Source organism: Escherichia sp. MOD1-EC5950 (genome assembly GCF_002965345.1).
Taxonomy (GTDB): Bacteria; Pseudomonadota; Gammaproteobacteria; order Enterobacterales; family Enterobacteriaceae; genus Escherichia; species Escherichia marmotae.
The window spans coordinates 114,806-168,120 of the sequence record NZ_PTSR01000003.1; the positions used below are offsets into that span (position 1 = coordinate 114,806).

The 53,315-nt window shown below is 48.0% G+C and carries 73 protein-coding genes, 3 tRNA genes and 1 pseudogene (2 of these 77 running past the window's edge); 53 read left to right on the top strand and 24 right to left on the bottom strand.

Translation table 11 applies throughout. From position 1 onward, the window contains the following. The 7 genes in view from BEA93_RS05130 to BEA93_RS05160 are tightly spaced (each overlapping or abutting the next) and all read left to right on the top strand, a layout consistent with a single transcriptional unit that may run on beyond the window. On the top strand, positions 1-954 hold the 3' portion of the coding sequence (locus tag BEA93_RS05130; RefSeq protein ID WP_105224439.1) for a 3-oxoacyl-[acyl-carrier-protein] synthase III C-terminal domain-containing protein. Its footprint begins 54 nt before the window's first position; the window shows 954 of its 1,008 coding nt (coding positions 55-1,008); its start codon lies beyond the left edge, outside the window; the stop codon is at positions 952-954. Then, on the top strand, positions 951-1,967 hold the full coding sequence (locus BEA93_RS05135; protein ID WP_000699365.1) for an NAD-dependent epimerase/dehydratase family protein: 1,017 nt from the start codon (positions 951-953) through the stop codon (positions 1,965-1,967). The genes BEA93_RS05130 and BEA93_RS05135 overlap by 4 nt, the downstream gene beginning before the upstream one ends. Continuing rightward, positions 1,945-2,751: an MBL fold metallo-hydrolase gene (locus tag BEA93_RS05140; RefSeq protein ID WP_105224440.1), complete on the top strand. Its 807-nt coding sequence runs from the start codon at positions 1,945-1,947 to the stop codon at positions 2,749-2,751. Before BEA93_RS05135 ends, BEA93_RS05140 begins: the two co-directional genes overlap by 23 nt. Next, on the top strand, positions 2,748-4,034 hold the full coding sequence (locus BEA93_RS05145; RefSeq protein WP_105224441.1) for a F390 synthetase-related protein: 1,287 nt from the start codon (positions 2,748-2,750) through the stop codon (positions 4,032-4,034). The genes BEA93_RS05140 and BEA93_RS05145 overlap by 4 nt, the downstream gene beginning before the upstream one ends. Next, positions 4,031-4,648: a phosphatase PAP2 family protein gene (locus tag BEA93_RS05150; RefSeq protein ID WP_010375759.1), complete on the top strand. Its 618-nt coding sequence runs from the start codon at positions 4,031-4,033 to the stop codon at positions 4,646-4,648. Before BEA93_RS05145 ends, BEA93_RS05150 begins: the two co-directional genes overlap by 4 nt. Then, positions 4,641-5,768, top strand: coding sequence for a sterol desaturase family protein (locus BEA93_RS05155; RefSeq protein ID WP_016262057.1), 1,128 nt, complete (start codon positions 4,641-4,643; stop codon positions 5,766-5,768). The genes BEA93_RS05150 and BEA93_RS05155 overlap by 8 nt, the downstream gene beginning before the upstream one ends. Next, complete coding sequence (locus BEA93_RS05160) at positions 5,755-6,852, top strand: fatty acid desaturase family protein (protein WP_001516513.1); 1,098 nt, start codon at positions 5,755-5,757, stop codon at positions 6,850-6,852. The genes BEA93_RS05155 and BEA93_RS05160 overlap by 14 nt, the downstream gene beginning before the upstream one ends. Positions 6,853-6,868: 16 nt before the next feature. Here BEA93_RS05160 and BEA93_RS05165 read toward each other — a convergent pair. The 3 genes from BEA93_RS05165 to BEA93_RS05175 form a co-directional block, all read right to left on the bottom strand. Further along, a tRNA-Tyr gene (locus BEA93_RS05165) sits at positions 6,869-6,953 on the bottom strand. A gap of 159 nt (positions 6,954-7,112) precedes the next feature. Continuing rightward, a complete protein-coding gene (purU, locus tag BEA93_RS05170) occupies positions 7,113-7,955 on the bottom strand; it encodes a formyltetrahydrofolate deformylase (protein WP_000555861.1) in 843 nt (280 codons plus the stop codon). A 49-nt stretch (positions 7,956-8,004) separates the two neighbouring features. After that, positions 8,005-8,463 carry a YchJ family protein gene (locus tag BEA93_RS05175; RefSeq protein ID WP_085448993.1) on the bottom strand — a complete coding sequence of 153 codons (459 nt, stop codon included), beginning with the start codon at positions 8,461-8,463 and terminating at the stop codon, positions 8,005-8,007. Positions 8,464-8,575: 112 nt separating this feature from the next. Between BEA93_RS05175 and rssA the strand changes: the two genes are divergently transcribed. The 3 genes from rssA to galU all read left to right on the top strand — a co-directional run bounded on the left by rssA (position 8,576) and on the right by galU (position 11,697). Beyond that, positions 8,576-9,487, top strand: coding sequence for a patatin-like phospholipase RssA (gene rssA / locus BEA93_RS05180; RefSeq protein WP_024191887.1), 912 nt, complete (start codon positions 8,576-8,578; stop codon positions 9,485-9,487). An 86-nt stretch (positions 9,488-9,573) separates the two neighbouring features. Then, positions 9,574-10,587 carry a two-component system response regulator RssB gene (rssB, locus tag BEA93_RS05185; RefSeq protein WP_001516510.1) on the top strand — a complete coding sequence of 338 codons (1,014 nt, stop codon included), beginning with the start codon at positions 9,574-9,576 and terminating at the stop codon, positions 10,585-10,587. Positions 10,588-10,788: 201 nt separating this feature from the next. After that, a complete protein-coding gene (galU, locus tag BEA93_RS05190) occupies positions 10,789-11,697 on the top strand; it encodes a UTP--glucose-1-phosphate uridylyltransferase GalU (RefSeq protein WP_000719000.1) in 909 nt (302 codons plus the stop codon). A gap of 143 nt (positions 11,698-11,840) precedes the next feature. Here the strand turns inward: galU and hns are convergent, their stop codons facing one another. Beyond that, on the bottom strand, positions 11,841-12,254 hold the full coding sequence (gene hns, locus BEA93_RS05195; RefSeq protein ID WP_001287385.1) for a histone-like nucleoid-structuring protein H-NS: 414 nt from the start codon (positions 12,252-12,254) through the stop codon (positions 11,841-11,843). Between the two features lie 599 nt (positions 12,255-12,853). On the opposite strand from hns, the gene tdk reads away from it, so the two are divergent. Beyond that, a complete protein-coding gene (gene tdk / locus BEA93_RS05200) occupies positions 12,854-13,471 on the top strand; it encodes a thymidine kinase (protein ID WP_000068068.1) in 618 nt (205 codons plus the stop codon). 320 nt (positions 13,472-13,791) lie between these two features. On the opposite strand, the gene adhE is transcribed toward tdk, so the two are convergent. Beyond that, positions 13,792-16,464: a bifunctional acetaldehyde-CoA/alcohol dehydrogenase gene (gene adhE / locus BEA93_RS05205; protein ID WP_000301631.1), complete on the bottom strand. Its 2,673-nt coding sequence runs from the start codon at positions 16,462-16,464 to the stop codon at positions 13,792-13,794. Positions 16,465-16,942: 478 nt separating this feature from the next. On the opposite strand from adhE, the gene ychE reads away from it, so the two are divergent. From ychE to oppF, 7 genes are all read left to right on the top strand, one after another. Further along, positions 16,943-17,590 carry an NAAT family transporter YchE gene (gene ychE, locus BEA93_RS05210; protein ID WP_000616766.1) on the top strand — a complete coding sequence of 216 codons (648 nt, stop codon included), beginning with the start codon at positions 16,943-16,945 and terminating at the stop codon, positions 17,588-17,590. A 339-nt stretch (positions 17,591-17,929) separates the two neighbouring features. Then, on the top strand, positions 17,930-18,097 hold the full coding sequence (locus tag BEA93_RS25210; RefSeq protein WP_157941651.1) for a hypothetical protein: 168 nt from the start codon (positions 17,930-17,932) through the stop codon (positions 18,095-18,097). Positions 18,098-18,323: 226 nt separating this feature from the next. After that, positions 18,324-19,955 carry an oligopeptide ABC transporter substrate-binding protein OppA gene (gene oppA / locus BEA93_RS05225; protein WP_010377652.1) on the top strand — a complete coding sequence of 544 codons (1,632 nt, stop codon included), beginning with the start codon at positions 18,324-18,326 and terminating at the stop codon, positions 19,953-19,955. Positions 19,956-20,040: 85 nt separating this feature from the next. Continuing rightward, positions 20,041-20,961: an oligopeptide ABC transporter permease OppB gene (gene oppB / locus BEA93_RS05230; protein WP_000911114.1), complete on the top strand. Its 921-nt coding sequence runs from the start codon at positions 20,041-20,043 to the stop codon at positions 20,959-20,961. A gap of 14 nt (positions 20,962-20,975) precedes the next feature. Continuing rightward, complete coding sequence (gene oppC, locus BEA93_RS05235; protein WP_000979659.1) at positions 20,976-21,884, top strand: oligopeptide ABC transporter permease OppC; 909 nt, start codon at positions 20,976-20,978, stop codon at positions 21,882-21,884. An 11-nt stretch (positions 21,885-21,895) separates the two neighbouring features. Next, entirely contained in the window at positions 21,896-22,909 is a 1,014-nt protein-coding gene (oppD, locus tag BEA93_RS05240; RefSeq protein ID WP_105224443.1) for a murein tripeptide/oligopeptide ABC transporter ATP-binding protein OppD, read from the top strand. Continuing rightward, a complete protein-coding gene (gene oppF / locus BEA93_RS05245) occupies positions 22,906-23,910 on the top strand; it encodes a murein tripeptide/oligopeptide ABC transporter ATP-binding protein OppF (RefSeq protein ID WP_000994879.1) in 1,005 nt (334 codons plus the stop codon). The genes oppD and oppF overlap by 4 nt, the downstream gene beginning before the upstream one ends. Before the next feature lie 50 nt (positions 23,911-23,960). On the opposite strand, the gene BEA93_RS05250 is transcribed toward oppF, so the two are convergent. Together BEA93_RS05250 and cls are read right to left on the bottom strand one after the other, a co-directional pair. Next, the gene (locus BEA93_RS05250) at positions 23,961-24,290 is read right to left on the bottom strand and encodes an HI1450 family dsDNA-mimic protein (RefSeq protein ID WP_000366964.1); all 330 of its coding nucleotides are present in this window, start codon (positions 24,288-24,290) and stop codon (positions 23,961-23,963) included. A gap of 34 nt (positions 24,291-24,324) precedes the next feature. Next, positions 24,325-25,785, bottom strand: a complete 1,461-nt coding sequence (gene cls, locus BEA93_RS05255) for a cardiolipin synthase (RefSeq protein WP_000214527.1) — start codon at positions 25,783-25,785, stop codon at positions 24,325-24,327. A gap of 142 nt (positions 25,786-25,927) precedes the next feature. Between cls and BEA93_RS24970 the strand changes: the two genes are divergently transcribed. Beyond that, positions 25,928-26,101, top strand: a complete 174-nt coding sequence (locus tag BEA93_RS24970; RefSeq protein WP_122983112.1) for a YciY family protein — start codon at positions 25,928-25,930, stop codon at positions 26,099-26,101. Between the two features lie 34 nt (positions 26,102-26,135). On the opposite strand, the gene kch is transcribed toward BEA93_RS24970, so the two are convergent. Continuing rightward, entirely contained in the window at positions 26,136-27,377 is a 1,242-nt protein-coding gene (kch, locus tag BEA93_RS05265) for a voltage-gated potassium channel protein (RefSeq protein ID WP_000020081.1), read from the bottom strand. A 319-nt stretch (positions 27,378-27,696) separates the two neighbouring features. After that, positions 27,697-27,993 (bottom strand): YciI family protein, encoded by a 297-nt coding sequence (locus BEA93_RS05270; RefSeq protein WP_000967596.1) that lies wholly within the window; start codon positions 27,991-27,993, stop codon positions 27,697-27,699. A gap of 223 nt (positions 27,994-28,216) precedes the next feature. Here BEA93_RS05270 and tonB point away from each other — a divergent pair, with 223 nt between their 5' ends. Beyond that, positions 28,217-28,936 (top strand): TonB system transport protein TonB, encoded by a 720-nt coding sequence (tonB, locus tag BEA93_RS05275; RefSeq protein ID WP_001516503.1) that lies wholly within the window; start codon positions 28,217-28,219, stop codon positions 28,934-28,936. 39 nt (positions 28,937-28,975) lie between these two features. Here the strand turns inward: tonB and yciA are convergent, their stop codons facing one another. From yciA to BEA93_RS25570, 4 genes and pseudogenes are all read right to left on the bottom strand, one after another. Next, complete coding sequence (yciA, locus tag BEA93_RS05280) at positions 28,976-29,374, bottom strand: acyl-CoA thioester hydrolase YciA (RefSeq protein ID WP_000108161.1); 399 nt, start codon at positions 29,372-29,374, stop codon at positions 28,976-28,978. 104 nt (positions 29,375-29,478) lie between these two features. Next, positions 29,479-30,018: a septation protein A gene (locus BEA93_RS05285; protein WP_000808656.1), complete on the bottom strand. Its 540-nt coding sequence runs from the start codon at positions 30,016-30,018 to the stop codon at positions 29,479-29,481. A gap of 30 nt (positions 30,019-30,048) precedes the next feature. Continuing rightward, positions 30,049-30,792, bottom strand: a complete 744-nt coding sequence (locus BEA93_RS05290) for a YciC family protein (RefSeq protein WP_001516502.1) — start codon at positions 30,790-30,792, stop codon at positions 30,049-30,051. 27 nt (positions 30,793-30,819) lie between these two features. After that, positions 30,820-31,026: pseudogene (locus tag BEA93_RS25570) on the bottom strand (YkgJ family cysteine cluster protein); the annotation flags it as partial. A 282-nt stretch (positions 31,027-31,308) separates the two neighbouring features. Between BEA93_RS25570 and ompW the strand changes: the two are divergent. After that, positions 31,309-31,947, top strand: a complete 639-nt coding sequence (gene ompW, locus BEA93_RS05295; RefSeq protein WP_105224444.1) for an outer membrane protein OmpW — start codon at positions 31,309-31,311, stop codon at positions 31,945-31,947. A 45-nt stretch (positions 31,948-31,992) separates the two neighbouring features. Here ompW and BEA93_RS05300 read toward each other — a convergent pair whose 3' ends face one another. From BEA93_RS05300 to dicB, 5 genes are all read right to left on the bottom strand, one after another. Then, entirely contained in the window at positions 31,993-33,123 is a 1,131-nt protein-coding gene (locus tag BEA93_RS05300; protein WP_000113661.1) for a phage integrase Arm DNA-binding domain-containing protein, read from the bottom strand. After that, positions 33,101-33,349 carry an excisionase gene (locus BEA93_RS05305; RefSeq protein WP_000113185.1) on the bottom strand — a complete coding sequence of 83 codons (249 nt, stop codon included), beginning with the start codon at positions 33,347-33,349 and terminating at the stop codon, positions 33,101-33,103. Before BEA93_RS05305 ends, BEA93_RS05300 begins: the two co-directional genes overlap by 23 nt. Before the next feature lie 64 nt (positions 33,350-33,413). After that, a complete protein-coding gene (locus BEA93_RS05310) occupies positions 33,414-35,888 on the bottom strand; it encodes an exonuclease (RefSeq protein ID WP_105224445.1) in 2,475 nt (824 codons plus the stop codon). Between the two features lie 80 nt (positions 35,889-35,968). Beyond that, positions 35,969-36,172, bottom strand: a complete 204-nt coding sequence (locus tag BEA93_RS05315; RefSeq protein WP_001090191.1) for a DUF1482 family protein — start codon at positions 36,170-36,172, stop codon at positions 35,969-35,971. Between the two features lie 2 nt (positions 36,173-36,174). Beyond that, entirely contained in the window at positions 36,175-36,357 is a 183-nt protein-coding gene (gene dicB, locus BEA93_RS05320; protein WP_000449182.1) for a cell division inhibition protein DicB, read from the bottom strand. A gap of 567 nt (positions 36,358-36,924) precedes the next feature. Here dicB and BEA93_RS05330 point away from each other — a divergent pair. Further along, positions 36,925-37,134: a hypothetical protein gene (locus BEA93_RS05330; protein WP_001133681.1), complete on the top strand. Its 210-nt coding sequence runs from the start codon at positions 36,925-36,927 to the stop codon at positions 37,132-37,134. Here BEA93_RS05330 and BEA93_RS05335 read toward each other — a convergent pair whose 3' ends face one another. The 6 genes from BEA93_RS05335 to BEA93_RS05360 form a co-directional block, all read right to left on the bottom strand. After that, complete coding sequence (locus BEA93_RS05335; RefSeq protein WP_000394566.1) at positions 37,135-37,773, bottom strand: hypothetical protein; 639 nt, start codon at positions 37,771-37,773, stop codon at positions 37,135-37,137. It abuts the gene before it with no gap. An 11-nt stretch (positions 37,774-37,784) separates the two neighbouring features. Next, the gene (ydfB, locus tag BEA93_RS26055) at positions 37,785-37,913 is read right to left on the bottom strand and encodes a protein YdfB (protein WP_272897472.1); all 129 of its coding nucleotides are present in this window, start codon (positions 37,911-37,913) and stop codon (positions 37,785-37,787) included. Between the two features lies 1 nt (position 37,914). Further along, on the bottom strand, positions 37,915-38,070 hold the full coding sequence (locus tag BEA93_RS05345; protein ID WP_072159578.1) for a DUF1391 family protein: 156 nt from the start codon (positions 38,068-38,070) through the stop codon (positions 37,915-37,917). A gap of 272 nt (positions 38,071-38,342) precedes the next feature. Beyond that, a complete protein-coding gene (locus BEA93_RS05350; RefSeq protein WP_105224447.1) occupies positions 38,343-38,630 on the bottom strand; it encodes a type II toxin-antitoxin system RelE/ParE family toxin in 288 nt (95 codons plus the stop codon). Beyond that, positions 38,630-38,821: a type II toxin-antitoxin system RelB family antitoxin gene (gene relB / locus BEA93_RS05355; RefSeq protein ID WP_105224448.1), complete on the bottom strand. Its 192-nt coding sequence runs from the start codon at positions 38,819-38,821 to the stop codon at positions 38,630-38,632. Before relB ends, BEA93_RS05350 begins: the two co-directional genes overlap by 1 nt. 27 nt (positions 38,822-38,848) lie before the next feature. Then, the gene (locus BEA93_RS05360; RefSeq protein ID WP_105224449.1) at positions 38,849-39,250 is read right to left on the bottom strand and encodes a helix-turn-helix domain-containing protein; all 402 of its coding nucleotides are present in this window, start codon (positions 39,248-39,250) and stop codon (positions 38,849-38,851) included. Positions 39,251-39,358: 108 nt separating this feature from the next. Between BEA93_RS05360 and BEA93_RS05365 the strand changes: the two genes are divergently transcribed. The 31 genes from BEA93_RS05365 to BEA93_RS05510 all read left to right on the top strand — a co-directional run. Beyond that, positions 39,359-39,631: a transcriptional regulator gene (locus BEA93_RS05365; RefSeq protein ID WP_105224450.1), complete on the top strand. Its 273-nt coding sequence runs from the start codon at positions 39,359-39,361 to the stop codon at positions 39,629-39,631. Beyond that, complete coding sequence (locus tag BEA93_RS05370) at positions 39,615-40,166, top strand: toxin YdaT family protein (protein WP_105224451.1); 552 nt, start codon at positions 39,615-39,617, stop codon at positions 40,164-40,166. The genes BEA93_RS05365 and BEA93_RS05370 overlap by 17 nt, the downstream gene beginning before the upstream one ends. Further along, entirely contained in the window at positions 40,138-41,178 is a 1,041-nt protein-coding gene (locus tag BEA93_RS24975; RefSeq protein ID WP_123057409.1) for a DnaT-like ssDNA-binding domain-containing protein, read from the top strand. Before BEA93_RS05370 ends, BEA93_RS24975 begins: the two co-directional genes overlap by 29 nt. Then, the gene (locus tag BEA93_RS24980; RefSeq protein ID WP_236942049.1) at positions 41,171-41,632 is read left to right on the top strand and encodes a replication protein P; all 462 of its coding nucleotides are present in this window, start codon (positions 41,171-41,173) and stop codon (positions 41,630-41,632) included. The genes BEA93_RS24975 and BEA93_RS24980 overlap by 8 nt, the downstream gene beginning before the upstream one ends. Before the next feature lie 29 nt (positions 41,633-41,661). Beyond that, a complete protein-coding gene (locus tag BEA93_RS05380) occupies positions 41,662-42,057 on the top strand; it encodes a DUF977 family protein (protein ID WP_105224479.1) in 396 nt (131 codons plus the stop codon). A gap of 57 nt (positions 42,058-42,114) precedes the next feature. Next, positions 42,115-42,471 carry a hypothetical protein gene (locus tag BEA93_RS05385; protein WP_105224453.1) on the top strand — a complete coding sequence of 119 codons (357 nt, stop codon included), beginning with the start codon at positions 42,115-42,117 and terminating at the stop codon, positions 42,469-42,471. 329 nt (positions 42,472-42,800) lie between these two features. Next, positions 42,801-42,998: a hypothetical protein gene (locus tag BEA93_RS05390; protein ID WP_105224454.1), complete on the top strand. Its 198-nt coding sequence runs from the start codon at positions 42,801-42,803 to the stop codon at positions 42,996-42,998. Between the two features lies 1 nt (position 42,999). Beyond that, complete coding sequence (locus BEA93_RS05395) at positions 43,000-43,218, top strand: DUF4014 family protein (RefSeq protein WP_105224455.1); 219 nt, start codon at positions 43,000-43,002, stop codon at positions 43,216-43,218. 1 nt (position 43,219) lies between these two features. After that, on the top strand, positions 43,220-43,657 hold the full coding sequence (locus tag BEA93_RS25575) for a DUF551 domain-containing protein (RefSeq protein ID WP_236942050.1): 438 nt from the start codon (positions 43,220-43,222) through the stop codon (positions 43,655-43,657). 1 nt (position 43,658) lies between these two features. Then, complete coding sequence (locus BEA93_RS25580) at positions 43,659-43,748, top strand: DUF551 domain-containing protein (protein ID WP_236942051.1); 90 nt, start codon at positions 43,659-43,661, stop codon at positions 43,746-43,748. A gap of 290 nt (positions 43,749-44,038) precedes the next feature. Continuing rightward, positions 44,039-44,194: a type I toxin-antitoxin system toxin HokD gene (gene hokD / locus BEA93_RS05410; protein ID WP_000813254.1), complete on the top strand. Its 156-nt coding sequence runs from the start codon at positions 44,039-44,041 to the stop codon at positions 44,192-44,194. A gap of 228 nt (positions 44,195-44,422) precedes the next feature. Further along, a complete protein-coding gene (locus BEA93_RS05415) occupies positions 44,423-44,671 on the top strand; it encodes a type II toxin-antitoxin system HicA family toxin (protein ID WP_086590314.1) in 249 nt (82 codons plus the stop codon). Next, entirely contained in the window at positions 44,664-45,140 is a 477-nt protein-coding gene (locus tag BEA93_RS05420; protein ID WP_105224456.1) for a type II toxin-antitoxin system HicB family antitoxin, read from the top strand. Before BEA93_RS05415 ends, BEA93_RS05420 begins: the two co-directional genes overlap by 8 nt. After that, complete coding sequence (locus BEA93_RS05425; protein WP_130988398.1) at positions 45,125-45,553, top strand: hypothetical protein; 429 nt, start codon at positions 45,125-45,127, stop codon at positions 45,551-45,553. The genes BEA93_RS05420 and BEA93_RS05425 overlap by 16 nt, the downstream gene beginning before the upstream one ends. Positions 45,554-45,658: 105 nt before the next feature. Beyond that, entirely contained in the window at positions 45,659-45,931 is a 273-nt protein-coding gene (locus BEA93_RS05430) for a hypothetical protein (RefSeq protein WP_105224480.1), read from the top strand. 1 nt (position 45,932) lies between these two features. Then, entirely contained in the window at positions 45,933-46,988 is a 1,056-nt protein-coding gene (locus BEA93_RS05435) for a DUF968 domain-containing protein (RefSeq protein WP_105224457.1), read from the top strand. 12 nt (positions 46,989-47,000) lie between these two features. Next, positions 47,001-47,360, top strand: coding sequence for a RusA family crossover junction endodeoxyribonuclease (locus BEA93_RS05440; RefSeq protein ID WP_105224458.1), 360 nt, complete (start codon positions 47,001-47,003; stop codon positions 47,358-47,360). Further along, positions 47,357-48,046: a bacteriophage antitermination protein Q gene (locus BEA93_RS05445; protein ID WP_105224459.1), complete on the top strand. Its 690-nt coding sequence runs from the start codon at positions 47,357-47,359 to the stop codon at positions 48,044-48,046. Before BEA93_RS05440 ends, BEA93_RS05445 begins: the two co-directional genes overlap by 4 nt. Positions 48,047-48,371: 325 nt before the next feature. Further along, a tRNA-Thr gene (locus BEA93_RS05450) sits at positions 48,372-48,447 on the top strand. A 3-nt stretch (positions 48,448-48,450) separates the two neighbouring features. Continuing rightward, positions 48,451-48,525 (top strand) — tRNA-Gly (locus tag BEA93_RS05455). A 670-nt stretch (positions 48,526-49,195) separates the two neighbouring features. Further along, positions 49,196-49,621, top strand: coding sequence for a tellurite resistance TerB family protein (locus BEA93_RS05460; RefSeq protein ID WP_000466940.1), 426 nt, complete (start codon positions 49,196-49,198; stop codon positions 49,619-49,621). Then, positions 49,618-49,770, top strand: coding sequence for a DUF3927 family protein (locus BEA93_RS05465; RefSeq protein WP_105224460.1), 153 nt, complete (start codon positions 49,618-49,620; stop codon positions 49,768-49,770). Before BEA93_RS05460 ends, BEA93_RS05465 begins: the two co-directional genes overlap by 4 nt. A gap of 92 nt (positions 49,771-49,862) precedes the next feature. Then, positions 49,863-50,255, top strand: a complete 393-nt coding sequence (locus BEA93_RS05470) for a putative holin (protein ID WP_064578964.1) — start codon at positions 49,863-49,865, stop codon at positions 50,253-50,255. Further along, complete coding sequence (locus BEA93_RS05475) at positions 50,245-50,520, top strand: phage holin family protein (protein ID WP_000950567.1); 276 nt, start codon at positions 50,245-50,247, stop codon at positions 50,518-50,520. The genes BEA93_RS05470 and BEA93_RS05475 overlap by 11 nt, the downstream gene beginning before the upstream one ends. 2 nt (positions 50,521-50,522) lie before the next feature. Further along, entirely contained in the window at positions 50,523-50,900 is a 378-nt protein-coding gene (locus BEA93_RS05480; protein ID WP_061362016.1) for a M15 family metallopeptidase, read from the top strand. Between the two features lie 70 nt (positions 50,901-50,970). Continuing rightward, the gene (locus tag BEA93_RS05485; protein ID WP_105224461.1) at positions 50,971-51,252 is read left to right on the top strand and encodes a hypothetical protein; all 282 of its coding nucleotides are present in this window, start codon (positions 50,971-50,973) and stop codon (positions 51,250-51,252) included. A gap of 132 nt (positions 51,253-51,384) precedes the next feature. Further along, complete coding sequence (locus BEA93_RS05490) at positions 51,385-51,498, top strand: hypothetical protein (RefSeq protein ID WP_105224481.1); 114 nt, start codon at positions 51,385-51,387, stop codon at positions 51,496-51,498. A 28-nt stretch (positions 51,499-51,526) separates the two neighbouring features. Further along, positions 51,527-51,682 (top strand): hypothetical protein, encoded by a 156-nt coding sequence (locus tag BEA93_RS25295; protein WP_164839673.1) that lies wholly within the window; start codon positions 51,527-51,529, stop codon positions 51,680-51,682. Between the two features lie 174 nt (positions 51,683-51,856). Then, positions 51,857-52,153, top strand: coding sequence for a hypothetical protein (locus BEA93_RS05495; RefSeq protein ID WP_001585563.1), 297 nt, complete (start codon positions 51,857-51,859; stop codon positions 52,151-52,153). 451 nt (positions 52,154-52,604) lie between these two features. Further along, positions 52,605-53,153: a terminase small subunit gene (locus BEA93_RS05505; RefSeq protein ID WP_032083611.1), complete on the top strand. Its 549-nt coding sequence runs from the start codon at positions 52,605-52,607 to the stop codon at positions 53,151-53,153. Beyond that, positions 53,125-53,315, top strand: partial view of a phage terminase large subunit family protein gene (locus BEA93_RS05510; RefSeq protein ID WP_105224462.1) — the beginning only. 1,726 nt of this gene lie beyond the right edge of the window; 191 of the gene's 1,917 nt are visible here — the first part of the coding sequence; the start codon lies at positions 53,125-53,127; the stop codon falls past the right edge of the window. Before BEA93_RS05505 ends, BEA93_RS05510 begins: the two co-directional genes overlap by 29 nt.

The following is a 53,315-nucleotide window of genomic DNA, read 5'->3' on the forward strand; positions in this document are numbered from 1 at the left end:
GGGATCGCCTTACCACCGAATAAAATCACTTCTCAACAACTGGATGTTCAGCTAAATAAACCTGCGGGCTATGTTGAGCGACGTTCCGGCATTTGCTGGCGTTATTTCGCCAGTAACGACGCCAGTCAGGCCGAACTGGCAGCAGAAGCTTTGCATAATGCGTTGTCGACTGCTGCGTTAAAACCGTGTGATATTGATCTGTTAATTTGTGCGTCAGCCGTTGCTGTACAGGCATTACCCTGTAGCGCAATTCATATTCTCAAAGCCGCAACCATGCCTGCAGGCATTGCCGGGTTTGATATCAACAGCAGTTGCGTTAGCTTTATTTCTGCACTGGAAGTGGCTGCCGGATTATTAAACAGCGGAGCATATCGGCGGATCGCCATCGTTTCGGCGGATATCGCTTCACGCGGTATTGACTGGAACCATGAAGAATCGTCATTAATTTTTGGTGATGGTGCGGCGTGCGCGATTGTTGAGCGGGGCAATGGTCGCAGCGGGATTATTGCCAGCCTGATCGAAATGTACCCCGAAGGCAGCGAACTATGTGAAATACGCGCTGGCGGCACGCGGTGTAATCCACGCTCAGGCGTCAGTAACAGCGACTTTCTTTTTCATATGCAGGGGAAACCGCTGTTTCGTTTTGCCTCTTCGCTTATTGAAGATTATTTTTCGCGCTTACTGCAAAAAAGCGACCTGCGACTGAGTGATATCGGCACGGTCGTTCCTCACCAGGCCAGTCATCTATCCCTTGAACATATGCGAAAACGGCTGCAAGTGCCGGGATCCGCGCTCGTCGATGTCTACCGTTTCTACGGCAATCAGGTGGCGGCCTCTATACCCACAGCATTGCATGAAGCGGTGATTAGCGGTCGTTTCACTGCAGGTAGACCTGCGATGTTGATTGGCACGGCAGCAGGATTAACACTGGCTGGTCTGGTGCTTTTACCGTGAAGATCCTCGTGACGGGGGCAACCAGCGGCCTGGGGCGAAATGCCGTGCAATATTTGTTGCAATCGGGTGTGTCGGTAGTGGCGACAGGGCGAAATTGCGAGGTCGGTAAAAATCTGACAAGCGCAGGCGCACAGTTTGTGGCTCTCGATTTAACCCTGGCAACTGAGGATGATTGCGCACGGCTGGTAGAAGGCTGCGATGCTGTCTGGCACTGTGCGGCGAAGTCTTCGCCCTGGGGCAACAAAACGGCATTCTGGCTCGCCAATGTCAAAGCGACCCACACTCTGGCACAGGCGGCAGGCAGGCTGAGGATCCCCCGGTTTATCCATATCTCTACGCCTGCGGTTTACTTTGATTTTCAACATCACTATGACTTGCAAGAAACCTATCTTGCGCGAGCATTCTCCAGCCATTACGCCCGCAGTAAATACGCCGCTGAGCAGGCTATTGCCAGGGCAGTAGCTCAATATCCTGCCACGAGGTTTATTCTTTTGCGTCCCCGTGGTTTGTTTGGCCCTCATGACCAGGTGATTGTTCCCCGTCTGATGCAGCAACTGCAACAGGGCGGCGGCTGCTTACGTTTGCCGCGGGGTGGTGAAGCGTTACTTGATCTCACTTTCGTGCAGAACGTGGTGTATGCCATGCAACTGGCAACGCAGGTTGCAGGCTTACGCTCGGGCAGTATTTACAACATCAGCAATCATCAGCCGCAGAAATTATCTGTAATGCTTGACGCCTTGCTGCACCAGCAATTGGGCTTGAGCTACCGAATTGCTGCCGTTCCCTGGCCATTGCTTTCTGTGGTTGCGCGAGGCCTGGAACTGTACGGGAAATGCGTTAATCAGGAACCTGTCATCACACGTTACAGCGCCGGAACACTCTGTTTTGATATGACGCTGAGTGCGCAAAAGGCCATTACAGAGCTGGGATATCACCCGCGCTTTTCGATGGAACAAGGTATTGCAATCACGGGACAATGGCTGAGGGAACATGGCAAAAATAACCGCATTTGAAACGGGCTGGTGTACACATATTGGCTGTATTGCGCTGAAAGGGGCAGGGCTGAAAGTGTGTAAATTCCCCGCCCGTGCGTGGCTGCTGGAAGCGGGTGAGAAACGCTGGCTGTGGGACACCGGCTATTCTTCGTGGTTTGCACATTACACGCAAGCCGGCGTATTTCGCTTTTATCGTCAGGTCACTCCGGTATATTTCGATCCGCAACAATCGCTGGTACGGCAACTCTCCGCACAGGGACTGATGGCGAAAGATGTTGATACGATTATTCTGTCGCATTTTCACGCCGATCATATTGCTGGCCTGCGAGATTTCCCTAATGTCGCCTGCATCTGTTCTGGTGAAGGCTGGCGGCAGGTAAGAACTCTGCGTGGTGTCGCTGCGCTGCGCCAGGCCTTTGTGCCAGGGCTAATCCCGGAGAGTTTTGAGTCCTCACTCCGTTTTATTGAAAGTTTTGAAGCGGTAAGTTTGCCCGCACAACTGGCACCGTTTGAGCATGGTTACTTGCTACCAGAAAGCCGTGGTGAAGTCATTCTTGTACCGCTGCCGGGCCATGCTGCCGGACACATTGGGGCGTTTGTTCTTACTGATGACGGCTGGATTTTACTGGCTGCCGATGCCGCGTGGGCACCTGCTAGTTATCGGGAACTGCGTGGACCGTCACCGCTGGCGCATCTGGTTATGTCTGACAGCCACGCCTACTACCGCACGCTTGGGCAATTACATCAGCTTTGGCAAAACGGCGCAGTGGATATTCGATTATGCCACGAGGGGGAACTATGATCCCGCTGACGTTGCTCTGGCGCTACTTTCGTACCCGCAGGCTGCATTTTACCGATCGTCAGGCGCTGGAAAACTGGCAGGCAAAAAGGTTGCATTTGTTCCGGCAAAATACCTTGTCTAAAAGTCTGTGGTTTCAGCGTTATCTGGCGTTGCCCTTTAACCAGTGGCCATTGATGGACAAAGCGTTAATGATGACGCATTTCGATGAGATGAATACCGCAGGTTTAAAGCGCGATGAGCTTCTCGCCTGTGCGATGCGCAGTGAGCAGAGCCGTGATTTTAAACCCTGTGTTGGCAAGTTCAGCGTTGGACTTTCATCTGGCACATCGGGGAGTCGTGGGCTTTTTGTCGTTAGCCCACAGGAGCAGCAGATTTGGGCCGCAGGTGTGCTGGCAAAAGTGTTGCCCGATGGATTGTTTGCCAAAGAGCGAGTAGCACTGTTTCTGCGAGCAGATAACAACCTCTATCAAAGTGTGAATAATCGCTGGTTAAGCCTCGATTTTTACGATCTGTTAGCGCCATTCCAGGCGCAAACCAAACGGCTGGAACAACGTTCGCCTACGATCATTGTCGCACCAGCTCAGGTATTACGCGCACTCGCGCTGGCGGTCATTGCGGGAGATCTGACGCTGAAGGTCAAAAAAGTGGTTTCGGTGGCGGAAGTTCTGGAGCCGCAGGACAGGGAATTACTGCGCAGCGTGTTCAACAATGTGGGCGAAATTTATCAGGCGACAGAAGGGTTTCTCGCTTCTACCTGCCGTTGTGGCACGTTACATCTCAATGAAGAATTTATTCACATTGAACCACAATGGCTGGATGAACGCCGTTTCGTACCGATCGTCACTGACTTTACTCGCACCACACAACCGGTGGTGCGTTATCGACTTGATGACGTGTTGGTGGCAAGCGAACAGCCATGCCCCTGTGGCAGCGCGACAATGGCGATTGCGCGTATCGAAGGGCGGCAGGATGATCAACTGCAACTGCCGACAAGATCTGGTGATGTTCAGACCGTTTTTGCCGATGCCTGTAGTCGTGTGCTGGCGATGACGTTGCCGCTAACAGCCGATTATCGACTGCTACAAACCGGAGCAGCACAGTTGACGTTATTAGCTGATTGCGAACTGCGGATGCTGGAGCATTGTCGGGAGGCGTTGAATGCCTTGTTTATGCGCCAGAATATCGCGGTAGAGCAACTGATATGGTCGCTGGAATCGCAAACTGTGCCCGTTGCTTTTACAGCCAAGCGGCGGCGGATTGTGCGTCAGTGGGGGCGGGAATGAGCAATCTGTTGCGACGCCTGAAACAGATGCTGTTTGGCTGGGGAACTGTTGGGGTTATCTACAACTTTAGCGATCGCCTGCAAGGTGAGGGATGTCAATTAACGCCTTCCGTGATTGATAATCTGATTCCATTTTCCCCTTCAGCCGTGTGGTTGTATCTCTCGTTTTTTCTTGTTGTACCGTTAGGCTATTTATCAACACCACTTTCCCACCTGCGCTGGCTGGCCCGGTCAATGCAACTTTCGGCACTGGCGGCTGGTGTGTTTTATCTTCTCTGGCCCACAACAATGCAATATCCCCCGTTTGTGCAGTCTGGGGTATCTGCGGGTGCACTAAACGGGCTGATAGCGATTGACTCAAGCCAGAACTGTTTCCCTTCTTTACACGCTGCGCTCACGCTGTTGACAGTATGGGCAATAGCCAAAAAGGGGAACCGTTGGCTGACGCTGATGAGCGTGGTTTGGGCGATAGCTATCGCCTTTTCAATTCTGCAATTACGCAGGCATTTATTTATTGATTTAGTCGGTGGCGTGATGTTGGCGTTGATTTGCGGTTGGATAGCTGCGTGGCTGGATATGCGCGACAGGCGAGAAAGGAATATGAATCATGAGTGACTTATTAACCCCTATTATCCTGATGATGTTATTTGTGTTAGTCGAAGCCGGAGTATTGCAAGTATCAGGACGACAGAAAATCGACTGGCTGGACGTTATTTTCAATATCAACTCCGGACATATGATGCTGTGGCTATTTCGCTGCCTGGAAGTACTCTGCTATAGCCTGGTGGTCAATCACTTTAGCTTTGGGCTGTTTGATAATGCGCCCGTGATCCTGCTGTGGCTGTTTACTTTGCTGGTGTGGGATTTCGGTTTTTACTGGCTACATCGATGGCATCACGAGGTGCGCCCGCTGTGGGCGGTTCATGTAGTGCATCATCAGGGGGAACACTACAACCTGTCATTAGGTGTACGTAACTCGTGGTACTCCTCATTGACCTCAATTCCGTTTTTTATGCTGCTGGCGCTGCTTGGAGTACCACTAAGTGTCTTTCTGGCAGTTTCCATCGCGCATTACAGTTGGCAGTTTTTTAACCATAATGCGCTAACGCCGAAACTGGGTTGGCTGGAAAAGGTGCTGATCACGCCTTCCCACCATCGCATCCATCATTTGAATGAAAAACAATATGCCGATACCAATTACGGTGGCACCTTTTTGTTGTGGGATAAACTTTTTGGTTCGTATAGCGCCGGGCCGGATCATGGCAATGTTGCCTATGGCGTAAAAAATAGTCGATTATCCTGTAATCCGATGCGCGAAAGTAATCTGCCTTTTTTACGCTTAATGGGTTTTCACTCTGTTGGCAAAGCGATTGAACGCCGATACCAGAGTTCTCCGTGGGCTGTGGGTGCAGGGGTTATTCTGCTGTTTATGATGGTGCTGGGCTACATCCAGCAATATGGCTATGGCATTGAGTATATTACCAGTGAGCAGGCTGTATTATTCGTGTTACTGGTGGCAGGCTCAGTAGCTCTGGGGGGCATGGGCGATGGACAACGTTGGGGAATGATTTTGTGGTGCTCTGTGACGTTGTCACTGCTTTATTTTATTCTTTATATGTGTTCATGGAGCACTCTGGTCTGGAAGGGATTAGCTGGCGTTTTGCTGGCCCATTGTGTGTTATTCGTGAGTGGTGTGGGGCGTAAGTCGCTAAGGAAACACTATGAACCTGTTTAATCCCAACAGGTTAATCACTTTTCCTGCCGATGATCCGCACCTGGTAAAACAGTTGCAAAAGGGTACGAAAGCGTATCTGGCAAAATCAGGTGATCATCGATATGCCGACGGATGGGCATTCGCCAAAATGGTGACACTGATTATTGCTTGCCTATCCTGTTATTCACTGGCGTTGTCTCAAAGCCAGTGGGTGTTATATCTATTGTGGTATCTGGCGATGATATTTTGCGCCATGTTGTTAGCAGTCAATGTGGTGCATGACGCTTCGCACGATGCATTTTGGCGTGGTAAAAAGGCCAATGCCTGGCTTAATCGGATGGTTGCTTTTCCGATAGGGCTTGATCCTGACTGCTGGCGGGTGCGCCATGTACGCTTTCATCACGGTTTTACCAATATCGAATTTTACGATCCTGACACCGCAGAAAATGGCATTCTTCGCCAGACGCCATGGCAACGGTGGCGACCTTTTATGCGCCAGCAACATCGCTACTGGCCGCTGGTCGCGGCGCTAACCTTTCCTTGGTATATCTGGGTAGTGGACTGGCTCGATCGTGGAGGGTTCACGCCGGTAACGCCGCATCTGGCATTGCGTGGTTTTACTGGCTGGGGGTATTTTTTAGGCGGCAAACTGGCGCATTTCGCCATGTGCCTGCTGCTTCCTTTCTGGCTATTGTCCGATGTGTTTAGTTTTAGGGCTATTCTGCTGATTTATTTGCTCAGTCAAATGCTCGCTTCTCTGATCTTTGTCATGCTGATCATAGGAACACATTGGGCAAAGGGGAATACCCAGTTGCCGCCAGAAGAGGGGAAAATAGCAGTGGGCAGGCTGGCTCATACTTTCGCTACAACCTTTGACTGGACGCCACAACCGGCATCGCTTGGGTATTGGTTGGGCGGGATTAATTTGCATCTTACCCATCATCTTTTTCCCCACTGGAATCATCGCCACTATCCGGCGTTAAGTCGCATTATTGCGGATATCGCAAAGCAGAAGGGGCTGGATTACCAGTTACTGACGTTATCGGATTTGTTGGGGCTACAGCAGCAATTTTTACGGCGAATGGGTGAGAAGCCTAAGAATTGAGATAAGAACTAAGTGATGGTGGTGGGGGAAGGATTCGAACCTTCGAAGTCGATGACGGCAGATTTACAGTCTGCTCCCTTTGGCCGCTCGGGAACCCCACCACGGGGTAATGCTTTTTACTGGCCTGCTCCCTCATTGGGAAGCGGGGCGCATCATATCAAATGACACGCCGCTGTAAAGTGTTACGTTGAGAAAAATGAACTAGTTGCGTAATTTTCATCCGTAACGGATTAAAGGCAACCAGTTCTTTTGGCTGGCGATTAAAGAATAATCGTCCGGTTACCGTAAACAAAAACGCGCTGGGCCAAAACCTGGTAAAGCGCGCGGCTTAATACATTTTTCTCGACATCACGACCTGCCCGCATCATATCTTCAGCAGTGTAAGTATGATCCACATGAATAACGTCCTGCATGATGATTGGACCTTCATCCAGATTGTCATTTACGTAGTGTGCTGTTGCACCAATAATCTTCACCCCGCGCTCATACGCCTGATGGTACGGGCGTGCGCCAATAAATGCCGGCAGGAATGAATGGTGAATATTGATAATCTTATTCGGAAAGCGCGCCACGAACTCCGGCGTTAATACACGCATATATTTCGCCAGCACCACGTAATCAGGCTGATAAGCATCAATAGCATCTGCCATCTTCTGATCGTGTTCGTTACGACTTAATCCTTCATGGCTGACCAGTTCAAACGGGATATCAAAACGCTCCACCAGTGAACGCAAAGTGTCGTGGTTGCCGATGACTGCCGCTATTTCCACATCCAGTCCGCCATAAGTGGCTTTCATCAGCAGATCGCCAAGGCAATGTGCTTCTTTAGTGACCAGAATGACTATCCGACGACGACCGGCGGGAGTGAGCTCACGCACAGAACCTTCCGGCAATGCGCTATCGAGATCCGCCAGCAGGGTGGAATCATTAAATATGCCTTCCAGCTCCGTGCGCATAAAAAAGCGCCCGGTGCGGTGATCAACAAATTCATTGTTCTGCACGATATTTAACTCGTGCTTGTAGCAAATATTAGTAATACGCGCGATCAGACCCTTTTGATCCGGGCAAATGGTACGCAAAACTTTTCGTTGGAGTGAATGCATTGCTGGAAAAACCTTGTTGAGAGTGTTTGCTTAACCGTACCGTCAACCATTATTGGCCGCAGCACTTTTTAAATTTTTTACCTGAACCACAAGGGCAGGGATCGTTGCGGCCAAACTGTGGACGTGTACCGTCAATATAGTACCACTGACTGTTTTCTTTCAAAAATCGCGAACGTTCAATTATCGCTCCTGTTTTACCCTGTTCGGTAAATCGAGCGACGAAACTAACATAACCTACGTCATCACCTTCATGGTATGAGCGTTCAAATACGGTCAGCCCCAACCATTCGGTATGCGCAAATCCGGCCATCAATTCGGTACGCAACGCTGCAGCGCCACAGGATGGATGCCAGGTCTTTATTAAATAATCTGCGTCTTGCATCACAAAAGCGCAGTAACGCGAACGCATGAGATGTTCAGGATCAGGTGCAACCTTTTCACCAGACACATAAGGGTGGCAACATAGGCTATACTCGACAGCACTACCACAGGGACAAAGCTCAGACACAAATAATCTCCCTGGAAACAATAACGGCGTATTAATCGCCTGCGTAGCACTATGTTAACCGAGCAGTAGCGATGTGGCTACGGCTGCATTCCAGGGGAAGCTTGCAGGAATAATGAGAAAGATAAAAATAGGGCTGGCGCTAGGATCCGGCGCGGCGCGAGGATGGTCGCATATTGGCGTCATTAACGCGCTAAAAGAAATGGGCATTGAAATAGATATCGTTGCAGGATGTTCAATCGGTTCGCTGGTGGGCGCAGCCTATGCATGTGATCGCCTGTCCGCGCTGGAAGAGTGGGTCACCTCTTTTAGCTACTGGGATGTTTTACGGCTGATGGATCTCTCCTGGCAGCGTGGCGGATTGCTGCGCGGTGAGCGTGTATTCAATCGGTATCGCGAAATTATGCCGGAAACAGAGATAGAAAATTGTTCACGCCGTTTCGCTGCGGTCGCCACAAATTTAAGTACGGGGAGAGAACTGTGGTTTACCGAAGGTGATCTCCATCTTGCTATTCGAGCATCATGCAGCATTCCCGGCCTGATGGCACCGGTTGCTCATAACGGCTATTGGCTGGTTGATGGCGCAGTTGTTAATCCGATTCCTATTTCCCTCACGCGTGCGATGGGCGCTGATATCGTAATAGCGGTTGATCTCCAGCACGATGCGCACTTGATGCAACAAGACCTTCTTTCATTCAATGTCAGTACTGAAAATGATGACACTGAAGATGCTTTACCGTGGCATGCACGGCTGAAAGAGCGGTTAAGCAGTTTTACTGCGCGCCGGGCTGTCACGGCACCGACAGCGACAGAAATTATGACTACCTCAATCCAGGTGCTGGAAAACCGCCTCAAACGAAACCGCATGGCTGGAGACCCGCCTGATATTCTGATTCAACCTTTATGTCCGCAGATATCTACCCTGGATTTTCATCGTGCCAACGCCGCGATTGCGGCAGGACAATTGGCGGTAGAAAAGAAAATGGATGAACTTTTACCGCTGGTTCGAACTAACGTTTTAATCTGATTTTTTATCTACACTTAAGTTAATTCTGACAGGCACTGATGGCAATAGCATGTCACTATTGAATAAAGCCAGTCAGGGGAGAGAACATGACGCAGCCATTGGTCGGAAAACAGATTCTCATAGTTGAAGATGAGCCAGTCTTTCGCTCGCTTCTGGATTCGTGGTTTTCCTCATTGGGAGCGACAACGGTACTGGCGGCTGATGGGGTGGATGCCCTTGAGCTACTGGGAGGTTTCACACCCGATCTGATGATATGTGATATTGCAATGCCAAGAATGAATGGTTTAAAACTGCTGGAGCATATCCGTAACCGGGGGGATCAAACCCCTGTCCTGGTGATTTCTGCTACGGAAAATATGGCAGATATTGCGAAAGCGTTACGCCTGGGGGTAGAAGATGTTTTGCTGAAACCGGTTAAAGATCTTAATCGCCTGCGTGAGATGGTTTTTGCTTGTCTTTATCCCAGCATGTTTAACTCCCGGGTTGAGGAAGAAGAAAGACTTTTTCGCGACTGGGATGCAATGGTGGATAATCCCACCGCTGCCGCGAAATTATTGCAAGAATTACAACCACCGGTTCAGCAGGAGATTTCCCATTGCCGGGTTAATTATCGCCAACTCGTAGCTGTTGATAAACCTGGTCTGGTACTTGATATTGCAGCACTATCGGAAAATGATCTGGCTTTTTATTGTCTTGATGTAACCCGAGCTGGACATAATGGCGTCCTTGCCGCTTTGTTATTACGTGCGCTGTTTAATGGCTTATTACAGGAACAGCTTGCGCACCAAAATCAACGTTTGCCAGAGTTAGGCGCGTTATTGAAGCAGGTAAACCATTTACTACGCCAGGCCAATTTGCCTGGTCAGTTTCCGCTATTAGTCGGCTATTACCATCGTGAATTGAAAAATCTCATTCTGGTTTCCGCAGGCTTGAATGCGACGTTGAATGCGGGCGAACACCAGATTCAAATCAGTAATGGCGTTCCGTTAGGGACATTAGGTAATGCCTATTTGAATCAATTGAGTCAGCGATGTGATGCCTGGCAATGCCAAATTTGGGGAACCGGTGGAAGGCTGCGGTTGATGTTGTCTGCGGAATGAGCAAACGATAATTTTGGATAAAATTGCATTACCCGCTAATGTTGGCTGGTGGTACTATCGTCGCCATTCGTATAAGTAATTGTCTTAATTATGTTAACTCACATCCTTTTCGGAACCAGGCCTTGTCAGGGTACTGATATACTGGGATGTGATACAGAAATATGAACACGTTCAATACACGAACAGTCCAGGAGAATTTAAATGGCTGCCATTAACACGAAAGTCAAAAAAGCCGTTATCCCGGTAGCGGGATTAGGAACCAGGATGTTGCCGGCGACAAAAGCTATCCCGAAAGAGATGCTACCGCTTGTCGATAAGCCATTAATTCAATACGTCGTGAATGAATGTATTGCGGCTGGCATTACTGAAATTGTGCTGGTTACTCACTCATCTAAAAACTCTATTGAAAACCACTTTGATACCAGTTTTGAACTGGAAGCTATGCTGGAGAAACGTGTAAAACGCCAGTTGCTTGATGAAGTGCAGTCTATTTGTCCGCCGCACGTGACTATTATGCAAGTTCGTCAGGGGCTGGCGAAAGGTCTGGGGCACGCGGTATTGTGTGCTCACCCGGTCGTTGGTGATGAACCTGTGGCTGTTATTTTGCCAGACGTTATTCTGGATGAATACGAATCCGATTTGTCGCAGGATAACCTTGCAGAGATGATCCGCCGCTTTGATGGAACTGGTCATAGCCAGATCATGGTTGAACCTGTTGCTGATGTGACAGCATATGGTGTTGTGGATTGCAAAGGTGTGGAATTAGCGCCTGGTGAAAGTGTGCCGATGGTTGGTGTAGTAGAAAAACCGAAAGCAGATGTTGCACCATCTAATCTCGCTATTGTTGGTCGTTACGTACTTAGCGCTGATATTTGGCCGCTGCTGGCAAAAACTCCTCCGGGAGCAGGCGATGAAATTCAACTGACCGATGCTATTGATATGCTGATCGAGAAAGAAACGGTTGAAGCCTATCATATGAAAGGGAAGAGCCATGACTGTGGTAATAAATTAGGTTACATGCAGGCATTTGTCGAATACGGTATTCGTCACAATACACTGGGTACTGAATTTAAAGCCTGGCTTGAAGAAGAGATGGGCATTAAGAAGTAACATCTATAGCGATGTTTTCTACGGAACGGCATTGAGTTATCAATGCCGTTTTTTTATAGCTTATTCTTATTGGATAGTCTTAAAACGGACAATAAAAAATCCCGCCAATGGCGGGATTTTAAGCAAGCTGAATCTAAAAAAGATTATTGCTTGATCAGGAAATCGTCGAGGGATTTACCTTGCTCATCCATTGCTTTTTTGATTACTGCCGGAGTACGACCCTGGCCAGTCCAGGTTTTGGTTTCGCCGTTCTCGTCAACGTAGCTATATTTAGCCGGACGCTGTGCACGTTTAGCTTTGGTGCCAGATTTAACAGCAGCCATGCTATTCAGCAGTTCGTTCGGGTCAATACCGTCAGCGATCAGCATTTCACGATATTGCTGCAGTTTACGAGTGCGCTCTTCAACTTCAGCAGCAGCCGCACTTTCTTCTTCGCGACGTTCGTTAACGACAACTTCTAATTTTTCCAGCATTTCTTCCAGCGTTTCAAGTGTACATTCTCTTGCCTGCGCACGAAGAGTACGGATGTTGTTCAGAATTTTAAGTGCTTCGCTCATTGTAGTAATCTCAAACTTATATTGGGGTGGTTTGTTGAGGTAATAATAGAGCCTTAAATTCAGTTGTGCAATAGCCAGGAATGTAAGGAATTCAAAATTGTTCTTTATTTTGTGCCGCCAATAAATATCTTTTCATAAAATTAGTCAGAAAAGACGCGGCATATAGCCCTATTTGCATCGGTACTTTTGCACCACCTAAGGTTAAAACTTCCTGATTCATGTCACATTTTATGTAGGGATTAACATGTGCTGGCACCTTTTACTCTTCGGTATTAGTCATGTTTACGAAATCCCCTATTAAGCGAATGATGAAAAGTAGAACAGTTGCAATAAGTGCAGGGACTTTGTATTGCCGTATGCTGGAGGTCAACAGGGGGTTATTACTTGTGCAACAAGTTAAAGATTGTGAATAGTTACCAGGAGTCATTTACGCAGTTATAACAAGCAAAGCAGTCGCAATGATAGCTCTGAAGGATTATGCCATCCTTCTAAAAGAATGACGTATATACCTCTTCTGCGCGTACTGTTGCACTGTAAAACTGGCGAATTATGATAAACTTCAACCAACTTTATTTCATATCATTGAGGGTCTGTGGCTGATGGCACAGCTATATTTCTACTATTCCGCAATGAATGCGGGTAAGTCTACGGCATTGTTGCAATCTTCATACAATTACCAGGAACGCGGTATGCGCACTGTCGTATATACGGCGGAAATTGATGATCGTTTCGGAGCTGGGAAAGTCAGTTCGCGTATAGGCTTGTCATCACCTGCAAAATTATTTAACCAAAATTCATCATTATTTGATGAGATTCGTGCGGAGCATGAACAACAGGCAATTCATTGTGTATTGGTTGATGAATGCCAGTTTTTAAGCAGACAACAAGTATATGAATTATCGGAGGTTGTCGATCAACTCGATATACCTGTACTTTGTTATGGTTTACGTACCGATTTTCGCGGTGAATTATTTACCGGCAGCCAATACTTACTGGCATGGTCAGACAAACTGGTCGAATTAAAAACCATCTGCTTTTGTGGCCGTAAGGCAAGCATGGTGTTACGTCTCGATCAGGAGGGTAGACCTTATAACGAAGGCGAGCAGGTGGTTATTGGTGGTAATGAGCGTTATGTCTCAGTTTGCCGTAAACACTATAAAGAAGCGTTAGAAGTCGGCTCTCTGACGGCTATTCAGGAAAAACACCAACACGATTAATAAGATTTTCTTTACTGACAGGATGAACGGGACGCCTTTATCCTGTCAGTTCGTTTTACTAACTTCTTCCGAGTCATAAATCCTTCCCTACTCTTAACCATCGCTAAAAGTGTAACCAAACGGTTTTAGTGCTCCGATGCTTCGTCATCTACGAAGTAGAGTCGTTTACAGGTTATCGCAGTTTTCGCACATTAGATAACAGTATAAATATGAGAATACTAACGCTGCTGAGTTATTTGATCTTGCATAGTATCGGTTTATGACAAAAACAAAAAACGGCCCCAAAAGGGACCGTTTATACTGTTATACAGAGTTATTGATTAAGCGGATTTCTTCGCTTTTTTCTCTGCTTTAGCCGGAGCTGCTTCCTTTGCTGCTGGTGCACCTTCTACATAATCACGACCATAGTAGGTATCCAGCAGAATCTGTTTCAGCTCGGAGATCAGCGGATAACGCGGGTTAGCGCCGGTGCACTGGTCATCGAATGCATCTTCAGACAGTTTATCTACGTTCGCGAGGAAGTCAGCTTCCTGAACGCCAGCCTCACGGATAGATTTCGGAATACCCAGTTCTGCTTTCAGCGTTTCCAGCCATGCCAGCAGTTTCTCGATCTTAGCAGCAGTACGGTCGCCCGGTGCGCTCAGACCCAGGTGGTCTGCAATTTCAGCATAACGACGGCGTGCTTGCGGACGGTCATACTGGCTGAATGCAGTCTGCTTGGTCGGGTTGTCGTTTGCGTTGTAACGAATAACGTTACAAATCAGCAAGGCGTTTGCCAGACCGTGCGGAATATGGAACTGGGAACCCAGTTTGTGCGCCATTGAGTGACATACACCCAGGAAGGCGTTCGCAAACGCGATACCTGCGATAGTTGCCGCACTGTGAACACGCTCGCGTGCTACCGGGTTTTTAGCCCCTTCGTGGTAGGACGCTGGCAGGTATTCTTTCAGCAGTTTCAGCGCTTGCAGAGCCTGACCATCAGAGAACTCAGAAGCCAGTACAGAAACATAAGCTTCCATAGCGTGAGTGACTGCATCCAGACCGCCGAAAGCACACAGGGACTTCGGCATATCCATAACCAGGTTGGCGTCAACAATCGCCATATCCGGGGTCAGCGCATAGTCTGCCAGCGGATATTTCTGACCAGTAGCGTCGTCAGTTACAACCGCAAACGGAGTAACTTCAGAACCTGTACCGGAAGTGGTGGTGACTGCGATCATTTTCGCTTTCACGCCCATTTTCGGGAACTTGTAGATACGTTTACGGATGTCCATAAAACGCAGCGCCAGTTCTTCGAAGTGAGTTTCCGGGTGTTCGTACATAACCCACATGATCTTCGCAGCGTCCATCGGAGAACCACCACCCAGCGCGATAATGACGTCCGGTTTGAAGGAGTTCGCCAGTTCTGCGCCTTTACGTACGATGCTCAGAGTCGGGTCTGCTTCAACTTCGAAGAAAACTTCAGTTTCTACGCCAGCCGCTTTCAATACGGAAGTGATCTGGTCAGCATAGCCGTTGTTGAACAGGAAGCGGTCAGTCACGATGAGCGCACGTTTGTGGCCATCAGTAATCACTTCATCCAGCGCGATTGGCAGGGAGCCACGGCGGAAGTAGATAGATTTCGGAAGTTTGTGCCACAACATGTTTTCAGCTCGCTTAGCAACGGTTTTCTTGTTGATCAGGTGTTTCGGACCAACGTTTTCAGAGATGGAGTTACCACCCCAGGAACCACAACCCAGAGTCAGGGAAGGTGCGAGTTTGAAGTTATACAGGTCACCGATACCACCCTGAGACGCCGGGGTGTTGATCAGGATACGGGCAGTTTTCATTTTCTGACCGAAGTAAGAAACGCGTGCCGGTTGGTTATCCTGGTCGGTGTACAGGCAAGAGGTATGTCCGATACCGCCCATAGCAACCAGTTTCTCTGCCTTATCTACCGCGTCTTCGAAATCTTTCGCACGGTACATTGCCAGAGTCGGGGACAGTTTTTCATGAGCGAACGGCTCACTTTCATCAACAACAGTCACTTCACCGATCAGAATCTTAGTATTTTCTGGAACAGAGAAGCCAGCCAGTTCAGCAATTTTATACGCCGGTTGACCAACGATAGCTGCGTTCAGCGCGCCATTTTTCAGGATAACGTCCTGAACTGCCTTCAGTTCTTTGCCCTGCAGCATGTAGCCGCCGTGGGTCGCGAAACGTTCACGCACAGCATCATAAACAGAATCAACCACAACAACAGATTGTTCAGAAGCACAGATTACGCCGTTGTCGAAGGTTTTGGACATCAGTACAGATGCAACAGCACGTTTGATATCAGCAGTTTCATCAATAACAACTGGGGTGTTACCTGCACCTACGCCGATAGCTGGTTTACCGGAGCTGTATGCCGCTTTAACCATGCCTGGACCACCGGTTGCAAGGATCAGGTTAATGTCAGGGTGGTGCATCAACGCGTTGGAGAGTTCAACAGAAGGTTGATCGATCCAGCCGATCAGATCTTTCGGCGCACCAGCAGCGATAGCAGCCTGCAGAACGATGTCAGCAGCTTTGTTAGTTGCATCTTTTGCACGCGGGTGTGGAGAGAAAATGATGGCGTTACGGGTCTTCAGGCTGATCAGCGATTTGAAGATAGCGGTTGAAGTCGGGTTAGTGGTCGGAACGATACCGCAAATAATACCGATTGGTTCAGCGATAGTGATAGTACCGAAAGTGTCGTCTTCGGACAGAATACCGCAGGTTTTTTCATCTTTATACGCGTTGTAGATATATTCTGAAGCGAAGTGGTTTTTAATCACTTTGTCTTCAACAATACCCATGCCGGATTCAGCAACGGCCATTTTCGCGAGTGGGATTCGAGCATCTGCGGCAGCCAGAGCGGCGGCGCGGAAGATTTTGTCAACTTGCTCTTGAGTGAAACTGGCATATTCACGCTGGGCTTTTTTTACACGCTCTACGAGTGCGTTAAGTTCAGCGACATTAGTAACAGCCATAATGCTCTCCTGATAATGTTAAACTTTTTTAGTAAATCATCTGCTCGAATACGAGAGTATAGTCAGTGCGATGATGATTTGCTTAACCTTTGAAAATCAAAATCTTACTCGTGCTCACACTCACTGTGATTTACTAAAAGAGTTTAAACATTAGAGTCATTGAACTCTAATGCGTCACTTCCAGGTGGCGTAAGCAAGATTACTCACTTCTGGGTACTGATTGCGTGATCTAGATCAAAATTCAGCAAAGCTGACACCTTTCAGCTCCGCTTTTAGCTACAAAAGCTAATAGTTAATAAATTGTAGTATTTATTGTTGGCTACATTAGCATGTTTTGTACGTCTAGATAACAATAATGAATGATAGTGATTTTAAGCAGTTAGGAGGTGAAAAATGCTGCCAAAAGGCGTATTGTCAGCGCGTATTTTTTACCCTTGGTTATGACTAACATTATCCGGCCTTTGCTTCGGAGCTAACTGTGATTCAGACACTCTTTGATTTTCCCGTTTATTTTAAGTTTTTTATCGGGTTATTTGCGCTGGTTAACCCTGTTGGGATCATCCCTGTGTTCATCAGTATGACCAGCTATCAGACCGCGGCAGCGAGAAACAAAACAAATCTGACCGCCAACCTGTCGGTAGCGATCATCTTGTGGATTGCGCTTTTTCTTGGCGACACGATTCTGCAACTTTTTGGCATCTCGATTGATTCGTTCCGTATCGCGGGTGGCATTCTGGTGGTCACAATTGCGATGTCGATGATCAGTGGCAAACTTGGCGAGGATAAACAGAACAAACAAGAAAAATCAGAAACCGCAATTCGTGAAAGCATCGGCGTTGTACCGCTCGCATTGCCTTTGATGGCAGGGCCGGGAGCGATCAGCTCAACTATCGTTTGGGGAACGCGTTATCACAGCATTGGTTACTTGTTCGGTTTTTTTGTGGCAATCGCGTTGTTTGCTTTATGTTGTTGGGGCTTATTCCGTATGGCTCCCTGGCTGGTAAGGGTTCTGCGCCAGACCGGCATCAACGTGATTACCCGTATTATGGGGTTGTTACTGATGGCATTAGGGATTGAATTTATTGTTAATGGAATCAAAGGGATTTTCCCTGGCCTGCTCAATTAATTCCTTTCATCCGAAACGGAGTCATAGTGCTCCGTTTTTTCGTCATTATTTTTACTTTGGCCCAACGCAGTTATCAGAAGCAAACGAAATAGATAAATATTTTTTCTCACATTACAGCCAGTTATAAGAATATCCTTACCTCGCGCTCCTCCTCATCATGTTATTTTCGCGACATCATAATTCAGGGTCTTGCTGAAGAATAATTGAAATGATATTAGTAATTCCACTGGATTTGGTAGAGGAATGTGCTAAATAATGAGCTGTTGTTAAATTATTGTGCATTTCTCTATCATAATGGTTACCAGAAAAGACAGTCTTGCTTCCTGATTTTCTATCTTTATGTTTTTAAATGATTTTATTGGCAGCTTGATGGGGGGTTTAGGTACTGTCATGGTCAATAAAAGAGAATTGCTTAACAATTTTGCAAAATGTATTGGCGAGCAAGAAGCGCATTTGATACTTTCCGGCCAACCATCAGGCAATTTTATTGGTAATGGGAATTATTAACAATAAAAATTGCTGCAGTAAATAAATGTGTCTCGACAGGGGAGGCACAGTAAGAATCGACGTAAGGTGGTCGTCCGAATCACCAGAATAAACAAAGTCGGTGATAGTAAAGCGTAACGATAAAGTAACCTGGCAGCAGAAAGTCTCCGAATCTGTCCAGGGTCCCAATCCGGGATTACACATGCTGGTTCAAACCAGTAATTATAATGAGGGAGTCCAAAAAACAATGACCAACATCACCAAGAGAAGTTTAGTCGCAGCAGGCGTTCTGGCTGCGCTTATGGCAGGGAATGTCGCGTTGGCGGCTGATGTGCCCGCGGGTGTTCAGCTCGCAGAAAAACAAACGCTGGTGCGCAATAATGGTTCTGAAGTTCAATCATTAGATCCGCACAAAATTGAAGGGGTTCCGGAGTCTAATATCAGCCGCGACTTGTTTGAAGGCTTATTGGTCAGCGATCTCGACGGCCATCCGGCTCCGGGCGTTGCTGAATCCTGGGATAATAAAGACGCTAAAGTCTGGACATTCCATCTGCGTAAAGATGCGAAATGGTCTGATGGCACGCCAGTCACTGCGCAAGACTTTGTATATAGTTGGCAACGTTCTGTTGATCCGAACACGGCGTCTCCCTATGCAAGTTATCTGCAATATGGGCATATTGCCGGTATTGATGAAATTCTCGAAGGGAAAAAACCGATTACCGATCTCGGCGTGAAAGCCATCGATGATCACACGTTAGAAGTTACATTAAGTGAGCCTGTTCCGTACTTCTATAAATTGTTGGTTCACCCGTCTACTTCTCCGGTGCCAAAAGCCGCCATTGAGAAATTTGGCGAAAAATGGACTCAGCCGGGTAATATCGTCACCAACGGTGCCTATACATTAAAAGATTGGGTCGTTAACGAACGTATCGTTCTTGAGCGCAGCCCGACTTACTGGAACAACGCGAAAACGGTTATTAATCAGGTGACTTATTTGCCGATCGCTTCTGAAGTTACCGATGTAAACCGCTATCGCAGCGGTGAAATCGATATGACTTATAACAACATGCCGATCGAGCTGTTCCAGAAACTGAAAAAAGAGATCCCGGACGAAGTTCACGTCGACCCATATCTGTGTACCTACTATTACGAAATTAATAACCAGAAAGCGCCATTCAACGACGTGCGCGTGCGTACAGCGCTGAAACTGGGTATGGACCGCGATATCATCGTTAATAAAGTTAAAGCACAGGGCGATATGCCAGCCTATGGTTACACACCTCCTTATACTGATGGTGCAAAATTAACTCAGCCAGAATGGTTTGGCTGGAGCCAGGAAAAACGTAACGAAGAAGCTAAAAAACTGCTGGCCGAAGCGGGTTATACTGCAGACAAACCGTTAACGATTAACCTGCTATATAACACGTCCGATCTGCATAAAAAGCTGGCCATTGCCGCCTCTTCGCTGTGGAAGAAAAACATAGGTGTTAACGTCAAACTGGTTAACCAGGAATGGAAAACCTTCCTTGACACCCGTCACCAGGGAACTTTTGATGTGGCTCGTGCAGGTTGGTGTGCCGACTACAACGAACCGACCTCCTTCCTGAACACCATGCTGTCGAACAGCTCGATGAACACCGCGCATTATAAGAGCCCGGCGTTTGACAGTATTATGGCGGAAACGCTGAAAGCCACTGACGAGGCGCAGCGCACGGCGTTGTACACCAAAGCAGAGCAACAGTTGGATAAAGATTCGGCCATTGTTCCGGTTTATTACTACGTGAACGCGCGTCTGGTAAAACCGTGGGTTGGAGGTTATACCGGTAAAGATCCGCTGGATAACACCTACACCAGAAATATGTACATTGTGAAGCACTAATGGCAATACGTGGGGTAGGCGAGTCCTGCTCCACGGTGTCTGGTTTTTATCGCATTACAGAAGGCACAGGCCAGAAGGTACGGCAATGTTAAAATTTATTCTACGTCGCTGTCTGGAAGCGATTCCGACGCTATTTATTCTTATTACTATTTCGTTCTTTATGATGCGCCTCGCCCCGGGAAGTCCTTTTACTGGTGAACGCACGTTACCGCCAGAAGTGATGGCCAATATCGAAGCGAAATATCATCTTAATGATCCGATCATGACACAGTATTTCAGCTACCTGAAACAACTGGCGCATGGCGATTTCGGTCCGTCTTTTAAATATAAAGATTATTCGGTCAATGACCTGGTAGCATCCAGTTTTCCTGTTTCTGCAAAATTGGGTGCCGCTGCATTTTTCCTCGCGGTGGTGCTGGGTGTGAGTGCTGGCGTTATTGCCGCATTAAAACAAAACACCAAATGGGACTATACCGTGATGGGGCTGGCAATGACCGGGGTGGTTATCCCCAGTTTTGTGGTTGCGCCATTATTAGTCATGATATTCGCGATCATTTTGCATTGGCTACCCGGCGGCGGATGGAATGGCGGGGCGCTGAAATTCATGATATTACCGATGGTGGCGTTGTCACTCGCCTATATCGCCAGTATCGCGCGTATTACCCGTGGTTCAATGATTGAAGTTTTACACTCCAACTTTATTCGCACTGCCCGCGCGAAAGGTTTACCTATGCGCAGAATTATCCTTCGCCACGCATTAAAACCTGCGCTGTTACCCGTACTTTCATATATGGGACCCGCATTTGTCGGCATTATTACCGGTTCTATGGTCATCGAAACCATTTATGGTTTACCTGGGATCGGGCAATTGTTTGTTAATGGCGCGTTGAACCGTGACTATTCATTGGTTTTAAGCCTGACCATTCTGGTTGGTGCATTAACCATTTTGTTCAATGCCATTGTCGATGTGCTATATGCGGTTATCGACCCGAAAATCCGTTACTGATACTGGAGCTCGCGATGATGTTAAGTAAGAAAAACAGCGAGACGCTGGAAAATTTCAGTGAAAAGCTGGAGGTCGAAGGGCGCAGTTTATGGCAGGACGCACGCCGTCGTTTTATGCATAACCGTGCGGCGGTCGCCAGTCTCATTGTACTGGTGCTGATTGCTCTGTTTGTTATCCTGGCACCGATGCTTTCGCAATTTGCCTATGACGATACCGATTGGGCGATGATGTCCAGCGCTCCAGATATGGAGTCCGGTCACTACTTTGGTACTGATTCATCCGGACGCGATCTGCTGGTACGTGTTGCAATTGGTGGGCGTATCTCACTCATGGTCGGGGTTGCTGCGGCGCTGGTGGCTGTAGTCGTAGGTACGCTTTACGGTTCGCTTTCCGGTTATCTTGGCGGCAAGGTGGACTCGGTAATGATGCGTTTGCTGGAAATCCTCAATTCCTTCCCATTCATGTTCTTCGTCATTTTGCTGGTGACCTTCTTTGGCCAAAACATTCTGCTGATTTTCGTGGCGATTGGCATGGTTTCCTGGCTGGATATGGCGCGTATCGTACGTGGGCAAACCCTTAGTCTGAAGCGCAAAGAGTTTATTGAGGCAGCACAAGTTGGTGGAGTCTCTACGCCCGGTATCGTGATTCGCCACATTGTGCCGAACGTGCTCGGCGTAGTGGTGGTGTACGCATCGCTACTGGTGCCAAGCATGATCCTCTTTGAGTCTTTCCTTAGCTTCCTGGGGCTGGGTACGCAAGAGCCGTTAAGTAGTTGGGGCGCATTGCTAAGTGATGGTGCGAACTCGATGGAAGTCTCGCCCTGGTTGCTGCTGTTTCCGGCCGGTTTCCTTGTGGTGACGCTGTTTTGTTTCAACTTTATCGGGGATGGCTTACGTGATGCCCTCGACCCGAAAGATCGTTAAGGAGTGCAGCCATGAGCGTAATTGAAACTGCAACCGTACCGCTTGCACAGCAACAGGCTAACGCACTGCTGAACGTGAAGGATTTGCGAGTGACATTTAGTACCCCGGACGGCGACGTCACAGCGGTCAATGATTTGAATTTTTCTCTGCGTGCCGGAGAAACGTTGGGTATCGTAGGTGAGTCTGGTTCCGGTAAGTCGCAAACCGCGTTTGCTTTAATGGGGCTGTTGGCCGCGAACGGACACATTGGTGGATCGGCCACTTTTAATGGCCGTGAGATCCTCAACCTGCCAGAACGCGAACTCAATAAACTGCGCGCTGAACAAATCTCGATGATTTTTCAGGACCCGATGACTTCGTTGAACCCGTATATGCGCGTCGGTGAGCAGTTGATGGAAGTGCTGATGCTGCATAAGAGTATGAGCAAGGCTGAAGCGTTTGGAGAGTCGGTGCGGATGCTTGATGCCGTAAAAATGCCGGAAGCGCGTAAGCGCATGAAGATGTTCCCGCATGAATTTTCTGGCGGTATGCGTCAGCGTGTAATGATTGCGATGGCATTGTTGTGTCGGCCTAAATTGCTGATTGCTGACGAACCTACCACTGCGCTGGACGTGACTGTGCAGGCGCAAATCATGACGCTATTGAATGACCTGAAACGGGAATTCAATACTGCCATCATTATGATCACCCACGATCTGGGTGTGGTGGCGGGGATCTGTGACAAAGTATTGGTGATGTACGCTGGGCGCACCATGGAATACGGCAACGCGCGCGATGTCTTTTATCAGCCCGTTCATCCTTACTCTATCGGTTTACTCAATGCGGTGCCGCGTCTTGATGCGGAAGGTGAAGCTATGTTGACCATACCGGGAAATCCACCAAACCTGCTACGTTTACCAAAAGGTTGCCCGTTCCAGCCGCGCTGTCCACATGCGATGGAAATTTGTAGCAGTGCGCCGCCGCTGGAAGAGTTCACGCCAGGTCGCTTGCGCGCCTGTTTTAAACCAGTGGGGGAACTGTTATGAATGCTGTTACGGAAGAAAGAAAAGTTCTCCTGGAAATTGCCGATCTGAAAGTTCACTTTGAGATTAAAGATGGCAAACAGTGGTTCTGGCAACCGGCGAAAACCCTGAAAGCCGTTGATGGAGTCACACTTCGACTTTATGAAGGGGAGACATTAGGCGTAGTAGGGGAATCCGGTTGCGGTAAATCCACCTTTGCCCGCGCTATTATCGGCCTGGTTAAAGCGACCGATGGGCGCGTCGCGTGGTTAGGAAAAGAGTTGTTAGGGATGAAGCCTGATGAATGGCGTGCCGTTCGCAGTGATATCCAGATGATTTTTCAGGACCCGCTGGCGTCTCTTAACCCACGTATGACGATTGGCGAGATCATCGCTGAACCGCTGCGTACCTATCATCCGAAAATGTCACGCCAGGAAGTCCGTGAGCGCGTGAAGGCGATGATGATGAAAGTCGGCTTGCTACCTAACCTGATTAACCGCTATCCGCATGAGTTCTCCGGGGGGCAGTGCCAGCGTATCGGGATTGCACGTGCACTCATTCTTGAACCGAAACTGATTATCTGCGATGAGCCTGTTTCGGCGCTGGACGTGTCAATTCAGGCACAGGTGGTGAACCTGCTCCAGCAGTTGCAACGTGAGATGGGATTGTCATTAATTTTTATTGCTCACGATCTGGCAGTGGTAAAACACATTTCCGATCGCGTGCTGGTGATGTATCTCGGACACGCGGTGGAGCTGGGGACGTATGATGAGGTCTACCACAATCCGCTGCATCCTTATACCAAAGCCTTGATGTCGGCGGTGCCAATTCCTGATCCGGATCTGGAGAAGAACAAATCCATCCAGTTACTGGAAGGGGAATTGCCTTCGCCCATCAATCCTCCGTCTGGTTGTGTGTTCCGCACACGTTGCCCGATCGCCGGCCCGGAATGTGCCAAAACGCGCCCGGTGCTGGAGGGCAGTTTCAGACATGCGGTCTCTTGCCTGAAAGTCGATCCGCTTTAAAAACAAAAGGGCTGACAACCGTCAGCCCTTTTTCACACCAAAAGCGATATTTATTCACGCCAGATGATATGGCAAAGTTTGTGATCTTTTTCGCGACATAACAGGATACGGGCGAAAACATCGTTAATTTCACCATCTTCACTGTCCGCCAGACCAATCACCACTTCTGCAAAAAAGTCCGGGTTCAAATCGTAATCAACATGTTCCTGCCAGTCTTCTGCCGGGTCGAATAACTCCGCACCGCCACGTTCTTCAAACTGAAGATTGAACAGCAGAACATCCGCCGGATCGAGATTATCTGCGGCCAGTTCGAGAAAAATATCATAAGCCTGCTCAAGCGTTTCATCTTCAGTCAGGCGATTGTTTAAATCCATATCCATAGTCACTACCCGTTTAACATCTGTTGGCGACGTTTTACAGCAACGGACTGAAGAAGTAAAACAGTCGCTCGGCAACGCGCTGCCAGAGCGGTCGTTTTGCCCACAGCCGCGCATCAAGCAGACGTGAGCGCGAGATATAATCGTCCTGAACAGCAGCCAGGTCAGCACCAAAACCTTTATCGTCGATCGCCAGCGTGATCTCAAAATTTAACCACAGGCTGCGCATATCAAGGTTCACAGTCCCCACCAGACTTAGTTCGCCATCGACCAGCACGCTCTTGGTATGTAATAACCCGCCTTCAAACTGATAAATTTTAACCCCAGCGGCCAACAGTTCAGTAAAGAATGCGCGGCTGGCCCAGCCTACCAGCATTGAGTCATTTTTACGCGGCAGAATAATACTGACATCAACTCCGCGCTGTGCTGCTGTGCAAATCGCGTGAAGTAAGTCATCGCTGGGCACGAAGTAGGGCGTCGTCATGATTAAATATTCGCGTGCTGAATATGCAGCGGTGAGTAACGCCTGGTGAATCAGGTCTTCCGGGAAGCCGGGGCCAGAAGCTATGGTATGGATCGTATGACCGCTGGACTGTTCAAACGGCATAATATTGACATCAGGCGGCGGTGGCAGAATGCGTTTTCCGGTTTCAATCTCCCAGTCGCAGGAATAAATAATCCCCATGGCGGTAGCAATAGGACCTTCCATGCGGGCCATCAGGTCAATCCATTGTCCTACTCCCGCATCCTGTTTGAAGAAACGTGGATCGACCATATTCATGCTACCGGTATAGGCAATGTAATTATCGATCATGATCATCTTGCGGTGCTGGCGCAGATCCATGCGGCGTAAAAATACGCGCATCAGGTTAACCTTTAAGGATTCGACCACTTCGATACCAGCATTACGCATCAGCTCCGGCCACGGGCTGCGAAAGAAAGCCACACTCCCGGCAGAGTCGAGCATCAGTCGGCAATGAATACCGCGGCGGGCTGCGGCCATCAACGACTCAGCCACCTGATCTGCCATGCCGCCGGGCTGCCAGATGTAAAACACCATCTCAATATTATGGCGAGCCAGTTGGATGTCACGGATCAACGCCTGCATCACATCATCAGACTCGGTCATCAGTTGCAGTTGGTTACCTTTAACGCCCGCGATACCCTGACGGCGCTCGCAGAGCTTAAATAACGGCCCGGCGACACTGCTATTTTCTTCCGCGAAAATGTGTTTACAGGCTTTAAGATCGTTAAGCCATTTAGCCGTAGAAGGCCACATCGCTCTTGCACGTTCGGCGCGGCGCTTGCCTAAATGCAGTTCACCGACTGCCAGATAGGCAATAATTCCGACCAGAGGCAGAATGTAAATGACCAACAGCCAGGCCATAGCGGAGGGAACGGCGCGTCGTTTCATTAGAATGCGTAATGTTACGCCTGCAATGAGCAACCAGTATCCCAGAATGGCCAACCAACTCACCAACGTATAAACGGTTGTCATAGATTAGAAATCCTTTTGAAAGCGCATTGTTATGAGTTTACGCATATGGATTCATCTGGCAAATAAAAACACCGGAAAAGCACTGGTCAGCGTCGGGGGCGGAGGTATAATGACCACTCTGTTATTGCATAGAGTAGTTAACATGAAGCGGAGTAGAACGGAAGTGGGGCGCTGGCGCATGCAGCGTCAGGCTAGCCGACGGAAATCGCGTTGGCTTGAGGGGCAGTCGCGCCGAAATATGCGTATCCACAGCATCAGGAAGTGCCTTCTAAACAAACAGCGTAACTCGTTATTGTTTGCGATCTACAATATCTGAATGAGCCGGGCACCATCACGGTGCCCATCCGGTTTTATTTTTTCACAGTTTCGTTGCCATCATCGTCGTTCTTATCGCTGAAAATACCATGCCCGGAGTTCAGCAACATTGAGACGAGCATATCATTATTAACTTCTTCACCATTGAGAATACGCGCCAGGATTTCACTGCCGAACAGTTGCGGCGAGAGAATGATGTCCGGATGTACCATTTTAATTTTGTTGAGATTTTTGCTATCACTGACGGCAAGCACTGTTTTGACATCTTTGCTCATATCTTTAGCCGACAGGACGACAAAAGCGTTATCTGCATCGTTATCACTGAGCGCCAGAATAGCCCGGCAGTGATCGATTCCCGCTTTCTTTAATACCGAACTGTCATTGCTGTCCCCGGAAATAACATCAGCATTGTCACCTAATCGCTGTTCGAGTTGTTTGATGTCATCTTCTGGCAGATTACTGATAACAGTCACATTTTGTCCGCGTTGATTCAGTTGCAGAATCGTGTTGATTGCCAGAATGGAGTGCCCGCAAACAATAAAGTGATCTTTACGATTCATCGTATGCTTGTTTCCTTTCACAAGTTTATTGAATCCTCCGCGGATAAGCGGACCAAAAATAGACGTCATGGAGGTGGCGAAAACAGTAATGCCGGAAATAATAACCGAAATAGTAAACAGACGTGCCGATTCAGAAACAGGGACGATATCGCCATAGCCCACCGTTGACATCGTTTCTATCGAAAAATAGAAGGCCGTCATCAGACTCTCTATTCTCGGATTAAAACCTTCGCTTAAATAAAGCGCGCCATAGGTGGAATAAAACAGTAACGTCGTAAAACTAATAAAAGCGAAAATTGTTCCGGCTGCGGCACTACTGTGGGAGAAGTCTTTGCGCAGCACCAGCAAAATCACCAGTGTAAAGATGCAAAACCCAATGCTGAATTTCAGCCAGGGATAGAAGTGTAGGGTGTAGATAAGTGTAATCAGCAATAAAATGATACTGATCGCCCACGCCAGTTTTGCCCGAAACAGCAAGCCGATTGAGTTCAGTACAAGAAAGACACCCAGCATAAACAGAGGTGCATTCGCCAGAAGGGAGAGGTCAAGTTCTGAAAATGCCTGGATATGGAAAATATCGAGCAGATTGACCGACATGCCATAGATTGTTTTGAAAATAAGCAATCCATTTAGAAAGACGGCCAACGCGATAATATCGTGCCGTAGTGTCACCCATAAATTTACCGCTGTTTGCCGGAATGTAGCCCAGTGACTCACTGATACCTCTGTAACCACAATTTTGTTTAATTATCTTTACGCGTACATAATGTGAACATACATACGACTCATGAATGTGTTAATCAATAGTAGATGACTTTATCCGTCGCAATCAAAGGTTTTAAGGCGCTCTGTCGCATAAGGGGAGGATATTATGTATTTTTCCCCTGAATATGCTGATGATATATCAGGATATACAGATAAAGTTATTAACTGTTTGTTGCTGCTGGAGCAATCATTGTGTGGTGTACCTAAGCCAGGAAACAATAAATAAGGGCACGATTTTCACCATCGTGCCCCTTAGAAGAAGAGAAAATGTTCAGAATACTTTTTTGAAGGGTTTCACTGATACTTGTTCATATACACCGGCTGCTACGTAAGGATCGGCATCGGCCCAGGCTTGCGCTGCTTCCAGAGATTCAAATTCAGCAATCACCGTCGATCCGGTAAAACCTGCGGCACCCGGATCATTGCTATCAACCGCAGGCATTGGTCCTGCCGTCAGTAAACGGCCTTCATCATGCAGTAATTGTAAACGTGCTAAATGTGCCGGACGAACGGAAAGACGTTTTTCGAGGCTATCAGCTTTGTCTTGAGCGTAAATAACATACAACACGGGCGCAACTCCTTGTTCGGAAAAGTTGTAAAGTACGTTATTTGAAAGGACAAAGATCTGCAACGGAAAGATGATGTCTTTGTTAAGGCTGTACTTAAAGTAAGGTCAATTGAGCCAAAAAATGCATTTTCACTGATCCTGATCGCCTTGCCTTATTGAATATGATTGCTATTTGCATTTAAAATCGAGGCCTGGTTTTTCTACTGAAACGATTATGACTTCAATGACCCTTGATTTACCTCGCCGCTTCCCCTGGCCGACGTTACTTTCGGTCTGCATTCATGGTGCTGTTGTGGCGGGTCTACTCTATACCTCGGTACATCAGGTTATTGAACTACCTGCGCCTGCGCAGCCGATTTCTGTCACCATGGTTGCACCAGCGGATCTTGAACCGCCACAAGCTGTTCAACCGCCGCCAGAGCCGGTGGTGGAGCCAGAGCCGGAACCTGAGCCGATACCAGAGCCGCCAAAAGAAGCGCCGGTGGTCATTGAAAAGCCGAAGCCGAAACCTAAGCCAAAACCGAAGCCGGTGAAAAAGGTGCAGGAACAGCCAAAACGCGATGTTAAACCGGTAGAATCGCGCCCGGCGTCACCGTTTGAAAATACGGCACCGACTCGCCCGACATCCAGTACGGCAACGGCTGCAAGCAGCAAGCCAGTTACCAGTGTGGCGTCAGGTCCGCGCGCACTAAGCCGTAATCAGCCGCAGTATCCAGCGCGCGCGCAGGCATTGCGCATTGAAGGGCAGGTCAAGGTTAAGTTTGACGTTACACCGGATGGCCGGGTGGATAACGTACAAATTCTTTCTGCCAAACCTGCGAATATGTTTGAGCGTGAAGTGAAAAACGCGATGCGCAGATGGCGTTACGAGCCGGGTAAACCAGGGAGTGGAATTGTGGTAAACATTCTGTTTAAAATTAATGGCACTACCGAAATTCAGTAAGCAAAAACTCAAAAGCCTCCGACAGGAGGCTTTTGACTATTACTCAACGGGTAAAGTGCGAGGCTTTCCTTCAGGATCAACAGCGACATACTTAAATAACGCTTCTGTCGCTTTATAGCGTTGCCCAATCGGTTCGGACGCCACTTTTTTCACCCACACTTCAATATTGATACTGACCGATGTTGTCCCTTTTTGGACACAGCGTGCATAGCAGCACACCACATCACCGACTGCTACAGGTCGCAGAAAGGTCATGCCTTCCACGCGAACGGTCACGACGCGACCGTGTGCAATTTCTTTTGCCAGAATGGCACCGCCAATATCCATTTGCGACATCAACCAACCACCAAAAATATCGCCATTAGCATTGGTATCGGCAGGCATGGCTAAAGTTCGTAAAACCAGATCGCCCTGGGGGACGTTATGTGTTGTTGACATGGTAAAACCGACTAAAAAGGAAAATCACAGGCGCGATGCTACTATGATTTTCCTGATGAGAACAGAGGAGATGCAGCGCCAGTCCCGCAGGACTGGCTGGCAGATTATGATTTATCTTCCTGTGGCATGTGGCGATAGATATAGATACCGCTTAACAGTGTGAAGATTAAGGTGAGGGCGGTCAGACCAAACACTTTGAAGTTGACCCAAATATTTTGTGGCAGCCAGAATGCGATGTAGATGTTCGCCAGCCCACAAAGGATAAAAAAGATTGCCCAGGCCAGATTCAGCTTCGACCACACCGGTTGTGGCAGAGTAAGCTCTTTACCCAACATACGTTGAATCAGCGGTTTCTTCATTACCCATTGGCTAACCAACAGGGCACCGGCAAACAGAGCGTAAATGACGGTGACCTTCCATTTAATAAACTCATCATTGTGGAAGAACAGCGTCAGACCACCGAAGACGGCCACCAGAACAAAGGTGATCAGGGCCATCTTCTCAACTTTACGAAAGCGAACCCAGCTATAAATAAGCACAATCGCCGTGGCGACGATCAGCGCCGCAGTTGCCGCATAGATGTCATAAATCTTGTAGAACGCGAAGAAGACAACCAACGGTAAAAAATCAAGAAACTGCTTCATTTTACGATTCCGTAATCAAATGCTTCAGGATTATTGGCGAATTAACATGTACAGGCGGAACAGATAGATGAGCAATACGGCTGAAATCAGATTGCTCAAGGTGTTCGCCAGTACAGCGCCAATTTCTGGGGTTAATGCGGCAAACGAAGAGGCAAACAGCAACAACAATGTTTTTGCCAGTAACCAGCTCAATACCGCAGGTGCCACCAGACGCATATTCGCCCATGTCAGTCGCATACTGCTGCGCATGGAGGCGAAAACGCCCATTTTATCCTGGACCAGCATCACGGGGGCCAGTGCTAACAGGATGGCCATGATGATACCAGGAACGACCACCAGCATGATGCCTATTTGCACAATTAACGTCGTCAGAAGGATTAGCAAGAATAACTTCGGTAATACCGGAGCGCTCGCGCCAATTGCCCGTAATGCGCTGACCCGCTGACCTGCGGACACTAGCTGGATAATTAATAATACGCCGCCCGCGAGAATGGCGTTACCGATTAATCCTGAAAAGGTGGACGCGGCAGACGCACGCAGCAAAATTTGCTGCTGTTCCGGGGACATATTTTGTACCAGATCGAACAACCCACCGCTGCCACTAACGGGAACACCGTCATTGAGCTGCGCAAGTTGTGCGTCACTGGGTGAGAAAACATGTCCTAACACCACTGTGATAAATGCACATAGCAGTGATACCAGCAGAATGGTCATAAATTGATTACGGAAGAAATTTCCGGTGTCACGGTATACGGACTGCGCCGTGATAGACATGCACTCTCCTTGAGTTTTATGCAGGTGTTAATTAGCGGGCAATTGTACCCTGGTTAGCCTCTCAGTGGCAGCATCAGGACATGTATGGAAAAGCATATCTTTGTAAAGCACTGGTAATCCGCCGAGGGCGTGGGCGCGATTACAGGTTTCGTTGATTTCCCAGACTTCTCCTGATATGGCAAATTTCTGCCATATGGACGGTCTGTTTGCATAAATACCGCAGTTTACCGTTTTCCAGAGGTGCTTTTCAGAGCGACACGCTGACGGTTTTTTGGGGTGGCAGAGCAAAAAGGAACCAGATTCAAGAGGCAATAAGGTAGCAAAAGGATGTATTTGGAGTGAAATACGGTGGAATTGATTTACATCACATTAACCAGGATTTGCAATGCAACTTCTAAATTAATCCAGATCAATAAATGGTGATTTAGAAAATGTAGTGTGATCTGTGTAGGATCACTTGTTACTCCAATGTGGGTATATTCGTCACGTTTTTATAACCATAACGACGGAGCGAGCATGAAAAAATTAACAGTGGCGGCATTGGCAGTAAGTACACTTCTCTCTGGCAGCGTTTATGCGCATGAAGCAGGTGAGTTCTTCATTCGAGCAGGTTCAGCGACTGTACGTCCAACTGAAGGCGCGGGTGGGACTCTGGGAAGCCTGGGTGGATTTAGTGTGACCAATAACACCCAACTGGGGCTGACCTTTACCTATATGGCGACCGATAACATTGGCGTTGAACTGCTGGCAGCATCACCGTTCCGCCATAAAGTTGGCACAGCCACGACCGGAGATATTGCGACAGTCCACCATTTACCGCCAACATTGATGGCGCAGTGGTATTTTGGTGATGCCAGCAGTAAATTCCGTCCTTACGTCGGTGCTGGTATTAACTACACCACCTTCTTTAATAATGACTTCAATGATACCGGTGAAGGTCTTGGATTATCCGATCTTAGTCTGAAGGATTCATGGGGAGTGGCGGGGCAAGTTGGTCTGGATTATCTCATCAACCGTGACTGGTTGCTTAATATGTCGGTCTGGTACATGGATATCGACACAACCGCCAGCTATAAATTTAATGGAACCCCCGTGAAAGACGCGGTACGACTGGATCCGTGGGTGTTTATGTTCTCTGCCGGATACCGCTTCTAATTTTCTCTGCAAAACCTCTGCAAAACTCTTCTGCAAAACTGGTTATCAAATAACCAGTTTTTTCCACTCCTTACCGCGTGCGTCGTTGTAAATATCGGTCATTTTTTGATTCGAATGACCCAGCAAAATTTTGGTATCAATTCCCTGTTCTCTGAACAATCTTTCTGATAAAGATCTTTGCTCATGGAAAGAGGGTGGAGTGCCATTAGCACGCCAGTTGTAATCCACAGAATCCCGGGCTTTTTTAAATGCAACTGTTAACGTTGCTGGTTTAACCATCCCGCCGCGCTTACCCATCCCCTTAGCGTGATGATGGTGCAATAACCACGGACTAAGGATGTAATCACGACAGGATGACACCACGTCACCTAGGGTCAGATTTAATTTGTCGCAACGCAGAGCCAGAGGAATGGCTATCCGGGCTCCTGTTTTTTGCTGTTCGACATGAAGGTAACCATCCCGGATATCCGAAAACTGCATTTTGCAAATATCCGAAAGACGCTGGCCCGTCATCAGTGCCAGCAGCATGCCGCGCTGTAAAAAGTAACCATCCTTTTCCGCTGCGTTATAAATCATCATCCACTCATCAAAAGTCAGTCGCTGTCTTGATATCCGCACTTGCGGTTTTTTTGCCGATTCAGCCGGGTTAAAGCCTGGCGGGACATCACCCGTTTGTTGAGCCTCCCGGAAAACATCGATCAATACCTTCCTGAAAATTTGTCCCATTCTGTTATGTCCCTTTGCCTTGTATTCTTCCAGCACCGATACCACATCTTTTACGGTTATGGCATCTAGCGGCCTGGCTCCAAAACGTTCATCAAACACCCTGAGAGGAGCCGCTTTTTGTTTCAGCGTGCTGAGCTTGATTTCTCCGTTCTCATATCTTTCCTGTTGAATTTTTCTGTAATTATTCAGAAAAATGGAAACGGTTGATGCGCCGCCGGTATCACTAATAATTTTCTCCTGCAGACTGAGCATTTGCTCCATTTGTTGTCTGGCAAGACGGCTGTTCGCTTCTGCTGCAATGGTTTCCGCCAGTTTCTGGTCAATACTGCCGAGTCCATGATTTTTACCTGTGATGGGATGCCTGTAACGCCAGTAAACTTTGTTATTTCTTTTGTCAAAATACGGAGATAAACCCGGAACATCGGTTTTATATTTTCGCGGGCGCGCCATCTTCCAGTATCCTCTTCAAAGCAGGGTGATCTGTGGCGATCACCTCAGGCTTGTTTACCATTCCGACAAAGCGAGCGCGTGGATCCACTCGCCAGTGCCTTCCTACTTTTTTGGGGAGAGGAAATATCATTCCGGCTTTAGCGTATTTACTTAACGTACCCGGAGTAGGGACCGGTTCACTGAATTCCTCTTTTGCCCACTCAGTGAGCAGAATAAGTCTTGCCATGAGCGTCGTTCGCTAATCATGGTCGCCGCCACTATAGCTGGTGGGCGACGACCGGGGTTGAACATTAAAAATCAGCCTGATTCGGGATCAGTTTTTGCCAGATTGCTGAAACGTATTTCGCCTGGTGACGGGCATCATCCAGCGCATGGTGGCGCACGCCTTCAAATGGAATAACTGTTCTGGCATCGAAGTCGATAGTTTTTCCCAGTTCAACGATTGTACGTACATCGCGATCGTTGTAGTAACGCCACGGGCAGGGGATGTTCAGGCGTTCGTACGAGGTTCGTAAAATAGTGTTGTCGAAAGTTGCACCATTGCCCCATACCTGAACGAATTTTTCATTCGAGTACTCATTGATGAATTCCCGAAATTGAATAAGAGCGTCAACCAGTTTTACCTGATCAACTAAAATTGCAGATCTGGCTTCGCTGGACTGAGCAAGCCACCATTCGATGGTGGAACCATCAGGTACAGCACCCGTGTCCATAGCGTCAACCAGGCTGATAACGATATAAAATGTTGGCCCGATTTCCCCGGTCTGCGGATCGAAGAACACAGCACCAATAACCACGATGGGGGCATTACTTTTTTTACCCATCGTTTCAAGGTCGATCATCAGGTGGTACCACACTCTGCTGGTGGATGTGCTTTTATGATGACCATTCACATTAATTAAGGGATCTGCCGCCTCACCAGTTTCACTATCGCTGGCGTGGTCCTGAGCGCCGCTAGTGTCCCCCTTGTGTGGATGTTCAGCGCCTTCCATTTCCTCCGGATCATTTTCCTGAACTTCAACCTGATTCTCTTCATCGAATGTTTCCTGATATGTTGCGTTGCCCATCACCGCGCCACAATCAGGGCAGTTGCCGCCACCGCTCTGACCGCAGGCGGTGCAGGTTTTTTCTGGTTCTTGTTGCGCTACTGGTTCGGATTGTTTCGTTTCTGGCTCGTTTTGTAACGCATTTTGGCTGTTTTGTTCCGCTTTCTGGTCGTTCTGTTCCGTTTCTTGCTGGTTCTGGTACACAGAATCGCGGGTTTCAATCCCCTTCACCCATTTCGGATCATTCGGGTCGCTAATCCCTGCAACAAATTCTCCGCGAGAGGCAGCAAGCAACTGATTGGCGTCAGGCTGGCTGACTGCCTGCATAATTTTGTTTACTTCGTCAGCGGTAACTTTTACCGGCTCTGGTTGTGCGGTCGTGTCAGATGCACCAGTATTTTGTTGTGAACCTGAGTATGTGCCGTTTTTGCGGGCAAAATATTCTTCTTTCGTGATTTCAGTAGCCCCGGCAGCCAGCGCCTTATTCAGACCAGAAAGTTTGTTTGCACGACCATATTTTTCGCCATCCTTATCGGTGAAGAGGAAGTAGAACGGCCCCTCACGCTCTACAGATGGTTCAGTTTCCAGCGCGCTTTCATTTTTTTTGGTATCAGATACTTCAGTTTCCACTGCATCAGTTTGTGCTGCTGACGGCTGGAGAATATCAGCAGTGTTCTGGTCTGTTTCTTCATCCTCAAACACGCCCTTTGTCGCCAGGTATTCAGTGATGTATTTGTTCAGTGCCACGGGATCCTTGTGAATGTCGATCGGACGCTCACGGACAAGGCCAAAAATAGTCTGACGGTCATAGCGAATGGCATCAGGCTGTTTGCGCATTGATGCGGAAATACGCTTCCAGTCTTCGCGATCGCTCTCGATAACTTCATTTTTTGCCCAGCGATGGATGCTGCCGTCAATGTTTCCGGCATCAATGTCACCAGGCCACAGAGCGTAGGCCAGTTCATCATCCAATGTTTTCCATGTCTGCTTGTATTCGCGACGAATAACTGCAGTGACAGGGGGGATTTTTTCTGCTGAGTTTTCAGTGTGCTGTCGGTTGACTCTGGTGCGGGCGAGATCAACAACAGACGTGTATTTTCCAGTCTCTTTGCGCTCCGCGTCCTGCCGTTTTTTCCAGTTACGTAATTCAGCCTGAATTTCGGGCCATTTGGCACCCGGCTTACATTTGTGTTTACCCCATCCGATAGCGAACAGTTTGCGTTCCGGATACATAGCGTTAATTTCTGGTGTTTTCATCAGTGCTTCAACGATATGCCCGTCGAATGTCGCCACGTCTTCCTGCAGTAACTCCTGTGCGCTAATCACCATATCAACGGTGATGTTTTCACATGTACCGAACTTAACCAGGACCGCGTTCTGTACTTCAAGGGACAGCTTGTCAAAATTGACGTTCATCGGATCGGATTCTGGTTCGACCGGAATAAAGGAAGCGGATTCCTCATCCCAGCGGTTTTCCTGCATATATTCGGTATCCCAGGAGTCGATAGCAGGGCGGGGCATGCCGGGTTTATCCTCGCAGACAAGAAATTTATAAGCGCAGTCCTGAGCAGCCGGATATTGCTCCAGGAATTGCCAGGTAAATTTGGCACGGGCGCGGCGTTCGTCACCGGCTTCAATGGCAGTGGCTACAGCAACTGCACCTTCTTCCTTTATTGCCTGTTCGTCCGGAATGGCGGCGCAAATAAAGACTTTACTCATTTTGTTTTAACCTCATTACAGATTTAAGGGTGAACAAATCCCTGCCATTGCTGGCATCTAAAAATGAAACCGGATATTAATTACGGTGCTGCTTTAAGTCCTGCCGGGATTTCGTTATTGTCCATGCGAATAACTTTATCAACCGGATAACAGTTGCCGGGAATTTTCTGTTCCGCTGCGGCAGCCATGCATTCTTTCATTGAGTCATGTATACCAATAACAAGATCGACTGGTTCGCCTGTATTAAGAAAAACTGTCAGAACGAGTGCAAATGCTGTATTCATTGTCAGCGTCCTTTTTGCATCAGGCGTAAACGGGCCAGCATTGAAACAATGCATATTTGATTTAATAGCTCCCGTTCGTGTTTTCTCTTATTAATGGCATCTTCAGTAAATACAGGGTTACTGATTCTGACACCAATTTCAAAACAACCTTCAGACGTATTGACGTTTGGTAATAACGTTTCCATTATCGCGTCCTCAACAATGAATTTTGTGATGCGGTGCCTGGTGCCTCCAGGTGACGTTAACCAGTTAATAATTAACGCCGGATACAGAGAACCCACCCATAAGAACCAATACGGAAGTCAACTGGCCTTTTTAACTGTTCCGCGTGCGCTGAGCCGCATTCACCGCATCACAAAATTCACTTTAAAAAGGGCGGGTATCACGGGGAAAACAAAACGGATACCCGCCAAAAGGTAATCAACATGGGTTGTTGTGGCGGGGTTGTCACTCAGGCGTATGGTCAACCTGACAACCCGGTGCCACTAATGGGGTAAGGATAACCCCGCCATACTTACCGCCGCGCCATTTCGCGGATTGCCACAACCGGAAGCGCACGGTCGAATTAAATTTAACGACACCGTACAGACAGAAGAACTTCGCCGTGCGCTTTCGCGTTATGCCCTGACTTTTCAGGGATATATCCTTTCAGTAAACTGTCAGTGCCGGATTCTTATCCGTGTCCGGCGCACGACTACACGTGGCAGCGTGTTGGTCTCCATTTTTAACCCAGAACCTCAATGGAGGATAAAATGCCAAACAGACCAATACATCCGCTTATTGAAAAACAGATTGAATGTCTGGTTAATCAACTCAGGCAATCAGGGTTATTAAAAAACCATTCAGAGTTAAGGCTCACGAAATCAGCATTTGACGATAAATTAAACAATGTGCTTTATAATGGCATCATTGATTACAATCGTGGTGTTGGTCGTCGTGGCCCTGCTGGCACCGCCCTGTAATTACCAGTCAATCCAGAGCGGATAGTGTTCAGCGTAAATATAGCTGTATACATCAAGGTTGTATTTGTGGTCTGCTTTTAACAGGTCACAAATACATGTTGCTGCTTCCAGGGCTGAAGCTCTGTTACTGAACATCCACGTCGCAACATTCCAGCTATTCTCTGTATCCCATTCTTTCGCAAGAGTTGACACTCTGAAGGATCCGTTGGCGTTGCCATCAAATACTTCTGTTTCCAGGTTCTTAAGCAATGCCTGATGAACTTTTGTCAGGTATTCAGCCGGAATCTTGCCACGGATTCTGATGAGATTGTCATAAACAAACATATTTCCCGCGTATGGCGATTTTTCTTTCTTGTTTTTTAAACCAGCATCATGAGCAAACTGATCAATTTCTTCTTTCATTGGTTTCGTATTGATGTTTTGCGCTGTCGTTTCTGCAATTTTCTTTGCCACACTCTCTGAGTCGTGTTTATTTACAGACGAACAGAAATACAATCCGGTAAACGCATCGCGCACATTACGAGCCATATTATCAATGTCTTTCTTCGTTGCAGATTCTAATTCAACTTCGGACAGACGTTGACAAAGTGCATGCGCTGCAATCACCTTGATTTCTTTTGGTAACTCTTTAAATTCCATCTATAACCCCGTTAGTCGATAGATTTTGCCGAACTGTAAAGCGCCTGTTTAAACTCACTGAAGCTGAGAGCTTCTTCGCCTTCGGCAAGGCCTTCGAAGTATTCTTCGTAAGCCTTTTCCATGATTGTGTCGAAATCCATATCACTCACCTGAGTTTCTTTCCAGCCAGCGACGGGCACCATTTTCGGTTTTAAACATTTTGCTTTTGGTATACGTCATCGCGGTGAACGTGCCGTCCTGGTTGGGAAACACGCCGTACACCAGAGATTCGTTGTTGCCAAGATCGATAGTATCCATGTTGACCTCATTTCCCCTTAACGCCGGGGTAGCGGAACAAAAACCTGCTGCATAGTTAAAGTTGAACCCTGCCGTCATGTTCTTACGCCTCGGGCTGGCTACTTAACCCCTGACCACTGCCTGGTAACTCGAAGTATTGCCCTGCATTCTGTGGGGCGGGGTGGGTTGGTAAAAATAATCTACAATTAAAAACTGTTTTGTGTCAACAGTTTTTAATTGTTGTCTTAGACAAAAAAACTCCCTCGAATGAGGGAGTATGGAAATTGTTCGGCTCAGATAGAGAAGGGAAATTGTCGACGGGCATGCACAATATTCGCAATTTCAATGCTTGAAGTTGCTACTCGGTACAACACGATATAATTAGGGTGAACCACAAGTTCCCGCAAACCGGATACTCGATCACTTAGCGGATATAGATATGGGTGCTCAGAGAGGGTTAAAACAGACGTTTCAATACGTATTTTTAGTCTGCGTGCTGCAGGAATGTTTTCCTTAGCAATATAGGTTACGACCTGACGCAAATCATCGCGAGCAGATGGTAGCCATAAAATGGGTAACATTACTCGCTCCTGTTAGTTGCAGCAATTTGAGCAATAAGATTTTCCATTTCAGCCATTACCTCGTCATGTGGAATTGCGGGGCGAGGGTCTGCAAGGCTTAACGTCACTTTAGCGCGCAACCATTCGTTGTAACTGTTTTCTTGTTCGGTAGTTTCGAATTCTGAAACTATCGGAGAAAGGGCTGTACTCATGGCATAACTCCTCTTCTTGTACAGTGGTCACGCCCGGCGGCTTTTTTGTGCCGCCAACCATCGGGCAATAGTTTCTTCCATTGATTTTTTCTTGTCTTTGATTTCTTGAAGCATTTTTTCTTGGTCTTCCTCTGGAAACGCACTAAAAGCTTGGAGCAGTTCGCGTTGGCGAGGACCAATTTTCATTGTGTCAGGGGTGAAAATTTGCTCCCCCTCATCAGGAGGCAATAAAAACCAATGCAATGGATGCCCTGTAACCTCAACCAGTTTATCCAAACTTGAGGCTTTAGGCGTAGCCTTACCGCTGACCCATTGTTGAACTGTTTGTTGTGTCACACCAATTCTACGGGCAAGTTCAGCCTGGCTCCATCCAGTTTCCTGAAGAAGCTTGCTGATTCTGTACATAGATACTTCTAGGGCGTTCATCATTATTCAATTTTACAGGTAAATACTGTTAAAAGCATCACAATAAAAAACTGTTGATTGCGTACAGTTTTTTATTGTAGGCTTTGTTTATAGTTTTCAGAGGAGGGCAAAATGCTAGATAGCACTCGCGAAAAAATTAGGCAGAAATACACTCAAGCTGAAATAGGTCGCTATATGGGGGTCGCTCAACAGACCGTTTGGCAATGGTTTAGCTTTGGCGTTCCCCCAAAGCAGGTAATTCCGTTATGCCAGTTAATGAAGTGGGAAGTTACCCCGCATGAAATTCGCCCTGACATTTATCCCAACCCAACAGATGGACTACCTTGTGGAAATAAGTGTATGTCGAATGAATCACTGGCGGTGAACAATGATATTCACTCCTGAGCAGGCTCGCGAGGCTCTGGATGCCTGGGTATGTCGACCAGGAATGACGCAGGAGCAGGCGACGATATTAATCACAGAGGCATTCTGGACTCTGAAAGAACGCCCGAACATCGATGTTCAACGTGTCACATTTGATGATGGCGCGGTTGATCAACGGGCGCTTGGCGTTAACAGAGTGAAGATATTCGAACGCTGGAAAGCTATTGACACCAGGGATAAGCGTGAAAAATTCACGGCGTTGATTCCGGCAATTATGGAGGCTATCCGGATCAGTGATTTCAGGTTGTATTGTGAAATTACTGACGGAAAAAGCATTACGTACATGATCGCCGGGTTAAACAAAGAATATGGCGATGTGGTGGAGTCCGGGCTGCTTTTTGCGGATCCCGCTGTTGTGGAACGTGAGACTGACGAGCTTATAGAAAAAGCTATTGCTTTCAAGCATGCGTATCGTCAGCAATACCAACATTATTTTGCAGATAAACAAATGTCTGTCTGGGGTTCGTATGAGTATCGATGCACTACGATGGGCTAAAAAGGTGAAAACCGGCAGTTCATCCAGTAAGTCAGTATTGACCTGGCTTGCTGATATGTGCGGTGCCGATTTGTGTGCATACCCGTCTGTATCTGCCCTGGCAGAAGTAACGGAACTGAACAAAAAGACTGTGCAGGACAGCTTACGACACCTGATGGAGATTGGGTTAATTGTTGATACCGGTGAGAGAAAAGGCAGAACAAAGCAAATTGTGGTGTACCGACTTATCGGTGTAGAAGAAAGTGTTGCCGAGCCTGAATACACCCAAAAACGGGAGTCTTTAAAGGTGGGTAAAATTGGTGCTGTTAATAAAAACAGTACCGAAAATGGTTATGTTTCAGCACAAAACAGCCCCAAAAACGGAACTCTTAACTGCATGGAAAATAACCAAAGACACCCAAATTTTCCATCAAAGACACCCAAAAACGGATCACGGAACCCAAAGGAACCCAAAGATCTAACCCCCACACATAACGCACGCGAGAGTGCTCCGACCAGTGAGCAGGAAGTTTTGTCGTTACAGGCAGCACCCCCTGTATTCCTGGATGGCCTGAGCGAACCCATCGGAAAATTTCCGATGACCGATAGCTGGTATCCGTCACGGGATTTTCGACGACGGGCTGCGTTGTGGGGGATGGCTTTGCCGGAGACAGAATTTACACCTGCTGAACTTGCCGCCTTCCGGGACTACTGGGCAGCGGAGGGGAAAGTATTTACGCAGATTCAGTGGGAGCAGAAATTCGCCCGTCACGTAAATCACGTCAGGGCGCAGGTTAAACCAGTCAGCAAGGGGGTAAACCATGCAGCAACGCCAGGTGGCACCGCATCACGGGCAGTTCAGGAAATTCGGGCAGCACGTGAGCAGTGGGAACGTGAAAACGGATTTATCCGCGACGGAAACGGCGTGGAAGTTGTGGGAACTCATGGGGGAGGTTTATTCGAACCGCTGGACCCAGAAGAACGGGGCCGCACCTTCGAAGCTCTGGATTGCACAGATTGGCGCGATGACTGAGCAGCAAATCCGGCAGGTCTGCCGCCAGTGCATGGATCGCTGCCGGGCGGGTGAAACATGGCCTCCGGACCTGGCTGAGTTTGTGGCGCTGATTTTGGAGAGTGGGGCAAATCCATTTGGTCTGACGGTGGATGCTGTGATGGAGGAGTACCGCCGCTGGCGCAATGAGTCCTGGCGATACGACGGAAGCGATAAATATCCGTGGCCTCAGCCTGTGCTGTATCACATTTGTCTCGAGATGCGTTCAAAGGGGATTGAGCGGCAGATGACCGAAGGGGAGTTAAAACGGCTTGCAGAACGGCAACTGACGAAATGGGCAAAGCATGTTAGTAACGGCCTGAGCGTTCCGCCAGTCCGGCGACAACTGGCGGCACCCAAACGCCCGTCGGGGCCAACACCAATTGAGTTGCTGAAACGGGAGTATGAACGCCGGAAGGCAGCTGGTTTTGTATGAATTGTGAAGGTGATTTTTCAGGAGGGCTTGTGGCAAAAGTTTTTACACCCGAACAGCGGGAAGAGCTGAAGGCACGAATTATCGGGTTGGTACGCAAAAATGAACGCATGACGATGTCGCAACTGGAGAGAGCGACGGGAGCTGGCTGGCATTCGGTCCGACGCTGCCTTGTGGATGTACTGGCTTGTGGTGATTTATACATGTCCGGGGAATACGGTGTTTTTGCATCAGAGCAGGCGTATCGTGAATGGCGTAAGACACCGGAGAAAACAACTGACCAGACACTGATTCGAAAGTTACCAGACGGAGAAATACGCCGCTACGACAGACATCTGAACATAATCTGTCGCGAGTGCCGGAAGAGCGAAGCTATGCAGCGTGTACTGGCTTTCTATCAGGGTAATTTTCAGGAGGCGGTACTGTGAGTGAAATTAGCTATCAGGTTTCAATTACCGCTGGCATTCGCATCAAAGGAGAGGAGCATGGAAATAAAACCAGAAGATGAGTTAAGCAATATCGTTTTATTTCCGGTAAAAGAGGATGACCCACGTAATCAAGTTAATTTTCTTTATGAGCCATCGGAAAGACCATATTGCCATCACGCCTCTGTCCGGGTTGACGAAAAAGAGCGTCAGGTCCGCTGTAAAATCTGCGGTGCAGTTGTGGAGCCATTTGACTGGATGCTCTCTGTGGCTAAAAGAGAAACCAGGCTGGCAGATGATGTAAGGTTATTGCGCCAGGAGGAACAGGAACGGCGGAAAAATATAGAAAAGCTAATTCAGATTGAGCGTAACGCGAAAGTGCGGATACGCAGGGCGACAAAATCAAGAACTGAATAATTAAATTTAGCACTGTTAAAAATTTAATCCTTAACCGGAGGGATTCCTGCACCCTCAGAACATCAGGAGGCCGCCCGAAAGGGCGGTAATAAAAATGGCAGAATTAACTAAAGAATGGTTGCAACAAACAATTACTGATATTCAGGTCAGTTGAGGTGAGAAATGCGAATGGAAAATTGTTTATTGCCGTATCTGGTGCGGTTTTGGGCGTCGTCATTAACAGTTATTCCACATGTCATGATGGCTGACAATATTATCCCGGCACCAAAGCGCCATACCGGTATTGCAGCGGCACGACGTGCAGCAAAGAAACGCAGGAGATCAAAGCGATGAAAAACCGTAAAGCAAAACTGCTTACTGCAAAGCCCGGGCAGCTTATCCGCATCTCAAATCGACTTGTTGTTCGTTATGCGCCTTCTGGCCTTGCCAGGTGGTTACCAACGCATTTTTACAGTGTCAGGCGACGTAGAAGTGCGGCACAAAACCGCTGGAGAAATCACGGTTCTAAGCAAATTAAATGGGAGTGATATGACTACACTATTCAGGAAAAATTATCCGCGAAAGAGCAGAGCAACAGAATTCCTGTTTCTCATTCTGTTTATCGTGTTGATGATACCGATATCCCCGTTAATTCTGGTATGGGGAATCGGCAAAATAATTGAGCCAGTTATTGAATTGTATAACGACGTGGTATGGGCGTCGTTCAACACACTACACAATAAAATTAATCCATATAAGGAAAACTGAAATGACTGAATTAACCAAAGAACAATTAATCGAAGAAGCTAAATTAAAAATAGCGATTGCGAAATGCCACCCAAATTCAGGGATGGCACAGGTAGAGGGTGAGTTATTCAAAATTGCACTGGCATCGCTGGAAGCAGAGCCGGTGGCATGGAAGGTGACTTTCACTCGAATTGACAATGAGTTTGATACGTTTACGGTTACGTATTCTGACAAAGCAGAAGTTGAACAGTATGTGCGATTGTATGAGACGTGTGGTCTTCGGGCAGATATAACACCGCTTTATACAGCCCAACCAGCGCCGGTAGCTCCAGATGGTTGGATAAGCTGTAGTGATGCAGTTCCTGCGGAATACTGCGATGTGATTCTTCGCGATGATCTCGGGAATGTATTCCCCGGTTCCTGGGATAAGGTTTTTTTGCCCCATTCGTGGCGGGAATAAGATGGCTTTTGTGGACAAAGACGGCATCGAAGTAGAGAGCTCAACTCACTGGATGCCGCTACCGGAACCACCGCAGGAGGTGAATCAATGACCTGGCCTGAGGCATTCACCACGGTAGGAATTGCACTGGCGGTGGCGCTGGTGGTGTATTCGATTTGCCGCTGGGGATAAAAACGATTTGCGGGAAAAGGATAGTTAAGTAGAATGGCTGCGGGTGCTTGAGGCTATCTGTCTCAGGCATGAACACCAACGGCAGATAGAGAAAAGCCCCAGTTAACATTACGCGTCCTGCAAGACGCTTAACATTAATCTGAGGCCATATCTATGACTTGCACACGTAGGTTAGCCTCTTACGTGCCGAAAGGCAAGGAGAAGCAGGCTATGAAGCAGCAAAAGGCGATGTTAATCGCCCTGATCGTCATCTGTTTAACCGTCATAGTGACGGCACTGGTAACGAGGAAAGACCTCTGCGAGGTACGAATCCGAACCGGCCAGACGGAGGTCGCTGTCTTCACAGCTTACGAACCTGAGGAGTAAGAGACCCGGCGGGGGAGAAATCCCTCGCCACCCCTGATGTGTCAGGCATCCTCAACGCACCCACACTTAACCTTACTAGCAAGTGGCTTTAATATTATTGTAACATTTTCATGCTCGCATGTGTTTTCTGTTGTTATGAATTAGGTACAGGGTTCTTATGCTTCTTTATTGCGATGAGCTTGCAACTGATTGTTAGTTGCTATTGGTGGGGGAAGGGATATACTTTAAATGAGCAAAAAAGAGAAGTTGAGGTGGCGTCTGAATCAGCTTCCAAAGGATTTTACATGGGATGAACTCGTGACGTTGCTTGGGCATTATGGTTTCGAAATGCTTACCGGTTCAGGCTCAAGAAGGAAGTTTACCAATGCTAATGGAAGGCTTGTGGCTTTTCATTGCCCACATCCTGGCAATATTGTTAAAGGATATGTGCTTAAAGAAGTGAAAAATCTTTTGGATGAGATTGATAGTTATGAGTAATGTGCTGAGTTATAAAGGTTATTTTGGCAGCATTGAGGTTTCACTTGAAGATAACATACTTCATGGGAAAATTCAGTGCGTAAACGATGTTGTAACCTACGAAGCGGAAACACTGGATGGGTTAAGGGCGGCTTTTGAAGAAGCTGTTACAGATTATCTCGACACATGCAAGCAGTTAGGGAAATCTCCTGATAAACCAATGAGTGGTACTTTTAACATCAGAATTGGTCGCGATCTTCATAAGAAAGCGTTTTTGGCTGCAATGGCGGATAAGACGACGCTTAATGATTATGTGCGTAAAGCTATCGAAGAAAAGATTGCTGACAAAAAAGAAGTTCATTCTCATTCGGAAAGCGAAGAAACGACAGATACATTCGTTTGGGAAAAAGCATTCTCTTTTGGTTATGTCATTTCCCCTTCAGCAAGAACAAAAAAGAAAGAGGCTGGTGAGCGATGGATGCGTCACTGATGTTACAAAATATTAAGTATGCTGGTTTCGATATTGTTTCCAGTAGTTTCAAGGATAACACTAGTGATGATGGAGGGTTTTTTAAGGTCTCGATCGAGGAAGTTAAATTTTCTTCGGGGCGCGATGATGATGGTACTTGTTGGTTCCGGATTGGATTTTCGCCATCGATAAAAGGGTATCCCGATAGAGATGGTGCCGGGGATGAAGAACCCTCTTTTGAGCTAAAGATGGAGCTGATTACGGACTTTGATATCATGAATGGAGAGTTGATCGATGAAAAATTCTTTGTGAAAAATTCATGGTATTTTGAGAATTTCATGTCGTTGACGTTAAAATTGGCGGTGGACTCTGTTCTTAAGCACACGTCGTTAAGCGATATTTATTTCCCCTGGTATTCGCCGGACTCAGCTTAATAATCAAGCCCGCCGATGTGGGCTTTGTGTTATTCCTGTGTTCTGGTTTACAATTCACATGCCAGCCTGAACAACTGGCACCTGCTGCGCCAGCAGAGAAAACAGATGGCGCACAAGACCAAATTACACAATTCTGATACCGATCGTGCCAGCAGGCACGATCGGCGTTCTCATGCATTCAAATATGACTGGTACCAGCATGACCCATGCACTGCAGAACAGGCCGAATGGCTGATTCATAACTACCGCAGACGTGGATACGAGATTAAGAAAGCCCTCAGCCTCGATTATCGTCACTGGATAATCTACGTCAGGCTGCCGTACTCCGAGCGCCCACCGCGTCCGTCCCGCACATTCCAGCAACGCATCTGGAGGTAACGTGAGGGTATTAGTGACTCCTGAAATTGCTCACCGCCTGGGGATTGTACTTTTCAGGCCCGGTCCTGATGCGATGCCTTTGTTTATGCAGGGGCGTGTGCTGGTGGAGCCTGAACCGAAAAGCATGCGCGGGCTGCCGTCCGGAGTTGCTCCTGCCGTTCGCCAGCCGTTGGCGGAGGATAAATCATTACTGCCATTTTTCAGCGATGAGCGGGTGATTCGTGCTGCCGGCGGCGCTGGTGCACTGTCTGACTGGCTCCTGCGTCATGTTAAATCCTGCCAGTGGCCTCATGGTGACTACCATCACAGCGAAACCGTCATACATCGTTACGGTACCGGCGCGATGGTGTTGTGCTGGCACTGCGACAACCAACTGCGTGACCAGACCTCAGAATCACTTGAGCAACTTGCTCAACAAAACCTGACAGCATGGATGATTGACGTCATCCGTCACGCAATAAGCGGTGCGCAGGAGCGGGAATTATCGCTGGCTGAATTATCTTGGTGGGCGGTCTGCAATCAGGTGGCGGACGCACTACCGGAGGCAGTATTACGTCGCTCTCTGGGGGTACGAGAGGAAAAAATCCGCTCTGTGTACCGCGAAAGCGACATCATACCGGGAGAACAGACCGCCACCAGTATACTGAAGCAGCGTACAAAAAATATTGCGCTACCGCCTCACGTCCACCAGCACCAGCAACAGAACCCACCACAGGAAAAGACAGTGGTCAGCATTGCCGTTGATCCGGAGTCTCCGGAATCTTTCATGAAACGACCTAAACGTCGCCGCTGGGTTAACGAGAAATACACGCGCTGGGTAAAGACACAGCCGTGCGCGTGTTGTGGTAAGCCAGCCGACGATCCCCATCACCTGATTGGTCATGGTCAGGGCGGAATGGGAACAAAATCCCACGATATTTTCACACTACCGCTGTGTCGGGAGCATCACAACGAGCTTCATGCGGATCCGCTGGCGTTCGAAGAAAAGCATGGTTCCCAGGTTGATTTAATTTTTCGTTTTCTTGATCACGCCTTTGCAACCGGCGTGCTCGGGTAAAAGAGGTTACTGATGCGTATAGAGTTTGTTTTGCCTTACCCACCGACGGTGAACACCTACTGGCGACGTCGTGGCAGCACATATTTTGTATCAAAAGCCGGTGAGCGTTATCGCCGGGATGTGGCACTTATTGTTCGCCAGCAGCGACTGAAATTAAACCTGTCCGGAAGGCTGGCGATAAAGATTATTGCAGAGCCACCGGATAAGCGCCGTCGTGACTTGGACAATATCCTGAAAGCACTACTGGATGCGCTGACGCATGCGGGACTACTCATAGACGACGAGCAGTTTGATGAAATTAATATTGTGCGCGGTCTGCCTGTTCCTGGTGGTCGGTTGGGGATAAAAATCACAGAACTGGAGTGCGCATGAATAACCAGTATTTACAGTTTGTTCGTGAGCAGCTCATTATCGCCACCGCCGATTTGAGTGGGGCAACAAAAGGCCAGCTTGAAGCCTGGCTGGAGAATGCCATGTTCGATACAGGGCGTTACAGGCGTAAAAAAATCCGGTACCGCGATGAAGTGACTGGAAAAATGGTCACGCGGGATAATCCACCAATCCCGGGGAAACAATCGCTGGCAAAGGGGACGTCAATTCCTCTGGTAAGTCAGGTTGAGTTTTCGACATCATCATGGCGACGGGCAGTTCTGTCTCTTGAAGAGCACCATAAAGCCTGGTTGCTGTGGTGTTACAGCGGCAGCATTTGCTGGGAACACCAGATTGCGATAACACAGTGGGTGTGGAATGAATTTAACGCCCAATCCGGTACCAGAAAAATTGCAGGGAAAACGCTGGAGCGCCTGAAAAAATTAATCTGGCTGGCGGCACAGGATGTGAAGAGTGAGCTGGCTGGGCGTGAAACTTATGAATATCAGGAACTGGCATTACTGGCGGGAGTAACAACAAAAAACTGGTCCAAAACATTTACTGGTCACTGGGTTGCAATGAAACACATTTTCCACCGTCTGGATAGTGAGGCTTTATTGTTTGTGATGAGAACACGCTCAGAACAAAAGGCGGCATTTTCAAAGCAAAGTGTTGCAAAAGTAGATTAAAAGGCATATATTTCGTGCAAATCTGATATTTTGCCGATTTTGTACATGATGGCAAAGCAAGCAAAACCCGCTGCCGAGCGGGTTTTTTTATGTCCGCAAAATGGTGTGGAAGAAAAAATTAATCAGATTGTAACTGAGATAAAAAACAATCGTTAAATATGCATTTAATAATTTCTTTATTTCATAAAAAATAAAAACATATATGTATATTTACAAATCTTGATGTGATTTTCCATTGAAAAGAGAGCTGGTATTATTAATATCGGTCTCCGGTTCCGAAGGGGATGTAAAGCGCGGTCATTTTTATTTCTCTTGAGGAACCAGTGCCGACTTAGCTCAGTAGGTAGAGCAACTGACTTGTAATCAGTAGGTCACCAGTTCGATTCCGGTAGTCGGCACCATATGCGGGTATCGTATAATGGCTATTACCTCAGCCTTCCAAGCTGACGATGCGGGTTCGATTCCCGCTACCCGCTCCATAGTAGTAAGGCGAGATTGTGTTATGCACTGACACATTATATATGTGGGGATGGTTTTTGGCCTCTTTATCCACGTCCCGTTCTGTAATGAGTGATACCAATTGCAGTCCAGTGCTATTTTTTTACACCATCGGAATGGTGCATCATTGGTAGAGATTTGCAATATCTCTGGCAGGGTCGGTGATGCATCATCCCGATGTTGTAAACATCGCTAAACGTGACATTGAGATTAATCATATACTAATCAAAATCTGGTAATACATCCTTAACCGCCGTACCAGGCGGTTTTTTTTATTCCTGCATCAAACAAAAAAATACACGAGCATCCTGGAATACTCGTGGGACAAAGTCCTTTAGATAGCAATTTGCGAGAGGGTGAAAAAATGGCGCGGCTGTCGGATTAAAGCCGCGGGACAAAGTCCATGAAGAATAATAAGTATCAGCCTCCTACAGGAGACGAGTTGATATTACTAAGCTTTAAAAATGGTTTAAATCCTCAGATTAACCTTAATTTCAGGTAAGTCTTATTTCATTTCTTCGCGCCGCGCCCGGCGCACATCAAAAACCACAGAGCCTTTCAGGGGTGAGCTTACGGGATGGTCAGTGTGACTTTCTCTGTGGGCTGGTCACCCTCCGGGCGCAGGCTCACCCACTAAAAGGAAAAGTCACGATGTTTGGTATTTTCAAAAAGAAAACCCGCAAGGCCATTACTGAAGTAAAGAAAATGGAGAACCGCGATGCAGTGGAGGCGACCGTCTGGGGCGCGTATTCCATTGCATACGCTGACGGCACCTGTGACGCGAAAGAAATCGCGGTGCTGGAGAAAACCATTGCAGCACTTCCTGCTTTTGCGCCGTTCTCCGGTGAGATTGCACAAATGAGTGCAAATATCCGCGCCCGTTATGAAGCGTCGCCGCGCTCTGCCAATGCTGAAGCCCTTCGTCAGTTGGCTGACGTGGCAGGAACAGACGATGCAGTTAATGTGCTGTGCCTGTGTCTGGATATCGCTGACCAGGATGGCATTGGTCCGGATGAAGAAGCACAGCTCAAGAAAATTGCTCAGGCGCTTCAGCTACCGCTGGAGCAGTACCTGTGAAAAGTGCGCGCCTTGTGCTGGCTGCCATCCTGCTGTTTCTGGTAGTGGCGGTGGATTTCACCGGACGGCTGATGTCGGTGCTGGCAGATGGTGTGCTGGTGGCGATGGCGCTGGTCGTGCTCCGGCCTTTACTGCATAAATCTGAATAACATCACACAAAAGGCATCTGCGGGTGCCTTTGACGGGGTGTTGTTTTTTTACGGGCCGCTGGTGGCCCTTTTTTATTTACAGGAGAAAAAGTATGTCTGAACCCTTATCCGGTTCCGGCACGGCTGCGGCGCTCGGCGGGGCGACGGTATTCGGGCTGTTTACCGGAACGGATTTCGGGATTGTGTTTGGTGCGTTCGCCGGGGCGTTATTTGTGGCAACGATGCCGCAGGCGCTTTCAGCCTGGCGTGTGGCAGCGCATTTTCTGGTGTCGTTCATTATCGGCGTGCTGGGCGCAGAGGTTCTGGCATCCTGGCTGGTAAAGCATACAGAGTTTGATGGTGCACCTGTTGACGCATTGTGTGCAGTGCTGGTGTCTGTATTGTCGGTAAAAGTGCTGTCCTTTGTGCACAGGCAGGACGTTATATCACTGATGTCCTGTCTGCTCTCCCGCCTGAAGAGTGGAGGAGGCGATAATGTTAAGTAACCTTCCCGGATTGCTGAATGTGGCGTTATGCACGGTTATCGTGCTGACGCTCTTTTTTTATCGTCGCCGTGATTCCAGACATAAACCGCTGATGTCATGGCTGGCCTGGCTGCTGATGCTGCTGTATGCCTTTGCGCCCCTCAGCTATCTGTGCGGTCGCCCGTTAGCGGCGAACTGGCTGGCGGTGGGGCTTAATCTGCTGTTCTGCGTGCTGGTGATTCGTGCACGCGGGAACGTTTCAAAAATCCTTTCATTTCGGAGGTGAGCATGTCGGGTAAATTCAGATTCAGTCGTCGTAGCGAAAAAAATCTGGAGGGCGTCAAACCACAGCTGGTTGCTGTAGTTCGCCGTGCACTGGAGCTGACGGAAGTTGATTTCGGTATTACGGAAGGTCTGCGCAGTAAGTATCGCCAGAAACAGCTGGTTGCAGAAGGTAAGAGCCAGACCATGAACAGCCGCCACCTGACCGGTGATGCTGTGGATGTTGTGGCTTATGTTGGCAGCCAGGTGTCATGGGACTGGCCTCTGTACGAGAAAATCGCACAGGCATTTAAGCAGGCTGCCGCAGAGCTTGGAACTGCCATCGAATGGGGCGGTGACTGGCGGACGCTTAAAGACGGCCCACATTTTCAATTGAAGCGATAGCTTGCAAAACATACAGGGCTGCCATGAGCGGCTTTTTTATTGCTCAAAAAACGAAAGAACGGAGGTACATATGTACGCACTGAAAAAAATTACCGTAACTGAAGATGGTCGCCAGGTTGAGGAAGTGCATGTCCTGGGGGATATGTATCGTCTGGAGTTCTATCCGCGTGGCACTCATCTTGCAGCAAAAATTGAGTATTGCCTGGGCGGGGATATTCCATGTATTCCGGTAGAAAAAGAGGATGAGGCTTACATTACCACGCTGACCGGAGACACGGTGCGTTGTATCTGTCGCGGTGGCAGTAAAGCCAGGAATGAAATAGCCAGATGCCGCACCCAAGGCAGTAAATAAAAAACAAAACCCCGGCTGCTGGAACAGTCCGGGGTTTTTTTAGTTTTCACGTCAAAGAGGAAATTGTGAGTAGTGAGTACGGAGAAAATCCTCGTGGGAAAGTATAAAAGATTCTTTTTGAGGTTGTCCATTATGAAAGGTATTGAAGTGGAAACTCCCGCGAGCTTTGATTTGACAAGGGCTGCGGCCTTTGCAGTTCGCCTTGTGGCGGTCGCTGTTCTGATTTGGGCTGTGCGTTGGTGGTGACATGAGCCGAAAACACTGGACACACAGAATGCCTCGAACGGCGGTGAAATGGGCGCTGGTAGCGATACTGGTGCCTTTTTTCCTGGTGGGATGTGTCAGCCTGGATAAAGCGCGCCAGCTTTTTGATACAGCTTCTCAGGTCTGTGAAATTGTCGACGGTGTTCGGCAGTGTCTGCAGAACTGATCGCCTGTAAGAGCAGAATATTTTGCTGAAAAATGAAGGATGTGTCAGCGTCTGGAAAGCATGAAATTCTGTGTTTGTGGCTACTCAATTAAATAAATTCTTTCTGTCGCCGCGAATACTCAAATGTTGATCAGCGCCCGGTGCGGCGACGGGCTTCGATATCAGGAGACGATGATGGAAAAAACAGAAAACAAACCGATTGTAATTGGTGCTGATGCTGCTCCGTTTAAGTTTGAGTTGTCTCAACTGGTGGAGATGCGCATCAGTGATGAATGGGGGGAGGTTAAAGCCCGCGCGCAGTATGCGGATGGCGAAAACCAGTACTTGATCCACTACAAAGCAGCTGATGGTCGCGCCACGACGGAGTGGTTTGGTGAGTCAATGCTGGAAGCAACGGAAGATGATCGCCATCCTGGCTGTCCGGTATTTGCTGGTATGAAATTGCCGGAAGGCGCGGTTGTTACTGAGTAACGGGCATTACAGCAGCCCTTCAGCGAGGGGCTGCGATAATGCAACACAGGAATAAAAACCGGCCAGGGAGAATCCGTTAAAGGTCTGCCGGTGGCGAAAAAGTGCCAGGTGCTCAACCTAAGCTGATTCTCTGTTGAACACAATAATTTTATTTACATCTATGTGAATGCGTAGGGCTTCTGTGATGCACGTCATGTTAATGATGTATGGATATGCGAATCATTCCCATTTTCACGGGTCCTTTCCAGAATCTGAAATACCGAGGGTCTGGGGACGCGCAAAAACGCGCTATTTATGAAAATTTTCAGGGAAAAAGCAGATCCGTTCTTCTTCTGGCTAACCTGTTGTGTAATAAAATTTTCTTGAGAAAAAGAAAGGATCTGGTAGCGGTGATTTTTCGCTGAAAAAAGCGTTTTGAGATCCTTTCTTCTTTTTGTGAGGAATATGTGCCGTGAAGGTTAACAAAAAGAAACTAGCGGAAATTTTTGAGTGCGATGTCAGAACAATCACTGGCTGGCAAAGTCAGGGGCTGAGAGTTTTGTCGGGGGGAGGCAAAGGTATCGAGGCCATGTTCAATACAGCAGAAGCCATTGAGTGGTATGCGCAGCGGGAAAAAGATATCGAAAACGAAAAGCTCCGCAAAGAACTGGAAGATTTGCGTGCGGCTGCAGAATCAGATTTACAACCCGGCACCATTGACTATGAACGCTACCGGCTCACCAAAGCACAGGCTGACGCACAGGAGCTGAAAAATGCCCGTGAAGAAGGGCTGGTGCTGGAAACGGAATTGTTTACCTTCATTCTGCAACGTGTGGCACAGGAGATTTCGGGGATACTTGTACGTGTGCCGCTGACATTACAGCGTAAATATCCGGATATTTCACCATCACACCTTGATGTGGTGAAAACTGAAATCGCGAAAGCCTCCAATGTTGCAGCTAAAGCCGGTGAAAACGTGGGCAGGTGGATTGATGATTTCAGACGCACAGAAGGCAGCTAATGCAGCCGGTGCGATAGCTACAGGGCTTTTATCTCTCAATATTCCGGTTCCACTGACGACGGTTCAGTGGGCTGATCAACATTATTATCTGCCGAAAGAATCTTCATACACTCCCGGACAATGGGAAACCCTGCCGTTTCAGGTTGCCATTATGAACAGCAT

Bases quoted from the DNA above. Each gene is read 5' to 3' on its own strand.
- BEA93_RS05140 (WP_105224440.1), top strand. From the start codon at position 1,945: ATGGCAAAAATAACCGCATTTGAAACGGGCTGGTGTACACATATTGGC.
- BEA93_RS05145 (WP_105224441.1), top strand. From the start codon at position 2,748: ATGATCCCGCTGACGTTGCTCTGGCGCTACTTTCGTACCCGCAGGCTG.
- BEA93_RS05150 (WP_010375759.1), top strand. From the start codon at position 4,031: ATGAGCAATCTGTTGCGACGCCTGAAACAGATGCTGTTTGGCTGGGGA.
- BEA93_RS05155 (WP_016262057.1), top strand. From the start codon at position 4,641: ATGAGTGACTTATTAACCCCTATTATCCTGATGATGTTATTTGTGTTA.
- BEA93_RS05160 (WP_001516513.1), top strand. From the start codon at position 5,755: ATGAACCTGTTTAATCCCAACAGGTTAATCACTTTTCCTGCCGATGAT.
- purU (WP_000555861.1), bottom strand. From the start codon at position 7,955: ATGCATTCACTCCAACGAAAAGTTTTGCGTACCATTTGCCCGGATCAA.
- rssA (WP_024191887.1), top strand. From the start codon at position 8,576: ATGAGAAAGATAAAAATAGGGCTGGCGCTAGGATCCGGCGCGGCGCGA.
- rssB (WP_001516510.1), top strand. From the start codon at position 9,574: ATGACGCAGCCATTGGTCGGAAAACAGATTCTCATAGTTGAAGATGAG.
- galU (WP_000719000.1), top strand. From the start codon at position 10,789: ATGGCTGCCATTAACACGAAAGTCAAAAAAGCCGTTATCCCGGTAGCG.
- hns (WP_001287385.1), bottom strand. From the start codon at position 12,254: ATGAGCGAAGCACTTAAAATTCTGAACAACATCCGTACTCTTCGTGCG.
- tdk (WP_000068068.1), top strand. From the start codon at position 12,854: ATGGCACAGCTATATTTCTACTATTCCGCAATGAATGCGGGTAAGTCT.
- adhE (WP_000301631.1), bottom strand. From the start codon at position 16,464: ATGGCTGTTACTAATGTCGCTGAACTTAACGCACTCGTAGAGCGTGTA.
- BEA93_RS25210 (WP_157941651.1), top strand. From the start codon at position 17,930: ATGTTTTTAAATGATTTTATTGGCAGCTTGATGGGGGGTTTAGGTACT.
- oppA (WP_010377652.1), top strand. From the start codon at position 18,324: ATGACCAACATCACCAAGAGAAGTTTAGTCGCAGCAGGCGTTCTGGCT.
- oppB (WP_000911114.1), top strand. From the start codon at position 20,041: ATGTTAAAATTTATTCTACGTCGCTGTCTGGAAGCGATTCCGACGCTA.
- oppC (WP_000979659.1), top strand. From the start codon at position 20,976: ATGATGTTAAGTAAGAAAAACAGCGAGACGCTGGAAAATTTCAGTGAA.
- oppD (WP_105224443.1), top strand. From the start codon at position 21,896: ATGAGCGTAATTGAAACTGCAACCGTACCGCTTGCACAGCAACAGGCT.
- oppF (WP_000994879.1), top strand. From the start codon at position 22,906: ATGAATGCTGTTACGGAAGAAAGAAAAGTTCTCCTGGAAATTGCCGAT.
- BEA93_RS05250 (WP_000366964.1), bottom strand. From the start codon at position 24,290: ATGGATATGGATTTAAACAATCGCCTGACTGAAGATGAAACGCTTGAG.
- cls (WP_000214527.1), bottom strand. From the start codon at position 25,785: ATGACAACCGTTTATACGTTGGTGAGTTGGTTGGCCATTCTGGGATAC.
- BEA93_RS24970 (WP_122983112.1), top strand. From the start codon at position 25,928: ATGAAGCGGAGTAGAACGGAAGTGGGGCGCTGGCGCATGCAGCGTCAG.
- tonB (WP_001516503.1), top strand. From the start codon at position 28,217: ATGACCCTTGATTTACCTCGCCGCTTCCCCTGGCCGACGTTACTTTCG.
- yciA (WP_000108161.1), bottom strand. From the start codon at position 29,374: ATGTCAACAACACATAACGTCCCCCAGGGCGATCTGGTTTTACGAACT.
- BEA93_RS05285 (WP_000808656.1), bottom strand. From the start codon at position 30,018: ATGAAGCAGTTTCTTGATTTTTTACCGTTGGTTGTCTTCTTCGCGTTC.
- BEA93_RS05290 (WP_001516502.1), bottom strand. From the start codon at position 30,792: ATGTCTATCACGGCGCAGTCCGTATACCGTGACACCGGAAATTTCTTC.
- ompW (WP_105224444.1), top strand. From the start codon at position 31,309: ATGAAAAAATTAACAGTGGCGGCATTGGCAGTAAGTACACTTCTCTCT.
- BEA93_RS05300 (WP_000113661.1), bottom strand. From the start codon at position 33,123: ATGGCGCGCCCGCGAAAATATAAAACCGATGTTCCGGGTTTATCTCCG.
- BEA93_RS05305 (WP_000113185.1), bottom strand. From the start codon at position 33,349: ATGGCAAGACTTATTCTGCTCACTGAGTGGGCAAAAGAGGAATTCAGT.
- BEA93_RS05310 (WP_105224445.1), bottom strand. From the start codon at position 35,888: ATGAGTAAAGTCTTTATTTGCGCCGCCATTCCGGACGAACAGGCAATA.
- BEA93_RS05315 (WP_001090191.1), bottom strand. From the start codon at position 36,172: ATGAATACAGCATTTGCACTCGTTCTGACAGTTTTTCTTAATACAGGC.
- dicB (WP_000449182.1), bottom strand. From the start codon at position 36,357: ATGGAAACGTTATTACCAAACGTCAATACGTCTGAAGGTTGTTTTGAA.
- BEA93_RS05330 (WP_001133681.1), top strand. From the start codon at position 36,925: ATGCCAAACAGACCAATACATCCGCTTATTGAAAAACAGATTGAATGT.
- BEA93_RS05335 (WP_000394566.1), bottom strand. From the start codon at position 37,773: ATGGAATTTAAAGAGTTACCAAAAGAAATCAAGGTGATTGCAGCGCAT.
- ydfB (WP_272897472.1), bottom strand. From the start codon at position 37,913: ATGGATTTCGACACAATCATGGAAAAGGCTTACGAAGAATACTTCGAA.
- BEA93_RS05345 (WP_072159578.1), bottom strand. From the start codon at position 38,070: ATGGATACTATCGATCTTGGCAACAACGAATCTCTGGTGTACGGCGTG.
- BEA93_RS05350 (WP_105224447.1), bottom strand. From the start codon at position 38,630: ATGTTACCCATTTTATGGCTACCATCTGCTCGCGATGATTTGCGTCAG.
- relB (WP_105224448.1), bottom strand. From the start codon at position 38,821: ATGAGTACAGCCCTTTCTCCGATAGTTTCAGAATTCGAAACTACCGAA.
- BEA93_RS05360 (WP_105224449.1), bottom strand. From the start codon at position 39,250: ATGATGAACGCCCTAGAAGTATCTATGTACAGAATCAGCAAGCTTCTT.
- BEA93_RS05365 (WP_105224450.1), top strand. From the start codon at position 39,359: ATGCTAGATAGCACTCGCGAAAAAATTAGGCAGAAATACACTCAAGCT.
- BEA93_RS05370 (WP_105224451.1), top strand. From the start codon at position 39,615: ATGATATTCACTCCTGAGCAGGCTCGCGAGGCTCTGGATGCCTGGGTA.
- BEA93_RS24975 (WP_123057409.1), top strand. From the start codon at position 40,138: ATGAGTATCGATGCACTACGATGGGCTAAAAAGGTGAAAACCGGCAGT.
- BEA93_RS24980 (WP_236942049.1), top strand. From the start codon at position 41,171: ATGACTGAGCAGCAAATCCGGCAGGTCTGCCGCCAGTGCATGGATCGC.
- BEA93_RS05385 (WP_105224453.1), top strand. From the start codon at position 42,115: ATGGAAATAAAACCAGAAGATGAGTTAAGCAATATCGTTTTATTTCCG.
- BEA93_RS05390 (WP_105224454.1), top strand. From the start codon at position 42,801: ATGAAAAACCGTAAAGCAAAACTGCTTACTGCAAAGCCCGGGCAGCTT.
- BEA93_RS05395 (WP_105224455.1), top strand. From the start codon at position 43,000: ATGACTACACTATTCAGGAAAAATTATCCGCGAAAGAGCAGAGCAACA.
- BEA93_RS25575 (WP_236942050.1), top strand. From the start codon at position 43,220: ATGACTGAATTAACCAAAGAACAATTAATCGAAGAAGCTAAATTAAAA.
- BEA93_RS25580 (WP_236942051.1), top strand. From the start codon at position 43,659: ATGGCTTTTGTGGACAAAGACGGCATCGAAGTAGAGAGCTCAACTCAC.
- hokD (WP_000813254.1), top strand. From the start codon at position 44,039: ATGAAGCAGCAAAAGGCGATGTTAATCGCCCTGATCGTCATCTGTTTA.
- BEA93_RS05415 (WP_086590314.1), top strand. From the start codon at position 44,423: ATGAGCAAAAAAGAGAAGTTGAGGTGGCGTCTGAATCAGCTTCCAAAG.
- BEA93_RS05420 (WP_105224456.1), top strand. From the start codon at position 44,664: ATGAGTAATGTGCTGAGTTATAAAGGTTATTTTGGCAGCATTGAGGTT.
- BEA93_RS05425 (WP_130988398.1), top strand. From the start codon at position 45,125: ATGGATGCGTCACTGATGTTACAAAATATTAAGTATGCTGGTTTCGAT.
- BEA93_RS05430 (WP_105224480.1), top strand. From the start codon at position 45,659: ATGGCGCACAAGACCAAATTACACAATTCTGATACCGATCGTGCCAGC.
- BEA93_RS05440 (WP_105224458.1), top strand. From the start codon at position 47,001: ATGCGTATAGAGTTTGTTTTGCCTTACCCACCGACGGTGAACACCTAC.
- BEA93_RS05445 (WP_105224459.1), top strand. From the start codon at position 47,357: ATGAATAACCAGTATTTACAGTTTGTTCGTGAGCAGCTCATTATCGCC.
- BEA93_RS05460 (WP_000466940.1), top strand. From the start codon at position 49,196: ATGTTTGGTATTTTCAAAAAGAAAACCCGCAAGGCCATTACTGAAGTA.
- BEA93_RS05470 (WP_064578964.1), top strand. From the start codon at position 49,863: ATGTCTGAACCCTTATCCGGTTCCGGCACGGCTGCGGCGCTCGGCGGG.
- BEA93_RS05475 (WP_000950567.1), top strand. From the start codon at position 50,245: ATGTTAAGTAACCTTCCCGGATTGCTGAATGTGGCGTTATGCACGGTT.
- BEA93_RS05480 (WP_061362016.1), top strand. From the start codon at position 50,523: ATGTCGGGTAAATTCAGATTCAGTCGTCGTAGCGAAAAAAATCTGGAG.
- BEA93_RS05485 (WP_105224461.1), top strand. From the start codon at position 50,971: ATGTACGCACTGAAAAAAATTACCGTAACTGAAGATGGTCGCCAGGTT.
- BEA93_RS05490 (WP_105224481.1), top strand. From the start codon at position 51,385: ATGAAAGGTATTGAAGTGGAAACTCCCGCGAGCTTTGATTTGACAAGG.
- BEA93_RS25295 (WP_164839673.1), top strand. From the start codon at position 51,527: ATGCCTCGAACGGCGGTGAAATGGGCGCTGGTAGCGATACTGGTGCCT.
- BEA93_RS05495 (WP_001585563.1), top strand. From the start codon at position 51,857: ATGGAAAAAACAGAAAACAAACCGATTGTAATTGGTGCTGATGCTGCT.